54 protein-coding genes and 6 pseudogenes (1 of these 60 running past the window's edge) are annotated in these 57,671 nt (G+C 37.7%); 21 read left to right on the forward strand and 39 right to left on the reverse strand.

Going from position 1 to position 57,671, the window contains the following annotated elements:
- Positions 1-141: 141 nt before the first annotated feature.
- Together M5121_RS06635 and M5121_RS06640 are read right to left on the reverse strand one after the other, a co-directional pair.
- Positions 142-231: a hypothetical protein gene (locus M5121_RS06635; protein ID WP_349628952.1), complete on the reverse strand. Its 90-nt coding sequence runs from the start codon at positions 229-231 to the stop codon at positions 142-144.
- Positions 232-369: 138 nt separating this feature from the next.
- A complete protein-coding gene (locus M5121_RS06640; RefSeq protein ID WP_249570692.1) occupies positions 370-630 on the reverse strand; it encodes a hypothetical protein in 261 nt (86 codons plus the stop codon).
- A gap of 87 nt (positions 631-717) precedes the next feature.
- Between M5121_RS06640 and M5121_RS15985 the strand changes: the two are divergent.
- A pseudogene (locus tag M5121_RS15985) lies at positions 718-908 on the forward strand (NAD(P)H-dependent oxidoreductase); the annotation flags it as partial.
- A gap of 58 nt (positions 909-966) precedes the next feature.
- Here the strand turns inward: M5121_RS15985 and M5121_RS06645 are convergent.
- Positions 967-1,713 (reverse strand): iron-containing redox enzyme family protein, encoded by a 747-nt coding sequence (locus M5121_RS06645; RefSeq protein ID WP_249570693.1) that lies wholly within the window; start codon positions 1,711-1,713, stop codon positions 967-969.
- Positions 1,714-2,055: 342 nt separating this feature from the next.
- Between M5121_RS06645 and M5121_RS06650 the strand changes: the two genes are divergently transcribed.
- A complete protein-coding gene (locus M5121_RS06650) occupies positions 2,056-3,294 on the forward strand; it encodes a GGDEF domain-containing protein (RefSeq protein WP_249570694.1) in 1,239 nt (412 codons plus the stop codon).
- Positions 3,295-3,361: 67 nt separating this feature from the next.
- Here the strand turns inward: M5121_RS06650 and aroC are convergent, their stop codons facing one another.
- The 10 genes from aroC to M5121_RS06700 form a co-directional block, all read right to left on the reverse strand.
- A complete protein-coding gene (aroC, locus tag M5121_RS06655; protein WP_249570695.1) occupies positions 3,362-4,453 on the reverse strand; it encodes a chorismate synthase in 1,092 nt (363 codons plus the stop codon).
- 10 nt (positions 4,454-4,463) lie between these two features.
- The gene (gene prmB / locus M5121_RS06660) at positions 4,464-5,474 is read right to left on the reverse strand and encodes a 50S ribosomal protein L3 N(5)-glutamine methyltransferase (RefSeq protein ID WP_087537106.1); all 1,011 of its coding nucleotides are present in this window, start codon (positions 5,472-5,474) and stop codon (positions 4,464-4,466) included.
- 122 nt (positions 5,475-5,596) lie between these two features.
- A complete protein-coding gene (locus tag M5121_RS06665) occupies positions 5,597-6,784 on the reverse strand; it encodes a vWA domain-containing protein (RefSeq protein WP_249570696.1) in 1,188 nt (395 codons plus the stop codon).
- Between the two features lie 12 nt (positions 6,785-6,796).
- Positions 6,797-7,648 carry an AAA family ATPase gene (locus M5121_RS06670; RefSeq protein ID WP_004662110.1) on the reverse strand — a complete coding sequence of 284 codons (852 nt, stop codon included), beginning with the start codon at positions 7,646-7,648 and terminating at the stop codon, positions 6,797-6,799.
- 37 nt (positions 7,649-7,685) lie between these two features.
- The gene (locus M5121_RS06675) at positions 7,686-8,072 is read right to left on the reverse strand and encodes a hypothetical protein (RefSeq protein WP_087544996.1); all 387 of its coding nucleotides are present in this window, start codon (positions 8,070-8,072) and stop codon (positions 7,686-7,688) included.
- The gene (locus tag M5121_RS06680; protein ID WP_283772268.1) at positions 8,065-8,370 is read right to left on the reverse strand and encodes a YcgL domain-containing protein; all 306 of its coding nucleotides are present in this window, start codon (positions 8,368-8,370) and stop codon (positions 8,065-8,067) included. Before M5121_RS06680 ends, M5121_RS06675 begins: the two co-directional genes overlap by 8 nt.
- A 138-nt stretch (positions 8,371-8,508) precedes the next feature.
- Complete coding sequence (locus M5121_RS06685; protein WP_249570698.1) at positions 8,509-9,651, reverse strand: ribonuclease D; 1,143 nt, start codon at positions 9,649-9,651, stop codon at positions 8,509-8,511.
- A gap of 279 nt (positions 9,652-9,930) precedes the next feature.
- A complete protein-coding gene (recR, locus tag M5121_RS06690; RefSeq protein ID WP_005160191.1) occupies positions 9,931-10,527 on the reverse strand; it encodes a recombination mediator RecR in 597 nt (198 codons plus the stop codon).
- Positions 10,528-10,593: 66 nt separating this feature from the next.
- Positions 10,594-10,923 carry a YbaB/EbfC family nucleoid-associated protein gene (locus tag M5121_RS06695; protein ID WP_004662103.1) on the reverse strand — a complete coding sequence of 110 codons (330 nt, stop codon included), beginning with the start codon at positions 10,921-10,923 and terminating at the stop codon, positions 10,594-10,596.
- A gap of 11 nt (positions 10,924-10,934) precedes the next feature.
- Entirely contained in the window at positions 10,935-12,122 is a 1,188-nt protein-coding gene (locus M5121_RS06700; protein ID WP_249570699.1) for an O-succinylhomoserine sulfhydrylase, read from the reverse strand.
- A 134-nt stretch (positions 12,123-12,256) separates the two neighbouring features.
- Here M5121_RS06700 and M5121_RS06705 point away from each other — a divergent pair, with 134 nt between their 5' ends.
- The 5 genes from M5121_RS06705 to M5121_RS06725 all read left to right on the forward strand — a co-directional run bounded on the left by M5121_RS06705 (position 12,257) and on the right by M5121_RS06725 (position 16,490).
- Positions 12,257-13,342 (forward strand): alpha/beta fold hydrolase, encoded by a 1,086-nt coding sequence (locus M5121_RS06705; RefSeq protein WP_249570700.1) that lies wholly within the window; start codon positions 12,257-12,259, stop codon positions 13,340-13,342.
- Between the two features lie 3 nt (positions 13,343-13,345).
- Complete coding sequence (locus M5121_RS06710; RefSeq protein WP_249570701.1) at positions 13,346-14,218, forward strand: NAD(P)-dependent oxidoreductase; 873 nt, start codon at positions 13,346-13,348, stop codon at positions 14,216-14,218.
- Between the two features lie 157 nt (positions 14,219-14,375).
- A complete protein-coding gene (locus M5121_RS06715; protein WP_249570702.1) occupies positions 14,376-14,645 on the forward strand; it encodes a YARHG domain-containing protein in 270 nt (89 codons plus the stop codon).
- Positions 14,646-14,732: 87 nt separating this feature from the next.
- Complete coding sequence (locus tag M5121_RS06720) at positions 14,733-15,146, forward strand: HIT family protein (protein WP_087537097.1); 414 nt, start codon at positions 14,733-14,735, stop codon at positions 15,144-15,146.
- A 252-nt stretch (positions 15,147-15,398) separates the two neighbouring features.
- The gene (locus M5121_RS06725; protein WP_249570703.1) at positions 15,399-16,490 is read left to right on the forward strand and encodes a porin; all 1,092 of its coding nucleotides are present in this window, start codon (positions 15,399-15,401) and stop codon (positions 16,488-16,490) included.
- A gap of 59 nt (positions 16,491-16,549) precedes the next feature.
- Here M5121_RS06725 and M5121_RS06730 read toward each other — a convergent pair whose 3' ends face one another.
- Positions 16,550-17,170, reverse strand: coding sequence for a YidB family protein (locus M5121_RS06730; protein WP_249570704.1), 621 nt, complete (start codon positions 17,168-17,170; stop codon positions 16,550-16,552).
- Positions 17,171-17,328: 158 nt separating this feature from the next.
- Positions 17,329-17,790, reverse strand: coding sequence for a DUF6231 family protein (locus M5121_RS06735; protein WP_249570705.1), 462 nt, complete (start codon positions 17,788-17,790; stop codon positions 17,329-17,331).
- A gap of 38 nt (positions 17,791-17,828) precedes the next feature.
- Here M5121_RS06735 and M5121_RS06740 point away from each other — a divergent pair, with 38 nt between their 5' ends.
- A complete protein-coding gene (locus M5121_RS06740) occupies positions 17,829-18,698 on the forward strand; it encodes a DUF2797 domain-containing protein (protein WP_249570759.1) in 870 nt (289 codons plus the stop codon).
- 37 nt (positions 18,699-18,735) lie between these two features.
- Here M5121_RS06740 and lpxB read toward each other — a convergent pair whose 3' ends face one another.
- Positions 18,736-19,914, reverse strand: a complete 1,179-nt coding sequence (gene lpxB, locus M5121_RS06745) for a lipid-A-disaccharide synthase (RefSeq protein ID WP_171295023.1) — start codon at positions 19,912-19,914, stop codon at positions 18,736-18,738.
- Positions 19,915-20,134: 220 nt separating this feature from the next.
- Here lpxB and M5121_RS06750 point away from each other — a divergent pair.
- The 7 genes and pseudogenes from M5121_RS06750 to M5121_RS06780 all read left to right on the forward strand — a co-directional run.
- Positions 20,135-20,302: pseudogene (locus tag M5121_RS06750) on the forward strand (PepSY-associated TM helix domain-containing protein); the annotation flags it as partial.
- A pseudogene (locus M5121_RS06755) lies at positions 20,298-20,429 on the forward strand (DUF1634 domain-containing protein); the annotation flags it as partial. The pseudogenes M5121_RS06750 and M5121_RS06755, both read left to right, overlap by 5 nt.
- A gap of 243 nt (positions 20,430-20,672) precedes the next feature.
- Positions 20,673-21,560 carry a sulfite exporter TauE/SafE family protein gene (locus M5121_RS06760; RefSeq protein ID WP_087548379.1) on the forward strand — a complete coding sequence of 296 codons (888 nt, stop codon included), beginning with the start codon at positions 20,673-20,675 and terminating at the stop codon, positions 21,558-21,560.
- Between the two features lie 118 nt (positions 21,561-21,678).
- The gene (locus M5121_RS06765; RefSeq protein WP_005160221.1) at positions 21,679-22,770 is read left to right on the forward strand and encodes a 3-deoxy-7-phosphoheptulonate synthase; all 1,092 of its coding nucleotides are present in this window, start codon (positions 21,679-21,681) and stop codon (positions 22,768-22,770) included.
- 418 nt (positions 22,771-23,188) lie between these two features.
- Positions 23,189-23,689, forward strand: a complete 501-nt coding sequence (locus M5121_RS06770; protein WP_249570706.1) for a hypothetical protein — start codon at positions 23,189-23,191, stop codon at positions 23,687-23,689.
- A 38-nt stretch (positions 23,690-23,727) separates the two neighbouring features.
- A pseudogene (locus tag M5121_RS06775) lies at positions 23,728-24,912 on the forward strand (TonB-dependent receptor domain-containing protein); the annotation flags it as partial.
- A gap of 35 nt (positions 24,913-24,947) precedes the next feature.
- Positions 24,948-25,409, forward strand: a pseudogene (locus tag M5121_RS06780) (hypothetical protein); the annotation flags it as partial.
- A gap of 56 nt (positions 25,410-25,465) precedes the next feature.
- On the opposite strand, the gene M5121_RS06785 reads toward M5121_RS06780, so the two are convergent.
- From M5121_RS06785 to ybaK, 16 genes and pseudogenes are all read right to left on the reverse strand, one after another.
- Positions 25,466-26,206 carry an adenosylcobinamide-GDP ribazoletransferase gene (locus M5121_RS06785; protein WP_249570707.1) on the reverse strand — a complete coding sequence of 247 codons (741 nt, stop codon included), beginning with the start codon at positions 26,204-26,206 and terminating at the stop codon, positions 25,466-25,468.
- Between the two features lie 125 nt (positions 26,207-26,331).
- Positions 26,332-27,111: pseudogene (locus M5121_RS06790) on the reverse strand (histidine-type phosphatase); the annotation flags it as partial.
- A gap of 110 nt (positions 27,112-27,221) precedes the next feature.
- Entirely contained in the window at positions 27,222-27,827 is a 606-nt protein-coding gene (locus tag M5121_RS06795) for a histidine phosphatase family protein (RefSeq protein ID WP_249570708.1), read from the reverse strand.
- Positions 27,817-28,887: a nicotinate-nucleotide--dimethylbenzimidazole phosphoribosyltransferase gene (gene cobT / locus M5121_RS06800; RefSeq protein ID WP_249570709.1), complete on the reverse strand. Its 1,071-nt coding sequence runs from the start codon at positions 28,885-28,887 to the stop codon at positions 27,817-27,819. Before cobT ends, M5121_RS06795 begins: the two co-directional genes overlap by 11 nt.
- A 1-nt stretch (position 28,888) precedes the next feature.
- On the reverse strand, positions 28,889-29,407 hold the full coding sequence (cobU, locus tag M5121_RS06805) for a bifunctional adenosylcobinamide kinase/adenosylcobinamide-phosphate guanylyltransferase (protein ID WP_005160251.1): 519 nt from the start codon (positions 29,405-29,407) through the stop codon (positions 28,889-28,891).
- Between the two features lie 2 nt (positions 29,408-29,409).
- A complete protein-coding gene (locus M5121_RS06810; RefSeq protein ID WP_249570710.1) occupies positions 29,410-30,033 on the reverse strand; it encodes a 2'-5' RNA ligase family protein in 624 nt (207 codons plus the stop codon).
- Between the two features lie 85 nt (positions 30,034-30,118).
- Positions 30,119-32,245, reverse strand: a complete 2,127-nt coding sequence (gene mtlD / locus M5121_RS06815; protein ID WP_249570711.1) for a bifunctional mannitol-1-phosphate dehydrogenase/phosphatase — start codon at positions 32,243-32,245, stop codon at positions 30,119-30,121.
- 195 nt (positions 32,246-32,440) lie between these two features.
- Positions 32,441-33,697: an MFS transporter gene (locus M5121_RS06820; RefSeq protein WP_249570712.1), complete on the reverse strand. Its 1,257-nt coding sequence runs from the start codon at positions 33,695-33,697 to the stop codon at positions 32,441-32,443.
- 25 nt (positions 33,698-33,722) lie between these two features.
- The gene (locus M5121_RS06825) at positions 33,723-35,990 is read right to left on the reverse strand and encodes a TonB-dependent receptor (protein ID WP_249570713.1); all 2,268 of its coding nucleotides are present in this window, start codon (positions 35,988-35,990) and stop codon (positions 33,723-33,725) included.
- Positions 35,991-35,999: 9 nt separating this feature from the next.
- Entirely contained in the window at positions 36,000-37,235 is a 1,236-nt protein-coding gene (gene actC / locus M5121_RS06830; protein ID WP_249570714.1) for a putative ferric acinetoferrin MFS transporter permease subunit ActC, read from the reverse strand.
- A complete protein-coding gene (actB, locus tag M5121_RS06835; RefSeq protein WP_004281762.1) occupies positions 37,232-37,603 on the reverse strand; it encodes a protein ActB in 372 nt (123 codons plus the stop codon). Before actB ends, actC begins: the two co-directional genes overlap by 4 nt.
- Complete coding sequence (gene acbD, locus M5121_RS06840; protein WP_087548021.1) at positions 37,600-38,238, reverse strand: acinetoferrin biosynthesis acetyltransferase AcbD; 639 nt, start codon at positions 38,236-38,238, stop codon at positions 37,600-37,602. The genes actB and acbD overlap by 4 nt, the downstream gene beginning before the upstream one ends.
- Positions 38,239-38,268: 30 nt before the next feature.
- Positions 38,269-40,086 carry an acinetoferrin biosynthesis protein AcbC gene (gene acbC / locus M5121_RS06845; RefSeq protein WP_087548020.1) on the reverse strand — a complete coding sequence of 606 codons (1,818 nt, stop codon included), beginning with the start codon at positions 40,084-40,086 and terminating at the stop codon, positions 38,269-38,271.
- On the reverse strand, positions 40,083-41,564 hold the full coding sequence (acbB, locus tag M5121_RS06850) for an acinetoferrin biosynthesis monooxygenase AcbB (protein WP_249570715.1): 1,482 nt from the start codon (positions 41,562-41,564) through the stop codon (positions 40,083-40,085). The genes acbC and acbB overlap by 4 nt, the downstream gene beginning before the upstream one ends.
- On the reverse strand, positions 41,557-43,341 hold the full coding sequence (locus M5121_RS06855; RefSeq protein ID WP_249570716.1) for an IucA/IucC family protein: 1,785 nt from the start codon (positions 43,339-43,341) through the stop codon (positions 41,557-41,559). Before M5121_RS06855 ends, acbB begins: the two co-directional genes overlap by 8 nt.
- A gap of 317 nt (positions 43,342-43,658) precedes the next feature.
- The gene (gene ybaK, locus M5121_RS06860; RefSeq protein WP_005216055.1) at positions 43,659-44,126 is read right to left on the reverse strand and encodes a Cys-tRNA(Pro) deacylase; all 468 of its coding nucleotides are present in this window, start codon (positions 44,124-44,126) and stop codon (positions 43,659-43,661) included.
- A 164-nt stretch (positions 44,127-44,290) separates the two neighbouring features.
- On the opposite strand from ybaK, the gene M5121_RS06865 reads away from it, so the two are divergent.
- The 5 genes from M5121_RS06865 to M5121_RS06885 all read left to right on the forward strand — a co-directional run bounded on the left by M5121_RS06865 (position 44,291) and on the right by M5121_RS06885 (position 50,253).
- The gene (locus M5121_RS06865; RefSeq protein ID WP_249570717.1) at positions 44,291-44,596 is read left to right on the forward strand and encodes a hypothetical protein; all 306 of its coding nucleotides are present in this window, start codon (positions 44,291-44,293) and stop codon (positions 44,594-44,596) included.
- 193 nt (positions 44,597-44,789) lie between these two features.
- Entirely contained in the window at positions 44,790-46,163 is a 1,374-nt protein-coding gene (locus M5121_RS06870; RefSeq protein ID WP_249570718.1) for an ABC1 kinase family protein, read from the forward strand.
- A gap of 236 nt (positions 46,164-46,399) precedes the next feature.
- A complete protein-coding gene (locus M5121_RS06875) occupies positions 46,400-47,686 on the forward strand; it encodes an acyl-CoA dehydrogenase family protein (protein ID WP_249570760.1) in 1,287 nt (428 codons plus the stop codon).
- A 15-nt stretch (positions 47,687-47,701) separates the two neighbouring features.
- Positions 47,702-48,901: an acyl-CoA dehydrogenase family protein gene (locus M5121_RS06880; RefSeq protein WP_249570719.1), complete on the forward strand. Its 1,200-nt coding sequence runs from the start codon at positions 47,702-47,704 to the stop codon at positions 48,899-48,901.
- Between the two features lie 134 nt (positions 48,902-49,035).
- The gene (locus tag M5121_RS06885; RefSeq protein WP_249570720.1) at positions 49,036-50,253 is read left to right on the forward strand and encodes an ATP-binding protein; all 1,218 of its coding nucleotides are present in this window, start codon (positions 49,036-49,038) and stop codon (positions 50,251-50,253) included.
- A gap of 53 nt (positions 50,254-50,306) precedes the next feature.
- Here the strand turns inward: M5121_RS06885 and gorA are convergent, their stop codons facing one another.
- Both gorA and M5121_RS06895 read right to left on the reverse strand, forming a co-directional pair.
- The gene (gene gorA / locus M5121_RS06890) at positions 50,307-51,659 is read right to left on the reverse strand and encodes a glutathione-disulfide reductase (protein WP_249570721.1); all 1,353 of its coding nucleotides are present in this window, start codon (positions 51,657-51,659) and stop codon (positions 50,307-50,309) included.
- A 157-nt stretch (positions 51,660-51,816) separates the two neighbouring features.
- Positions 51,817-53,061, reverse strand: coding sequence for an alkane 1-monooxygenase (locus tag M5121_RS06895; protein ID WP_249570722.1), 1,245 nt, complete (start codon positions 53,059-53,061; stop codon positions 51,817-51,819).
- Positions 53,062-53,249: 188 nt separating this feature from the next.
- Here M5121_RS06895 and M5121_RS06900 point away from each other — a divergent pair, with 188 nt between their 5' ends.
- Positions 53,250-54,182: an AraC family transcriptional regulator gene (locus M5121_RS06900; RefSeq protein WP_283772269.1), complete on the forward strand. Its 933-nt coding sequence runs from the start codon at positions 53,250-53,252 to the stop codon at positions 54,180-54,182.
- A 44-nt stretch (positions 54,183-54,226) separates the two neighbouring features.
- Here the strand turns inward: M5121_RS06900 and lpxA are convergent, their stop codons facing one another.
- The 5 genes in view from lpxA to bamA are tightly spaced (at most 40 nt apart) and all read right to left on the reverse strand, a layout consistent with a single transcriptional unit that may run on beyond the window.
- The gene (gene lpxA, locus M5121_RS06905; protein ID WP_046739600.1) at positions 54,227-55,015 is read right to left on the reverse strand and encodes an acyl-ACP--UDP-N-acetylglucosamine O-acyltransferase; all 789 of its coding nucleotides are present in this window, start codon (positions 55,013-55,015) and stop codon (positions 54,227-54,229) included.
- The gene (gene fabZ, locus M5121_RS06910; RefSeq protein WP_249570724.1) at positions 55,012-55,497 is read right to left on the reverse strand and encodes a 3-hydroxyacyl-ACP dehydratase FabZ; all 486 of its coding nucleotides are present in this window, start codon (positions 55,495-55,497) and stop codon (positions 55,012-55,014) included. The genes lpxA and fabZ overlap by 4 nt, the downstream gene beginning before the upstream one ends.
- Positions 55,498-55,503: 6 nt before the next feature.
- The gene (lpxD, locus tag M5121_RS06915; RefSeq protein WP_249570725.1) at positions 55,504-56,574 is read right to left on the reverse strand and encodes a UDP-3-O-(3-hydroxymyristoyl)glucosamine N-acyltransferase; all 1,071 of its coding nucleotides are present in this window, start codon (positions 56,572-56,574) and stop codon (positions 55,504-55,506) included.
- A 3-nt stretch (positions 56,575-56,577) separates the two neighbouring features.
- A complete protein-coding gene (locus tag M5121_RS06920; protein WP_005160299.1) occupies positions 56,578-57,078 on the reverse strand; it encodes an OmpH family outer membrane protein in 501 nt (166 codons plus the stop codon).
- A 40-nt stretch (positions 57,079-57,118) separates the two neighbouring features.
- Positions 57,119-57,671, reverse strand: the final stretch of a protein-coding gene (gene bamA, locus M5121_RS06925) for an outer membrane protein assembly factor BamA (RefSeq protein ID WP_249570726.1). The gene runs 1,961 nt beyond the window's last position; 553 of the gene's 2,514 nt are visible here — the last part of the coding sequence; its start codon lies beyond the right edge, outside the window; its stop codon occupies positions 57,119-57,121.

The following is a 57,671-nucleotide window of genomic DNA, read 5'->3' on the forward strand; positions in this document are numbered from 1 at the left end:
TCATTGACAAAAAACCCACTGGAGACTCTCCAGTGGGATTATTTGTACAACGAAAACGTCAAGTAACATAATGCAGAAATTATACGCAATTATTATAACATTAGTTAGATAGTCTATTTTCTTTATTTTGGCATTCTATAGTTACTTGGCATCATATTTGTCCACTTTTTTAAAAGCACGTGAAAAATGAGAAATATCTGCATAGCCTAAAAGATTTGAAATCTCTTGAATGGATAATTTATTTTTTTAAGAGAGTTTTTGCTTTTGCCTGACGGCTTTCACTAAGTGAGATTTGAAATGTTGTTTTTTCATTTGCAAGTTGGCGTTGTAAAGTTCTATCAGTTAAACCAAGATGCTTAGCGATTTGGTTCAACGACAAAAATTGCTGTAATTCTGCTTTAGAAGTTCTTTATTAAATATTAAACGATCTTGATCAGCACCAAAATTCACTTTATATCCATCAGAATTATCAGTATTTCTAGATATATCTTGATTATTTCCTTGCAATTCCATTTGGATATCTAAGTTTTGTTGAGCTAGATTCTTCAAAATATGAGTAAAACCTAAAAATAAAAAAATAATAGCATGACGATTAAATTTAAAATTATTTAAAGGTTGGTTAAAGTTCAAATATGCTATTTCATGTTCAATATAAAGCTTTGGCTGAAAAGCTACATCTATTAGAAGTTGTTGCGGACTAACGTTCCAATGTTCGCGGGATCTTTAGTCTATACAGGTTTTGAGGTACTTCCTCCTTTTATTGCCTACCATGTCCTATATATCACAGATGAAGAACGAGAAAAAATTCTTATTCGTTTTGAAGAATACATAGTTAATCTAGACAACTTAACGCGCCACTGGAGTCCCCTAAATTAAAGAATTTCTACGATAAAATGAATTCAGTTTAAAAAATTAAATAAAACTGCTACTTAGTACTCCAACTAAATAGCAGTTTATTCGGTATTTTTAATTATTATTTTGTAACTTATAACACTCATCTAAAGCCAGTTCATAATAAGCTAAGCCTTCTTTCGCTGCTAAAAAAGCTTTTCTCTGAGAAACTGGATCTTTATCGCATAATCTCTTAATCAGCTCCATCGCTTCATAAGGATGTAGATCATCATAGTGTGCATGAGCTCTTAACCATGCCAATGATCTTTTATTAATATTTACTTCTGGTGTTTCTGTATAAGCTTGTATTCCTTTATAAACATGAATGGTCCAATCGCCTGTCGCCCACTCTATTGCTAAATTTGTTGCAGCAATACTCTCCGCTAAACTTCCCCTAAAATTTACATCCCATAAAAAATGATTGACTGCATTCATTGCTACTGGTGGTCTAACTTCATTCAACATTTCAGTCGTTATGCCAAAACCCTTCGCCCAATCTTGATACCAATGTAAATGTCTTTCTTCAACTTTGATATTTTGAATTAACCAATCTCTAGTCTCAGTTACACCATCTAAAGAAAAAGCCGTCGCTTTAGCTAAAGCACCTGCCATATATGATGGAAAATGAGCAACCAAAGGATAAAAATTTAATAATGCTGACCGAAAGCATTCTAAATTTAGGCTACCGCTTGCCATATTTAAAAATAAAGGGTGTTTGCTTACTCGTTCTTTTGCAGGAACAAGTTCATCCCAAAATTGTTGTGCCCATTCTGAGTGAGGTGTTATTTCTAGTTTTGTTCCATATTGCTTCATAACAGTCATTTCGATCCATCCTATTTCGTATGACTTATTTCAATCATTTTCCACGATTGCTGCTTATTTTTATAGCTAGATTGTATCCTAATACAATCAATATACAATGATTGTTATTTAATTTGTAACATTTTTTTATCTGTTCAGCATTTTATTAAGTTTAATCATTATATTAGTTGGTAATATATTCATATTACACCCGAAAAATATAGAATACTGGCAATAAAATCTGATTATCATAAAAAATGATTAATTTTATATAATCCAATACACATTTTATTTAATACAGTGTAACGTAGTTAACAATCCCTATTTACATTTATAAGAACATTGGGGGCGATGAGAGATAAGATGAAGTTAAAAGCATCCAACTTACTCGGGCAAGAACAGATTGACTTGTTAATTTCTCGCGGACTAAATTTAGTTTGGTTTCCTAAAGAATTAGAGGTCATTTATAAAGATCAGTATAAAAATGAAGCTGCATATGAATTCCGTTACCGTGCACCAATCATTCTATGCCTCTATTTATATTTAAGTTTTGGTACTTATCAAGTTCTACCTACAGAGCTACGCACTGCATGGGTCGCGTACTACGGTTGGGTGGGCATGATAATTGTTTTTGCATGGTTACTTGCTTTCATTCCATCAATGAATAGATGGTTTGATTACTATGTTTGCTTAGGCTCTACAGGTGCCGTCGCTCTTACTTTCACGTTAATTAATGTATTGGAACATGGCCAGAATAACGTTCTTTTTCATGCTGCCATGATGTATGCCGTGGTCATTATATATGGCTTCGTTGGTATGCGATTTTATACAGCGATGTTTGCTGGTTGGTCTGGTGGTTTAATTGGTATTGCTATTAGTGTTTGGCTTAATGGATCAATTGATTGGACTTACTTAAATCGAACTTATACTTCTAGTAGCTTTCTAGGAATGGCTTTAGCTTATGCAATAGATCGGCAACATAGAGAGAATTATCTACAAGACTGTATGATCGAACTAAATCGATTAGAGCTTATGCGTCAGGCGCAACAACTTTCAATTTTATCTCAACAAGATGCTTTAACTGGTTTAGCAAACCGTAGATACCTCGATGAAGTGCTTGAAAATGAGTGGAAACGCTCAATCCGTCATGAAGTTCCTATCACAATCATGATGATCGATATCGATTTTTTTAAACTATACAATGATACATTAGGCCATATTCAGGGGGATCAATGTCTTAGACGAATTGCCATTTTGCTGGGTTCAATCTCATCGCGAAGTGGAGATATTGCGGCACGTTATGGCGGTGAAGAGTTCTTACTTTTATTTTCCATGACGGATAAAGATCAAGCACTGATACAAGTTCAACGTTTAATGCAATTAATGCAATTAATGCAAAATATAGGGATTGCACATCCTAGAAGTAATGTCTCTAAATATGTAACGATCAGTGTGGGTGTTGCAACAACAACTCCTCATCTTAATGACAGCCTATCAGAGTTTATCTCTCAAGCAGATCATGCTTTGTATGTAGCAAAAAATAATGGTAGAAATCAATATCATGTTGCAACGAGTGAAAATGTAATTTCTGAGACTTTATAAGATTAATTTTTTATTATTAAAAAACATACTTGCGCGCAAAGTGTCGCAAGTATGTGAAAAATTAAAATTATGGCTCAATTGGTTGGAATGGAACTACAACATCAGCATTTTGAGCACGATGTCTTAAAAAATGATCCATTAGAACAATTGCTAACATTGCTTCAGCAATTGGAGTCGCTCGAACGCCCACACAAGGATCATGACGACCCTTGGTTAACACATCTGTATTTTCTCGATCAATTGTAATGGTTTTACCAGGAGTGGTAATACTTGCGGTTGGTTTTAAAGCAATCGCGACACGAATCGTTTGACCACTTGAAATACCACCTAAAATTCCACCAGCATGATTTGCAAGGAAACCATCTGTGGTTAATTCATCACGAGTTTCGTGACCAAACTGTCCAGCAACTGCAAAACCATCCCCTATCTCAACGCCTTTAACCGCATTGATACTCATCATAGCGTGAGCAATATCTGCATCGAGACGATCAAATACAGGTTCACCCCAACCGACGGGTACTTTTTCAGCAATAATTTCGAGTTTTGCACCACAACTAGTGCCTTGCTCACGCAATGCTGTGACTAATTGCTCGAAGCGAGGAATTGCATCAACATCACCACAGAAAAATGGATTATTTGGCACTTCAGCCCAATCTAACTTTTCTGCAATTTCATTCCCGATCTGTGTTACATGTCCGCGGATATCAATACCAAATTTTTCTGCCAAATACTTTTTAGCAATCGCACCTGCCGCAACACGCATTGCTGTCTCACGTGCACTTGAGCGACCACCACCACGATAATCACGGAAACCATATTTTTGAGTATAGGTATAATCAGCATGACCAGGACGGAATGTTTGGGCAATATTACCGTAGTCTTTTGATTTTTGATCTGTATTACGAATCAATAAACCAATTGATGTACCCGTAGTTTTGCCTTCAAAAACGCCAGAAATAATTTCAACTTGATCAGGCTCTTTACGTTGCGTTGCAAACTTAGAAGTACCCGGCTTGCGGCGATCCAAATCTTTTTGCAAGTCTGCTTCGCAAAGTTCTAGTCCCGGTGGTACGCCATCTACAATTGCCATCAAACCAACACCATGTGATTCACCACATGTGGTCACACGGAATAACTGACCAATACTATTGCCTGCCATTTTCAGCCCCTTAATTTTGAATAGATTGCTGGAATATATCTTTATAACGGCGGCATTGTTCCGCAGTTAATGCAAAAATACCAGAACCACCTTTTTGGAATGTAAGCCAATGGAAATCAACAGTATTAAAGTTTTGACGCATCGCCCATTCTGAATTACCGACTTCGATGACGATTAAACCATCTTCTGTCAAATAGTCAGCAGCTTGCGCTAACATTTTACGAACCAAATCCAAACCATCTTGACCAGCAGCAAGTGCAAGCTCAGGCTCGTGTAAGAATTCTTCTGGTAAATCTGCCATATCCTCTGCGTCTACATATGGAGGATTACTTACGATTAAATCATATTGATTTTCAGCAGGAATTTTTGCAAACAAATCAGACTCAAGTAATGCGACTTGATATTGCTTATCATGGTGTTCAGCATTAATTGATGCAACTTCTAAAGCTTCTTTGGAAATATCAGTTGCATCGACTTCAGAATCTGGGAATGCATAAGCTAAAGCGATTGCAATACAGCCAGAACCCGTACACATGTCTAAAATACGTTGTGGCGTTTTCGGATTCGTGTTTTCTGGTAAATTATTCAATGCTTCGAGCATTTGACCATTTTCATTCAAACAATATGGTGCAAATCGTTGTTCGATCAATTCAGCAATTGGCGAACGCGGAATCAGTACACGTTCATCTACATAATAAGGTTTATTACAGAAATATGCCAAATTTAATAAATATGAGGTTGGAATACGATCATTGATGCGACGTTCTAATAGACTTAAAAATTCTGCTTTTTCAGTTGGTAGTAATTTTGCATCTAATATTTCTGCATCAGCTTTCCATTCTAGGGACAGTGTTTGCAAAACAAGTGCAGAGCTTTCCGCAAAATAATCTTCAGTACCTTGACCTAAGTGTGCATCATATTGACGAAGTGCGGTTACACCAAAACGAATAAAATCTCGAATGGTTACTAAGTTTTCAGCCGCTTCTTGTAAATGTTCAGGGCTGATTGTAGGTCGCTCCACTTAGGCGTCTCCAAAAGTGCTAATTGCAAAAACGCTTTATTCTAACGGGATTAGCATCTATTTAACAGAAAAAAAACCGCCTCTATACAGAAGCGGTCATTATAAAGTATTCATATGAATTTTTAACGTGACAAATAACGCGTCATATCTTCAATGCCTTTTAGTGTCATTGGGTACATATGATTTTCAAAAATTTCTTTGATCCAGTTAATGGTCTGGGTGTAATGCCAGTAACCTTCCATTTCAGGGTTTAACCAAGCGGTTTTGTCAAAATGCTGACGTAAACGTCTAAGCCATACTTCGCCCGACTCATCATTCATGTATTCAACTGAACCACCTGCCGACTTGAGTTCGTATGGTGCCATACTGGCATCACCGACAACAATTACACGATAGTCGCGACCGTAAGTATGGAATAAATCCCATGTATTCATGCGTGTTGAACTACGGCGATGGTTGTCTTTCCAAACATAATCATAGAGACAATTATGGAAATAGAAATATTCTAAGGTTTTGAACTCAGACTTCGCCGCACTAAATAATTTTTCACACTCAGCGATATAGGCATCCATTGAACCACCAACATCAAACAGCATCAGCACTTTAATACGGTTACGACGCTCAGGAACCAATTGCACATCCAAAATGCCCTGCTTAGCGGTTTCACGAATAGTCCCATCAACATCAAGCTCTTCAGCCGCGCCTTGACGCGCAAACTTACGTAATCGGCGTAATGCAATTTGCATCTGACGTGTTCCCAACACCTGATCGTCATCAAGATTCTGGTATTTGCGCTGCTCCCATACTTTTACCGCTGAACGTTTACGCCCTGGCCCACCTATTCGGACACCTTCAGGATGATCACCAAAAGCACCAAAAGGTGAAGTTCCGCCTGTGCCAATCATACGATTGCCACCCTGATGTTTTTTATGCTGTTCACGTAAACGTTCTTCCAACATTTTCATCAGTTCTTCTAAAGAACCTGCTTTTTGTAGCTCAGCACGTTGCTCTGGTGTCAGATTTTTTTCTAAGAGTTCTAGGTCAAACCAGTCTTTAGGTAACTTGTGAACTTGTTTAAGTAGTTCATCTAGATCAAAAGTTTCAATGCCATCAAAATAATCTTTCATGGCACGATCGAATTTATCAAAGAAACGTTCATCTTTGACTAAAACTGTTTTAGCCAACTGATAGAATTCTTCCTGATCTGCAAATACCAGACCTGATGCAACCGCTTGGTTGAGATCAATCAACTCACGAGTTGTAACAGGTACACCATATTTACGTAAGGTGTAAAACAATCGCACAAACATGTGATTACACTCTTAGCGGCGTGACATAAAAGCTAAACGTTCAAGTAATTGTACATCTTGTTCATTTTTAATCAGCGCACCATACAATGGTGGGATTGCTTTAGATTTATCATGATTACGCAATACGTCTTCAGGCATATCATCTGCCATAAGCAAGCTTAACCAGTCAATTAACTCTGACGTTGATGGTGGTTTTTTTAAATTCGTGACTTCACGTAACTTAAAGAATATTTGCAATGCTTCACTGACCAAAGTATTCGAAATATTTGGAAAATGCACTGCAATAATTTCACGCATGGTTGCTTCATCAGGAAATTCAATATAATGAAAGAAGCAGCGACGCAAGAATGCATCTGGTAATTCTTTTTCATTATTCGAAGTAATAATCACAATTGGGCGTTGTGTTGCGGTAATGGTTTCACCAGTCTCGTAAACATAAAACGACATTTTGTCGAGTTCATGCAATAAGTCATTCGGGAACTCGATATCCGCTTTGTCAATTTCATCAATTAACAATACACAACGTTCTTCACTCGTAAATGCTTCCCACAATTTACCAGGTTTAATATAGTTTTTAATGTCATAGACTCGGTCATCACCTAACTGGCTATCACGCAAGCGAGAAACCGCGTCATATTCATACAAACCTTGCTGAGCTTTGGTTGTTGATTTGATATGCCAAGTAATTAGTTTTAGACCTAAACTTTCTGCAACTTGTTCTGCAAGTAATGTTTTACCTGTACCTGGCTCACCTTTCACCAATAATGGTTTTTGTAAAGCACGCGCGGCTTTTACCGCAAGTTTCAGGCTGTCAGTTGCAATATATTGATCTGTACCAGTGAAGTGTTGTGTATCAGCAGACATTTGAAAACCTTATTTTTCTTTAACTTTATGTGAATATCTAAACCGAACGTGCAAGTTTATTTGCACTGTATTTTGACCAGCAGAAGCCGATCAATAATCCTGTACCAATGACAAATAGAATCAAAGATAAATTTGACCAGATTAAAACATGCTCTTTTGTGAGCACACCAAAAATCAAACCAAAAATAGCAGGTGCTAATTCTGAATTGGGGCCTTCAGAGATTGTTGGTGTAGCAAGGATTGCAAAAACAATAATCCAAAGAATTCCGCCTATTGGATTCGGCATACGTGACATCAAACGATACCAGCACCATAATGCAATCATTGCACCTGTAACATACACAATAATCGCAACATTCTCTTCAGGGAATTGATCCAGTACAGATAGAATGTGAGACCATATTGCAGTTATCGTTTCAAGCACCACGCAAACCCTCTGGTTCTACCGCATTTGGATTAATAAGTCCTTCTGGCGGCATTTGAATAAAAAAGCCTTTGGTCTGTAATGAGTCTAAGACATGCAATACATTTACACGTGCAAGTTTGCGCTCACCATGAAGTTCCAAATGCATTACAAAAGTAGCTTTTCCAAAAGCTTGTAAGACACTCTCAGGAATAGACTCAAATGGATTTTCTGATTCCTGATCTGCAGAATAATTTGGACGAGCAATATACATATACATTTCGTCTTTTTTGCTTGATCTATAAATATCGCAGTGCATGTTTACTCACAACTCTTATCAATCTTAGAGACTATTGGTCATTTTTATTCCAACAGACTTTAAACAGCATACATGAAAAAAAAACTAGGTACATTAACGAATGTTAACGCAACAGTCGTCTTTCACAGCTGAACTATTTTACCTAGCTAACTTCATTTGCGCCGCCAAATATTCAATATCTTGTCGCAGTAATGCCACCAATGGCTTGGTCAAGATATCGTAGCGCCAGCCTAACAAATAATTCGGCAATTCTTGCTCTTCTAAATGGAATACAACATATTCATAAATTGCATTCAGCCATTTCTTACGTAGTAAGACTTCTTTAGGAATGCCAGTTTCAAATACGACTCGATCGATTAAAGCATCAATTTGAGGCGCAACTTCTTTAGAATTATTCTTCACAGGTCTTGCTATTCTTAATGGCCATTCATCTTCAGGTGGTAAAAACTTTAATAAATCCAAGATGGTTTTGCCATGTTCACGTACAATGTTTGGACGAATATCTTTAACTTGGGCAAGTTGGAAATTATTACGTGGATTTTTTTCCACTAAATCTAGCATTGTTGTATTTTTGAGAACAAAACTACGCGGTTGATTCATGGCTTTAGTAATTTGCTCACGCCAAATACTGAGCTGCTGTAATTGCATTAACTCACGACGTGAATGGCGATAATTACCAATATCGGTATATAGCTCTGTCAATGGAGTTTCTATCGCAATTTCTTTCGTTAAATTCTGACAATCTTCCAAAACATATTGATAAAGCCCTTTACGCTGTAAATCATGTTTTAATGTATCAGCGAGCTTTGTCAAATATAAGACATCATTTGCTGCATAATTAATTTGCTCTTGGCTTAAAGGGCGTGCCAACCAATCTGAGCGAGTTTGATCCTTATCAATATCAATATTTAGGCAGGTTTTTAATGCATTTTGATAGCTTACTTGAAGCCCATGACCAAGAAATGCCATTGCGATCTGCGTATCAAATACATTTTTTAATGGTTTTTGATCTGCATAATGATAAATTAAATCAATATCTTCGCCACACGCATGAAAGATATTCTGCTGTGCAGTAAAAACCTTCTGCCAAAACTGCTCTAAATCAAGTGCTACTCCATCTAGTAAAGCAATTTGACCATTACAATTAATCTGGCATACCCCAAGTTTTGGATATAAGGTATCAACCTTAATAAACTCAGTATCAAGTGCGTAGGTAGAACATTGTTCCATTTGACTGAGGAGAACAGCAAGGTCTTTTTGCTGTTGAATGAACTGAAACATATTTGCTCAAGTAAAATAATAAAAAACACTAGCAATACAACTGTAAAAATACAGTTTTTGCTGAAACGAAACTAAATTAAATCTACAAAGAATAATTTAATCACTATTCCACATGAAAAACATGAAATTACTCCTATTCTATTCATCAAAAACGAAAATCCTTTTCGTTTGCTTATACTGCCATAAATTAAAGCAAATATACCTAAAATAATGTTAGACAAAATGTAAAAGTGAATTATTTGTTTAAATTAATAGCATGAATTTACAATAAATATAAAACTATTTCATCTTCATACGATTATGTACCGCTTGACTTAACGTATGACTATCGACATATTCTAATTCGCCACCTTGTGGTACGCCTTGTGCGATTCTTGTCATGTGAATTGGCAAATGTTTCGTTGCCTCAACTAAGTAATGTGCTGTCGCTTGACCTTCCACGGTGGCATTAGTTGCTAAAATTACTTCTTCAATCTGTCCTTGGCTTAATCGTTGAATCAAATATGGAATACCAATTTCTTCAGGACCTATTCCATCCAATGGAGACAAATGACCACCAAGTACATGATATTTACCTCTAAAGCTTCCACTTTGTTCGATTGCCATGACATCAGCTGGAGATTCAACCACACAAAGCAATTGCTCATCTCTTTCTACAGACGCACAAATATCACAAATTTCATTTTCAGTTAATGAATGACAAATATGGCATTCGTGAATATGGCTCGAAGCCTCGTGTAATGCATAAGATAATGCAAAAGCACCTTCACGATTTTTCATCAGCAAATGCAACGCCATACGTTGTGCAGATTTTGGACCAACGCTTGGTAAAATACGCAATGCTTGAACTAGCTGTTCAAATCGTTCACTAAACACAGATCAACTCTATTATTTATAAAAAAGGTTCTCTAAGCCTCACCAAAAGACTTAGAGACTTTTGGCTTAGAATAAACCAGATAAACCTGGTGGTAAGCCCATACCTGAATTTGCACCTTGAAGTTTTTCTTCAGAAATAGCTTCGGCTTGACGTGCTGCATCATTCATCGCAGCAGCAATCAGATCTTCAATCATATCAGCTTCATCTTGTAATAAGTCTGGGCTAATTTCGATACGCTTAACGACATTACGGCAAGTCATAGTTACTTTAACCAAACCACCGCCAGCTTCAGCATGAACTTCCGTATTAGCAAGCTCTTCTTTGGCTTTTTTAAGATTTGATTCCATATCTTTTTGCATGCGCTGAGCTTGCTGCATGAGCATATTAATGTTCATAAGTTTCTCTCTTAAATTAAATCTAAACCGCGTGATAGGTCGCGAATAATATCATTAATATCTTCTAAACCAACAGAAACACGAATTAAGCCTTCTTCAATTCCTGCAGCCTGTTTGGCTTCAGGCGACATTCTACCATGTGAGGTCGTTGCTGGATGTGTAATTGTTGATTTAACATCGCCTAAATTACTGGTAATCGATAAGAAGCGCGTATTATCAATAACCGTCCACGCACCTTCACGTTCGCCTCTTACGACAAAAGATACAACACCGCCAAAACCTTTTTGCTGTTTTTTGGCTAATTCATGTCCGGGATGATCTGTTAAACCAGCGTAATACACTTTTTCAACCTTTTCATGTTGATGTAACCACTCCGCAAGTATTTGTGCATTTTCACAATGCGCTTTCATACGAATACTCAGCGTTTCTAAACCTTTTAAGAAAATCCATGCATTGAATGGACTCATTGAATTACCAAGGGTACGCACAACGCCATTAATTTCTTCAAGTAAATCGTTTTTGCCAACAACTGCACCACCTAATGCACGCCCTTGACCATCAATATATTTTGTTGCTGAATAAAGTACTAAATCAGCACCAAACTTAATCGGTTGTTGCAATACTGGTGTACAAAAACAGTTATCTACAGCAAATAATGCGCCATTGGCATGGGCAATATCTGCAATTGCTTGCATATCACCAACCTGTGCCAAAGGATTCGAGGGTGTTTCAATAAAGAGAATACGTGTATTTGGACGAATCGCTTGTTTCCAGCCTTCAAGATCATCCAAATCGACAAAAGTCACTTCTACAGCAAATTTAGCAACATATTTTTCAAATAAAGCAATGATTGAACCAAATACTGCGCGAGAACAAATCACATGATCGCCAGCTTTTAAATATGCCATACACATCGCATGTACAGCAGCCATACCAGAACTGGTCGCAACTGCACGCTCTGCGCCATCTAATATTGCTAAACGTTTTTCAAAGGCTTGCACTGTTGGATTGGTATAACGTGAGTATGTATTTCCTGCGATTTGCCCAGAAAATTTTGCAGCAGCATCTGCGGCACTTTCGCAAACAAAAGAAGATGTTAAAAAGATAGGTTCACTATGTTCCCCTTCAAAGGTACGATCATGCCCTGTGCGAATAGCCAGTGTTTCAAGTTGGTATTCTAAATCATCGCTTGGATTCATCGTTTTGTATGCCTTATGATCAGGTGTTTAAATATGCCAACATTTTGAGCGCCTAACGTATTTAAGGTCAAGGCATAAGATGAAATTATCGCTTAGACTTCGTGCAATCTTGACTCATGATGAGACTTTCAAAGATGAAATCACTTGTAGAACAGCAAAAAATAAATTTTAAACATCTGGCTATGCGTGTCTTCGATGCAGATAGGCTTGTATTGTCACAATCGACAGCTTATCAAGTGATTGCTGAATTTAAACAAACTCGTGTTCGTTTTTATGCTTCTGAGAACAAACGTTACAAAGAGCCATTGGTATTTACAGCTCCTCTTGCCATCAACATGGATATTTATGATCTATATCCATACCGCTCTTTGATTAAACATTTTCAAGAAAGTGGTTTTGATGTTTATCTAATTGACTGGGGTAAGTTGACTTACAAAAACTACCAAGTGAATTTCTTATCATTTATCGATAAATTTATTCCACGTTGTATTGAGGCGATTCAAAAGCATTCTAAATCTGAAAAAATCTCTTTGCATGGTTGGAGTATGGCTGGAATTTTTGTCACACTTTACACTGCTCGACACAGGCCAAATGCGGTTAAAAATTTAATTGTTTTAGGTAGCCCGATTGATAGTTATGCATCGGGTTATATCGGAAAATTATATAAAACACTGGCATATATTACGACGCGTAACCCAACCATCAAAGATTATATCTGTAACCGTTTACCTAAGTTGATGATTCATTCACCTGGTTTTTTAAACTCATTAGGTTTTAAATTGTTAGATCCTAAGAGTTGGATTGATGGCAATATTCAATTGCTCAAAAATCTTGATAACCTCAAACTGGTACAAGAAGACGCCACACTCAGCCATTTCTTAAATAATATGATTGATTACCCTGGGGGGATCAACCAAGACATGTTGTTTAATGTTTGGATGCAAAATCCATTAAAAAATGGTGCAATCACATTAAAGAATAAAACCATTGAGCTTAAAAACATTGAATGCTCATTGTTAGTTGGTGCAGGTAAAAGTGATCAACTTGTTACTTCTGAGGCAGCTTTTCCTTTAACACAGTTGACAAATAGTCAAGATGTCACGTTTACTCTGATACCTGGCGGACACTTAGGTTTAATGTCTAGTCAAAATAGTTCAATTGAGTTCTGGCCAACACTGACAACTTGGTTATCAGAACGTTCAACTCCAATAAAAAGGTAAACTATGACTCAATCTGTTGCATTCATCGGTTTAGGTGCTATGGGCTATCGCATGGCTGCGCATTTACCCAAGTATTTCGAAAAAGTTTACGTTTGGAATCGTAACTTTGATAAAGCTAAGCAACATGCAACAGAATTTGGCACTTTGGCGGTTGAACTTGCTGAAGCGGTTCAGGCAGATGTTATCTTTTCGTGTTTACCGACTAGTGATGACGTTGAAACATTAATTGATGGTGTGAATGTTAAATCAGGTGCAATCTGGATTGATTGCACCAGTGGTGTTCCTGAGGCAGCGCGCCGTCTAGCAGAACGATTGAAAACACAAAATATTGATTTTCTCGATGCGCCTGTCAGCGGACAAACCATTGGCGCAGAAAATGCAACACTTACGGTTATGGTGGGTGGCGACATTAATGCTTTTGAACGTGCTTATCCTGCGATGGCAGCAGTCGGAAAGCTCATTCAACACGTAGGTGATTCGGGTGCAGGATTTGCCGTTAAAGCAATTAATAACATGTTACTGGCTGTCAATTTATGGTCGGTTGCAGAGGGATTTAGTACACTCAAAGCGCATGGTGTAAACCTAGATGCAGCTTTGAATTGTATTAATGCTTCTAGTGGCAAAAGCATGGTCACAGAAACTGTTTTTCCACAACGCGTTCTCAGCCGTGAATTCCCTATAACCTTTGCATTACCTTTGCTCGCAAAAGATACAGGGATTGCGTTGAATTTAGTGCATGAGGCAAAGCTTCCAGCGCCTATACTTGCCTTAACCCAGAGTTTGATTCAAGCAGCAAACCTTACTGCAGAACCCAATAGCGACTTTTCTTCTGCTGTCAAAATGTATGAAGAGTGGACGAAAATTATACTAAAGTAAAAGCTCAAGGTGATAAAAATTACACTCCAATAATACAGTTTCATTGAAATTTCATTCATAAACCGTATATTAGTAGTTGAACTTAAGTCAAATCGTGAAAATAGACATATTTTCTTAATTTATTTGAGTTCATGCCTTTTAACTAGAGGAATACCTCATGAATAAGTTTACGGTTGCAGTTTTTGTTGGATTGGTAAGCCTTACAGGTTTTAACCTTCAAGCAGCTACACCAGAACAAGAATGTAAAAAGTTGCAAGATGACTATAATCTCATCTATGCATCGAAAGGATTTTGTTTTAAAGATGCAGATGCCAAGGCTAAATATGGTAATGAAAACTGCCATACAACAAAGCCTAAATTTTCTGACAGAGAGCAACAACGCTTAGATGAAATTAAAGAGCGTCAAAAAGAATTAAATTGCAAATAAAAGCCTTATTTTTAAGTCTTAGCAGTTTATTTTCTATTCTTGTCTGAAAAGCAAAACTTCTCATCTCATTATATTAAAGGACTAATCATGGCGTACGATGACCAAAATATTTTTGCAAGAATCTTAAGAGGCGAACTACCTGCAATCAAAATCTATGAAGATGATCAGGTCCTCGCTTTTATGGATATTATGCCTCAAGCAGATGGTCATGCTTTAGTTATTCCTAAAACACCTGCTGTTACTTTGATGGATTTACCTGCTGATGCAGCAGCCTATACGATTCAAATTGTTCAAAAGATAGCTAAAGCAATTGAAACCGCTTTAGATGCTAAAGGGATCGTACTAATGCAACTTTCAGGAGTTGCTGCTGGGCAAACAGTTCCACATGTGCACTTCCATTTGATTCCTAGCTCAGTTCATGAACTTGGTCGTCATGCAGCACAAATGGGTGATCAGGAAAAGATTAAAGCCTTTGCTGAAAAGATTAAAGCAGTGCTGTAAGTAAAAAATTATCTATACGATGGGGCTTTTCGCCCCACTTTTATTTATTAAATATATAAAAATCAATAACAAATATAATTATTACTAAATATGAATCGTCATCAAACTGTCATTTTTCTTTCACTTATCTGTCACAAAGTTTGCCGATACTGCATACAAGTCAGTGAGCTGTGTAACTTTATGTACACAAGCAAGCTTATAACAGTAACTAAGGCAACTGCCATTTACAAAAAGTGTTCTGGAGAAATCTCAATGAAAAAATTGCTTCTTGCTGCTACTGTAGCAACTTTAGCCATGAATGCAGCGCAAGCAGCACCAACATTGTATGGTAAGCTCAGTGTGACTTTGGAAAATATTGACAACAACGGCTTTAATGATGAAAGCGTAACAAAAGTAAATTCAAACGCTTCACGTTTGGGTGTGAAAGGTGAAGAAAAATTGACTGATAACTTATCAGCAGTTTATTTAGCCGAATGGGAAATTGGGGCAGATGGCGATGGTGATGCTTTTAAAAACCGTAACCGTTTTGTCGGTATTAAATCTGCTGGTGTTGCAACATTAAAAGTTGGTCAACACGATTCTTACTTCAAAACTGCAGCTAATAATAACCAAGATATTTTTAACGATCACAATGAACTTGACATGACAGCAGTTTTAGCTGGTGAAGATCGCCTAAAGAATGTTATTGGTTTTGAGACTGATAAAAAATTGTTGGGTGGATTAGCATTTAACATTATGTTCCAACAAGGTGAACAGAATGAAACTACTAAGGATAAAAACGGTCAAACAATACCTCTAGATAACTCTGCAAGTGGTCAAAAAGGTAGTCGTAATGGATTTGGTGATGGTGTTTCAACGTCTCTAACTTACGAAAATAAAGATATTGGTTTAAATGCAGCTGTTGCAGGTAACTTTGCAGTTGCATCAAAGTATAATGCTTATGGCTTATCTGGTGTATATACAGATGCAGTACGTGTAACTGGCTCACTTGATTTATCTCAAGTAGGTGCTGAAGGTTTAGTATTCGGTGGTTTATGGCAAACTGCGAAACCTACAGATGATACACTTGTAGGATACAAAGGCTTAAAAGAAAACGCTTTCGGTGTAACTGCTGCATATATCATTCCTTCTACACCAGTGAAGTTAAAAGCACAATATATCTCTGCGAAAACAGAAGTTGATGGTCTTGAAGATCGTAAAAATGATTTATATGGTGTAGGTGCTGATTACAATATCAATAAACAAGCTCGTTTCTACGGTGTTGTTGCTCAACAAAAAATTGACTGGCAGAAAGACAATAACAAGAAAACTGTTATTGGTTTAGGTATGGAATATAACTTCTAATCAGAAGTTTATTTCAAGTGTTAAATAAAAGGGCGTTTCGCCCTTTTATTTTTATATGCTTATCTTTTAAAAAAACCACCCACCAAATTCAATACTTGTTGAATATCTTGATTTGCTTCTTGGGGATTGGTATTACTTCCTTGCGGAGTCAAAGAATCAATCACTTGAGGTAGTACAGACGCAATCGCACTGTAAATTTCTTGCTTTGGCGCTTGTGCTTGTTGAGCAACCTGTTCGAGATCTTGATCATCAAATAAGCTTTGAATATTTTGGGTTGGAACATCTTGAGCATTTACTTGTTGTGGATCGACCCAGCTTTGTACCTGATTTGCCAAACCTGCATTTTTCAGTTTATCCAATGCACCTTGCAAACCGCCCTGTTTTTGAATCCATGCAAGAATTAAAGGCAAAACGGCGGTTAACAATGTTTGTGCTGTGTTACCACCTGCTGCATTACTGTGTGTTGAAGTATTACCACCACCTAATTGACCCAGTACAGAACCCAAAATTCCGCCTAGACCACCTTGTTGCTGGTTTTGGGTATTTTGTTGCTGTTGTCCACCAAGCTGTCCCAATACCGAACCTAAAATTCCGCCTAAACCACCACCCTGACCTGATTGTTGCTGACCGCCTAAAGCCTGTTTCGCTAAAATCTCTACGATATTTGTCAAATCTGTCATGGTTTTTATATTCCAGTTAGAATTATTTATTCGAAAAGCATACGCTGCTTTTCAGTATGAAAACAAAGTTAAAGTGTTAAAATTTGCAAGAACATTTCATCAGCTTATTATTATTTTATAACTGCGGCTTATTCAGAACCGCAGTAAACTCCAAGAAATCACCAACGAAACTTATTCCAATTTTCTGGATTTGCCCAAAATTTAGAGTTAAACCAATCAGGAACATGTTTGTAAGTTAAAATATTGAATTGCCATAGAGCAAAATCACTATCATGAGTAGTCTTATCAATAAGTTGAGTAAAACCTAGTGAACGCAATAGCTTTTCATCGTTTCGTTTACTAACAACAACAATCCTTTTAGCCATTAAGTCGCGTAACTTCACTAAAAGCTGCGCTTTATGTGTTTCAGTGATGTTTTGCATTGGCTCTGTATCAAATAATACAAAACCTAAATCATAACGTTGTGTAAATGGCAGATTTAAAAAGTCAGTTACGTTAAAATGATGCCATTGAATTTCAGCATTTTGATCAATTTGCTGACCTATACAAAGTGCAGTATGAATGGGCTGTTCTTTAGATAAATCGTCTAGCATAGAAGTGATGACATTTTGTTCAGCCATAACTGCAACCCTTGATTGAGAAAGATGAGAGTTTATTGATGGAACTACAAGGCATTTGTCACAAAATGCACGCAGCGCTCAAAACGCATAGTGTAACTGATCAACCAACCAGCAAGGCAAATGTTGAATATAAATTTATATTAGATCGTTCAGAAACTGATCTACCCTTCGTACTAGGTCAAGAATTAGAAATTGAATGGACTGGAAATATTTTTTGTACTTCGTGTGGTGCAAAGACTCCAAAATCATATTCACAAGGTCACTGTTTCAAGTGCTTCAAGACCAAAGCTGAATGTGATCTTTGTATTATGAAACCTGAGACTTGCCATTATCATCTTGGAACTTGTCGTGAAGATGAATTTGCAGATAAGGTTTGTTTCCAACCTCATATTGTATATTTAGCTAATTCAAGCGCACTAAAAATTGGAATTACTCGTATCGTTAATATGCCAACTCGATGGTTAGATCAAGGTGCAACCCAAGCTTTACCCATTTTAAAAGTTGGTTCACGCCGCTTATCTGGTCATTTAGAAACTTTATTTGGTACACAAATTGCCGATAAGACGGATTGGCGTAAGCTCCTTAAAGGTGAAGCTGAACCATTGAATTTAATTGAGCAACGTGACCAGATTTTGGAAGAATTTGCACCAAAAATTCAAACGATTCGAGATGAGTTTAGCCAAAACTTAGAATTCAATGAAGAACTTGAATTTTTAGAACATGAATTGCCTAAAGAATTTATTTACCCAGTTGAAAAATATCCAGAAAAAATTAAGTCCTTAAATTTGGATAAAACACCCAAAATTCGTGGTGTTTTACATGGCATTAAGGGGCAATATTTATTACTCGATATTGGTGTCATCAATATTCGTAAATACACAGGCTATGAAATGATTTTAAGAACGTAAATGATAAGGTGGCATTTGAAATGCCACCTTTTTTAACTTAATTTGTTTTTAAACAATTCAGAATTGCATCAACAGGATTTTCAGTATCTCCTGAGATTAATTGTTTATGCATACTTAGATGTTGCATCATCTGAATATGTGCTGTTTCATTATCCATTAATTTTTCAATTTCAGAAGCAAGGTGTTCTGGTGTTGCATCAGCTTGAATTAATTCTTGGATGACTTTTTTACCTGCAATGATATTAGGTAAAGAGTAGTATGGAATCTTAACGAGAAACTTAGCAATCATATAAGTTAACCAATGTAACTTATAAAAAGTCACCATTGGGCGATGTAATAACATTGCTTCAAGCGTCGCAGTTCCCGATGCTAGTGCGACAATATCACTCGCATTCATGACCATACGACCTATTTTAGATTCAGCATCGGTATTTTCTAAAATATAAATTTTTGATTTTAAAGTTACATCTAAATTTTGAATACCATGTTCAATTTGTTGTCTTCGAGCATCATTAATTGCTGGAATCAGAAACTCTAGTTCAGGATATTTCTTATGTAGTATTTCCGCAGCCCCAATTAACAAAGGCAATAGTCTGTCAATTTCACCTCTTCGACTTCCTGGTAATAAAGCAACGTGCATTTCATGTGCAGATAAGCCAAGCTGATGTTTTGCTTCTACAATTGGATTTTTTAAAGGTAATTGTTTGGCTAGTGGATGCCCAACAAAAGCTGCTGGAACATCGTAATTTTCATAAAATGTTTTTTCAAATGGGAATAAACATAACACTAAATCTATACTACGTTTAATACCATGTACTCGCCCTTGACGCCATGCCCAAACAGATGGACTTACGTATTGAACTGTTTTAATTGGTAAATTCTTTTCTTTTATTGTTTTAGAAAGACGTAAATTGAAATCAGGTGCATCAATTCCAATAAAAATATCCACTGGATGTTCAGTCCAACGTTCAACTAGACCATCACGTACAGCAAATAACTTCTTTATATCTTTCAAAACCTCCACAATGCCCATTACTGATAAAATTTCCATTGGATAATAACTATGGAAACCCTCAGCAATCATTTGTGGACCACCAATACCTTCAAATTCAGCATCAATTCCTTGTTCGCGAAAACTGCGCATGAGTTTCACTCCTAGAGTATCTCCAGAAACTTCTCCCACCACGATACCAATTTTTAGTTTTTGCTTTAACAAGACCAATGCCCCACTGAAATATTTGAATGATTCTAACAAAATGATTTTACATCGAATCATAATAAGCTATCCAAATTGTTCAAGATTGGTGACTATAATATTTGATCTAAAATTCCATTCATTACTTTAAAAATTATCTTGATTAACGATAGTTAAATGATTGCGAGTTTATTTTCAATTTATTAATATTAACAATAATCATTTTCATTTGATATTTATTCTCCTATTAGAAGATCATTCCATTACCTTAAATCAAACACAAATTACCTTAAATGGTGCTGGAAAAATTTTAGGCAACACAAGAAATAATAGTCCAGTAGCAACCTTAAATGCAGGCGTTTATGGTCTACATATGGCTACATTTGCGCAACCACTACTACGATTTGCTTTGTCTTGAATATGGAAGCGCTATAGGATTTGTAAGTTGGTGGCTATTTGCGACACCGATTACATTTCTACTTGTGTTATGGGTTAATGAATTAAAACCTAACAAAAATAAAATTTTAGCAAAATAGAGAATGTTTAAATCACTCTACTTTTCAATTAATTATTTTACGTCACTTTGATCAAACTAAGATTTACTCGACGAATTCATAAGTGCAAATTAATGAAACATGGCTGTGTAATTCAGTCAGTTTTTATACCGTCATCGACATTCTTTAGCTTTTTTTTGCATAAGTAAATCACTATTCATCACAACGAGTTATCTAAAAAAAGCATAAGATATGCTGGTTTTTGCATATTTAGGCATATTGATTATGTTTGGTCCTGTTGAATTTATTCTAGCTGGGGTTTTGGTTGGTTTCTGTGTAGGAATCACTGGTGTTGGTGGTGGCTCATTAATGACCCCGATTTTGATTAGTTTATTCAAAATTGAACCTCATATTGCAATCGGTACAGACCTGCTATATGCCTCTATTTCTAAATTTTGCGGTTCAATGGTACATGCTAAAAAACTAAATATTGTATGGCCAATTGTACTTTGGCTTGCACTTGGAAGTATTCCTGCATCTTTTGCCACCTCTTGGATTTTAGAACATTATTTAAGTCAATCAACGCATTATAAAGCTGTGCTGACCATGGTCTTAGGCTTTATGTTGACCTTGACAGGTATCTCTATTGTATTTCGTAGCCAAGTTGAAAAGTTCTTTGATCGTTTCCGTAATCGTGAACAAGCAAATATGGAAAGTGAGCAGCATGCTCTCCAGCATAAACGCTTATATATCGTCATCATGGGCATGGTTTTAGGTATTTTCGTCACCCTGTCTTCTGTAGGCGCTGGTGCTTTCGGGATTATGGCACTCGTAATTATGTTTCCTAACTTACCGATGATCCGTATTATTGGTTCAGATGTCGTACATGCTGTCTTATTAACCGCTGTTGCTGGTTTAAGTCATATGTCTTCAGGTAATGTCGACTTTCATTTATTAATGTGGTTACTTGTTGGTTCTATTCCTGCAATTATTGTCGGAACTTTAATTAGTTCGCGTATGCCAGAAAGACTTATTCGTAGAATCTTAGGTATTACATTATTTGCCCTTGGTGTTAACTTTATGGTTAATCCAGTTAAGGCAAAACCTAAACCAGTTGAAACCCATAAAGTTGCTGTTGTTCAACAAACAAGCCATTCATCTAGTATGGTTTAATTCTGAAAAAAGCCGATTGTTTTCCGCAATTTTTGCGAATCGATAGTTAATCAATCGGCTTTTCATGCTATATTCGTAGACAAAATAACCTCTTCTTTCGATTGAATTTGTGACAGCAATGAATACTCTACAGTCAAATCCAGTTTCTCAGCCAGATATCGACGACGTTAATATTAAAAGCATTCAAACCTTAATTACCCCTGCGGAACTGAAAGCTGATCTTCCTTTATCTGAAGCTGCATCTCAAACTGTGTTACAAGGACGTGCAACTGTACGTAATATTTTAGACGGCAATGACAAACGTTTGTTTGTGGTGATTGGACCTTGTTCAATCCATGATGTTAAAGCTGCAAACGAATATGCTGATCGCTTAAAAGAATTAAGTGAAAAAGTAAAAGATACTTTATACCTTGTGATGCGTGTATATTTTGAAAAACCACGTACGACAGTGGGTTGGAAAGGTCTAATCAACGATCCAGATATGAATGACTCTTTCAATATTGAAAAAGGTTTACATATTGGTCGTGGTCTTTTGCTTGAATTAAATGAAAAAGGCTTGCCATGTGCGACCGAAGCACTTGATCCAAATTCTCCACAATATTATCAAGATTTAATTTCTTGGTCTGCGATTGGCGCACGTACTACAGAAAGCCAAACACATCGTGAAATGTCTTCTGGTTTATCATCTCCTGTTGGGTTTAAAAACGGTACAGATGGCGGCTTGACTGTTGCAACCAATGCAATGCAATCCGTTAAACATGGCCACAGCTTCCTGGGTCTAAATGAAAATGGTCAGGTGGCAATTATCAATACCAAAGGCAATCCTTATGCTCATGTGGTATTACGTGGTGGTAATGGCAAGCCAAACTACGATGCTTCTTCTGTTGCGGAAGCAGAAGCAGCTTTGGCAAAAGCCAAAGTCAGCAACAAGATTATGATTGATACCAGTCATGCCAACTCAAACAAAGACCCGTACCTGCAACCTTTGGTTTTAAAGAACATCACAGAGCAAATTCTGGATGGTAATAAATCAATCGTAGGTATCATGGTTGAAAGTCACCTTAAAGGCGGTCGTCAGGATATTCCTGAAAACCTATGTGATCTAGTATATGGTCAATCTGTGACTGATGGTTGTATCGATTGGGATACAACAGAAAAAGCATTGTTAGAAATGCATGAAGCACTTAAAGATGTTTTACCAAATCGTTAATCTTTAAGTAGATGTAAAGCAGGCTCTCATGAGCCTGTTTTTATTTTTAAATTTTCAATTAAAGTTTCATGACTCACTAGATCTAAAACTACTTTTTCAATATTTGCCCTATTTCCGTTTGGGATTACAATTAAATTTTGTTCTATAAAATATTGACTGGAATGCAAATCATCATTTAGTGTTTGCATCAAACGAACAGGGTCATAGAAACTTAATTCATAATTTTCATTTTTATAGGTGAATAATAAAATTATCTACCCTGTAGATTCTATTCTCCATTCTTGATCATCGAAAAAACTGGAAAATTTATACGGTAATCTGCCATATATTTGTGTTCTTAAATATTGGATTTGTTTTGAACTGTAACATTTTTTTTAATTATACTGCTGCCACATTTCCCCTACGACGTATCGCTGATATGAAGTCCAGTTTTCGTCAACACTTGCTAAAGTGGCGTGCCTCATTCGGTGCGATTACTTTGCTTTGTTTGCTCTGGCATATCTTCTTACCAACGATGGTACATACTGGCGTCGTACCTGCACTCTATGCAATGCCTACACATTGCCAAGTCACAGATATTAAAAATAGTTTGATGTTGTCTGAATCTCATTCAAGTCACCATCACGCTATGCATGAAATGGATCATCAACAGCATTTACAATCGACTGCGCATGATCAACTGAGTGACTATACCAAAGAGGTTTTTGCTCTTGCTAGTCAAATCATGAAGCATTGTCCTTTATGTACACATGGTTTAGATGCTGTTGCAATTATTCCTTTAATTGCGTTTATTTTAATCTTTGTACTGGCTTGGTTTAGTCGTGTACGATGCCTATGTTATACGTGGTCAGAAGATCTGCAAATTCCACGTATCTTCTATATCTTTCCAATTAAACAAGCACCACCGCTCGCTCTATAAAAATGCTTTTTTAACATTCCGTATCCAGTGTCTCACTTCAAAATCCGAGCTACAATATTCGCACTGATGTAAAAGATAAAAAGCCTACAGGAACTTATAGCGGGCAAACTACCTATAACGCTTTTCAATCTTATGGCTTAAATTTACAGCATTCCATTAATTTGGATCAGGTTAAATTGATCATTGGGGCGATGGCAGATCATTCACCGAACCAAGCTCAAACCAATGATATTCAAGTCTTTCGTGATCCAAACACGCTAGTTTATACGGGTTTCAAACAACGTCAGTTGTTACGTGATTTCAACGTTGATGTCAATAACCAAGCATTGTACACACAAGCAAATTGGCAAGCTTTGCCGAATCTAAATTTGGTTGGTGGTGCACGCTATGATTGGATCGGTTATGACTTGGATAACAAGCTTGTTCCCTCTAAAGTTACAGGTGCGCCAGACGAAAAACGTAGTTTTCACAAGTCAAGCCCTTAACTTGGTTTTGTATGGAATATCTCACATGAATTAGATCTGTATAGCAATTGGTCACAAGGTTTTGTGCCACCAGAAGTTAGTAGTTTATATGGCGCAAATTTGGTCACACCAGATTTAAAAGAAGCCACATTTAATAATATTGATGCCGGTTTACGTTTCAAAGTTTTAGATGGCCGATTGGATGGAGAAATTACCTTATATCGTTTACAAGGTAAGGATGAAGTTCTAAGTTATACAAAACCTGATAATACCCGTGAACCAAGAAATGCAGGCAAAACCTTACATCAAGGTATCGAAATTGGTGGAACTTAGAATATTACTGAACAGTATGATCAACGTTTAAAGTTATCTGGAAGTATCGCTAAACACAAATATAAAGAATTTCAGCCCTCATCAATACTCAACTATAGCGGCAATACAATGCCAAACTCTCCAAAAAGTTTTGGCACAATTGAATATCAAATCAAACCTATTCCAGCATTATTACTTTCGGCTGAAGGTGTTTATGTCGGTTCATATTGGATCGATGATGCTAATACTGAAAAATATGATGGGCATACCATTCTAAATTTACGTGCAAATTATCGTAAAAATGCTTATGAGGTTTATGGGCAAATTCTGAATGTAGCTGATGTCCATTATGCTGACAGTACTTCATATAGCAGTAATCAAGCTAGTTATACGCCTGCAGCACCACGAACCTATTTATTAGGTTTACGTTATCATTTTGGAAAATAAACAATGAATGCCAATCAACTTAAGAAGTTACTGAAACCGCAGCCAAAGAACATGATCATCATAATCATGCTCAAAGTGCTGCCCCTGCAATTGAATTGATTGATGCGAATACCGCGACAAAATTAAATACCCTTGAGCAAAGTAAGCAGTTGGCTGCCGACTATTTACATTTACCAGTGGATCACTTTACACAAAGCTCTTGGGTCACCAGTTTTGGTGGTGAATATGGTTTTATCAACAAACGTTTACCCGTGGTTAAAGTTGAAAGCAATTTAAGCGATCAACTCAGGCTGTATATTGAGCCAAGTAGCGGTGTGATTGCAGCGCAAGTCACTCAACAAGATGCTTTAGAAGGTTTTAGTTTTGCATATCTACATCAATGGACATGGCTACCACTAGATAAAACACTCAGAGATATCTTGTTAGGCAGTATTGCTGGACTCATCGCTTTATTTGTGATCTTCGGTTGCACATTAGCAGCTCGAAAATCGTCCTAAGTTCTTTATTGATCCTTCTTAGTTTAAGGAGGATCAATTTTTTAGAATTAAACCTGTTAAATATAAAATGAAGCAACCACAAAACTTAGCATTAATCCTGTCTCAATCAGCTCAATTGCAGCACCAACAGTATCACCAGTAATCCCACTAATTCTTTTGATAAATAAGGCTCTTAAAAAAAACAACACAGTAATAAAGCAGATAAAAGTCAACAATCCTAACCATTTAAACACACAAAGTAATGCAATTGTAATGACAAAAACAGTCCACGTAAGTTTCTTTGGGATAAAATCAGTAATTGAACGTCCTAGCCCTTTATCACGAACATAAGCTGTGGTTAGAAATAAAAATAATGGAACACTACGCCCAAGTACTGGAACTAAAATCAAAAAAGTATTGAGATGCTGTTCAAGCAGCACATACAGCGCAGCAAACTTGAGTAAACAAACCACAACAAGACTCAGTACACCGATTGGACCGCAGGTTGGGTCTTTCATAATTTTGAGTGTACGTTCAGGATCACCAAAACCACCGACCCAAGCATCGGCTGTATCTGCTAGACCATCTAGGTGAAGTCCACCTGTGAGCCAAATCCATAACACTAAAATGATGCTGGCAATCAATAAAATTGGCAGCTTGACTAAAACTAGAGATGAAGCAAACAGAATCAGCCCAATCAACAAACCCACAAATGGATAAAATAAGATCGCCTGACCATTTTGTTTTGCACTGGGCATTGTTTTTAAGTTAATCGGCAAAACTGTCAAAAATTGCAAGGCAATCCAAAAAGGCGTCATATAAGCTCAATCATATTCGATTCATAATTTAGCAATTATGAGGAAATAAAATTCGGAATAGCAAGGCTATTCCCAATTTGAAAAACTAATTCTTAGATTATTGAATTTGATAACATTGTTTGAGTTTCGAATTTTTGATAGGCTTGACTTGCATCATAGATTGCTTGTTGTTCTGTTGATAATGGTTTAAGCAAATCTTGATCTTTATTCAAGCTATGGAAATAAAGTTTAAAACGATCTACGCCACCATCTTCAATAGATGGAATACTGGTACTGACCAAACTTGTATATGACTTAGGTGTAATTTGATTCTTCAATTGAGGTTGTTGTTGAATCAATTCAGCAGTAAAAAACTTGGCGCTATCAACCGCACGATCTACGCCTGAGCTTTGAACTAAGATAGATTCAGGTTGTGTCGCTGCTGTTTTAAATAGATCAGGTAGACGTTGTAAAAGACGGTCTGCGATACCTCGATGTTCTTGAATACCAAGCATCGTTTCATTGCCATATCCATACTGGCGAATCCCATCTACGCCATAACCCAGCAAAATATTTGCTTTCATCATATTTTCTAAATCAGCACCTAATTTTTCACCTAAAGGTGTTAAAGCATTCTCAGCCTTGGCTTGTTTCCATAAATTATAAAGTGCCAAATCATATTTAATGCTCGATAATCCTCGAGAACCATGACGTGCTACTAACTCTGTAAAAACAGGTTTGAAACCCTGTGGAATTGCTTCATATTTTTTTAGATCTTGTTGTGGTTGGTATGGAGTTTTAGTCTGATAATATTTTGATACCGTGTTATTTTCTGGGATTGTTTTTGATTCTGAGTGATCGTCGTTATTACATGCCGCCAATAAAATGCTCATGCATAACACACTGCTTTTCAATAATATATTCATAATGAATTTGCTTATAGGTCAAGAAATGACATGTATCATAGGCAGTCGCAATGACAATTCGATTACATGACCCAAGCAAATACTGGAAACAGAATAAGATTTTATGACTACTAAATTGCTGTCATTTCAGAAAAATGAATTTGATTGTCAACTTGGGTTAGGTTTAAAGCATATAATTTTCCTAACTCTGCGGGCGTGGTTAATAAATCATCTAGATTTTGCTGACGCGCCAAACAAGTCAACAATTTAATCACCCCACCATGCGTCACAACCAATGCCTTACTCCAGTTGTGTCGCTGCATTTGTACATAAATTTCATCAAAACCATCCATGACTCGTTGCTTGAATTGAAGCAAAGACTCTCCTTTTGGAGCATGATATTGCGTTGGAAATTGCCAAAAATTAGCCAATAGCTCAGGTGCTGTTTCATAAATAGTTTGAGTCGCAATACCCTCCCAATCACCAAAATACATTTCCTTGATTTCAGGATTGAGTGATAAAGGCAGTTTTAGTTGTTTCGCTAATGCTTGTGCAAATTTATGGCAACGCTGTAAAGGCGAACTAATGATGACATCCCATTGTGTCTGAGTATCTAAACGATGCTTAATAGTTGATTGCATCTGCAACCAACCTTTTTCAGTCAATTCATCATCTAAGTGCCCACGTAAAGTATGACTGAGTGTTGTTTCACCATGTCGTAGCAGATCAAGGTGCAACTTTATCACCTGTTACAGCAGCTTCAGCAAATGTTGCCATTTGATTATGTAAGACACAGGCAAGCTGAATCATAGATAATGCTGATCCTGCACCACTGCCTTCGCCTAAACGTAAATTCATCGTTAAAATTGGTTGGGCATCCAATTCTTTTAAAACACGCTGATGACCATATTCCGCTGATTGATGTCCAAAAAGCATCCACTCACGGCTTTGTGGTTGAATACGTACTGCACATAAAGCTGCGACCGAACTAATAAAGCCATCGACGATAATAGGTAAACCAATTTGCGCACATCGTATATAAGCCCCTGTGATTGCAGCAATTTCCAAACCACCTACGGCAGCCAGAATTTTTAATGCATCATTGGCCACATTTGCTTTATGAAGCTTTACTGCTTGATTAATCACTTTTATTTTATGTTGTAATTGCTCAATATTAATTCCTGTTCCTAAACCTGTCAGTTGCTGGGCTGATTCACACAGCAACAAACAAGCAAGTGCTGAAGCTGAACAGGTATTGCCAATTCCCATTTCACCTGCAATAAAAATATCCGCATCTTTCGCTTTAGCAAGATCAGCGCTATTTTTACCTAGCTCTAACGCTGCTAAACACTCTCGATTGGTCATCGCAGCTTGCTCTGCAAAATTAGCAGTGCCAGCACGAATAGTATGGCATTCAACTCCAAAATAATTGTAACTATCGCCTACTGTCCCACAATCAATCACTTGTAAATGGGCATGATGATGTTTAGCAATTACACTAATTGCTGCACCACCCGAAGCAAAGTTTTGCAACATTTGACGAGTTACTGCTTGAGGATAGGCTGAAACATTTTCTGCTACAACACCATGATCACCAGCAAAAATAGTAATCCAAGGTTTGTTAATTTTAGGGAAAACTGTTCTTTGTAAAGCAGATAAATTAATCGCAATTTGCTCTAAATCACCTAATGCGCCTGTTGGTTTGGTCAATTGAAGTTGACGTTGCTCAGCTTGTTGTTTTACATCTAGATCAGGTTGTTGTACTGCGGCTAAAAACCATTGCGCTTGTTCAGTCATATTATTTCTCATCTTTTAAAATCATTGGGAAACCTGCCACACAGAACACCACTTTATTTGCTAATTGCCCTAAAGCTTGATGTAAACGTCCCGCTTCATCCACAAATCGACGGCTAATTTCACCCATAGGAACGACACCCAGTCCTGTTTCGTTACTCACTAAAATAATATGTGATTTGAGTTGGGGTAATAGGTTTAAAAATTTGTCTGTTTGCTGCTGTTGTAATTCAGCATGATCGGATAACAATAAATTGGTGAGCCATAAGGTCAAACAATCCACCAAGATCACTTGATTATCTTGATCTAATTGCAACAGTTGATCCGCAAGAAAAATAGGTTCTTCACACAATTGCCAATCATCAGGACGTTGTTGTTGATGATGCGCAATACGCTGCTGCATTTCAGTATCTAAGGCCTGCGCCGTTGCAATATAAATGACAGATAAACCTGTCTCTTTGGCTGTTTGTTCTGCCAAACGACTTTTACCTGAGCGCGCCCCACCTAAAATTAGTTGCAACATGTCTAACCTAGTTCAATTTGCCGATAAGGATATAGGAATCCTTGTAAAATCTGTGCTTTATAATAACCAAAAGTCAGTTTTTTGACCTCAATATTTATAGTTTTTACCGAAAGTTGTTGCATCCGCTCAAGTACAATATCACTCAGCCAAGCTTCACGATACAAGCCTAAAGTAATATGCGGACAATATTCGAGTGCTGCAATTTCTCCAGATACTTGAGCAAATTGTTGACGAATTAGTTCTAGTACGCCCTGATGATCTTTAATCTGTAGAAACAAAGCACTACTAAAGCTATCGATCTGTATGATTTCAAGCTCAAAAGGTTTGAGCTGTAATGCTTCAATCAGCTTGATCTGCTGCTGTAATTGTTGAATCTGAAAATCGTCATCGTACTGATGAGCTGAAGGTTGTAAGAAACCACAAACAAATAGTGTAATGTGGTATTGGCGTTGCTGTACAGCAAGTAATAGATCAGAAAACTGTGTTTGAATTTCATCTAAATATTGAATCAATTCAGGTTGATCAATCTCAATATACCAAAGCCCATAATCTGAACGGCCCTTGTGCCATTCGGGATAGTCACGTATTTCGGTCGCAATCAACTGGGTGTCTGCTTGTAATAACACAACTTTAGCATTCTGTTTAAAGTTGTGTTATTCAAACATAAACCTAGATCGAAGTTAAGCTGCTTTACACTATAATCACTAATGCCTAAGCGGTTAGAGGTTTCAATTCCTCAGATTGTTGTGACATGAATACTTCGTCCTTGAGCTCTGTCTGAATCCCTTGATAGAGCTGGTTTAATAAGGCTTTCTTCTGATTTTCAGTAATGTCCATATGTTCGATATTGCTCTGGACATGCTTTACAATCTTAATCTCGTCCAGCTCAAGCATTTTCAGCGCATAGGCATAGCCATAAATTGCACCTTGCATTAACTTCTGGTAAGGAAGTTGTTGCTGCACATGAGATTCTAAACTGCCTAAAACACGCTCATTCAGATTGAGTTTTCTAAGCGGATCACGAGCTACACGCTCACATGGATCTTTATAGGCGGCTCGGCAAGAATGCAGAAAACTTTCCGCCATCCGATCCAGTTCTTTGGCTTGGTTGGGAATCATATTGGCCAAACCCAATTTAACTTCGTTGACCACCTGCTCTGCATATTTCATGATTTTTGGATCAGCCATAGCGATACCAATGGTTTCATGTCCAAGTGCACTGGCATACCACGCCAACATGGCATGACAGCCATTCCATAGCCGATTTTTAATGATTTGAATCTCAGAAATCTGATCAACTAAAATCATTTGACGCATTTTGCTCAACAATGGACTGCGATTTTCCACGTAAATCGGCATATCCATTTCACTATGGAATAGGATCAAATCCATATTTTGTAGGAATTGCCCTGTTTGGAATTGCCCACGCATGTCTTCTAAACAGTAAGTGATCTGCTGTTCTTGCTTTTCAGTCAGAGCGGTTTCCTCTGAAAGTTCAATCGTTTCTGGATTGAAATCATTTTGATATTGTTTAAATAAATTGTGCTTGATATTGAGCTGACGATATAAGGCCTGATCCGTCAGTTTTGACACCATTCGATTGACCACGGTATCGCAAAAATAATGTTCACTTAAAATATGTTCTGCAATATCTTCATCCGTCATGGAAAGTAAGGCTTCACGGATATGTTTTAAGACCAAATACTTTGCGCACACTTTATTGAGAATAATCAAAAAGGTAATCGGCTCATTGTTGTCTGCATCAGCTGACATAAAACGGGCGAATAGTCCCTTCGCAATCGTTTTCGCCTCGGATTCAATCGCTTGTTCTGGTAAACACAGTGCAATCAGGCTAGATTGCATATACATCTCTAACATCTGCTGTTCATTGTCAGCATCAATCACAGTGAGATTATCAATACGCTCATCATAACAAGACTGACCATATCGAATACTATAGCTACCAAAACTGTTCACTGATTCTAAATATAAGCGATTTCGAGTTGATGCCAGAATGCGTTTTGGGCGTGTGTAACCATCCCAATAGGACAAAATCTGTGCCACATATCCCCCACCAATAGCACCAAAGCCATGAATCCCAACAGTCAATTGATTGACACTTTGCGGAAATAATTCTTGTAATTGTGGCATACCCATTTCAGGGATATATTGATCCAAAGCATTCAGGCACTCATACATGTCCTGATAGTAAAAATTTGCTTTAGAGAGCATGTGATCATTGGGTTCTTTAATGTCTTTAAATAAAATCGTGATTCCGCCTGCATCATAGGCTGAACAAATACCATTCTCCGAGTCTTCAAACATTAAACATTGTTGCGGTTGTAGATTGAGTTTCTGTGCGGCTTTTAAAAAGATTTCTGGATGCGGTTTACCTTTTTCAACTTCATCCCCACAAACCAACAAATCAAAAAATTTATAGAGATTGGCATTAATTAGATATTCTTCTGCAATTGCTCGACGACTTGAGGTCGCAACTGCCATTTTTAACCCCGACTTTCTTAAACGTTCTAAAACTTGAACCAAACCTTTTTTAATCGGCACACCATTTTTACGTACAGACTCCAATTCCACCTCATCTGCACGTTTGCGAATGGCAGTATAAGGAACATCTGTACCATAAAACTTTTGTGCCAGTTGCTCCGATGCTTTGGCACTTAAGCCGAGACACTGCATCAAATATTCATCTGAAAATTCCTGTCCAATCAGCTCTTTTGATGCCTGTTTCAATGTCTGGAAGCGTAAACGCTCGGTATCAAACATTGTTCCATCAATATCAAAAATTGCCCCCTGAACAGGATAATCATGAAAAATCAGCATTGTTACTCCTCTGTTTTGTTATAATTTTTATAGAGTAACTAAAAAATAGGCTTAAAATTCAAATAGTAAACAAATGAAATAAATCTGATTAAAAAATAAACATAAAGACGACTCATAACAGCAATATATGACTGAAACAGTCGGAATACTTGCATTATGAGGAAAAAGATGAGTCATTTTTAGTCAAAATTCCTTTTATTCATCAAGTAGCAATGCAGTTTCACCCTCTTTTCGAATCAATATCCAACTAAAATAAAGACCAATCGATAGGGTTAAGAACAGTAATAAATAGAATGGGAAATGGGTATTAAAACGGTACAGGAATGTACTGAGTAAGGGGCCAACAATTAAACCCAATGCCTGTGTCGCAGTACAAAAACTTGCCATTTTAACCTGTGATTGCTGAGATACGGCTTGAGCAGCGCCTGTGGTAAATGCAGGTAATAAGCACGCCACAGAAATACCATAAAAAATATAACTTGCCTGAAACACAAAAATTGTAGGTGCGTAGAGTGAAAGTAATAGACCAAAACACATGGTGACTAAACCAATAATCACCAAACTATTTAATTTGAGTTTAAACACTTTCACGATTAAAAGCTGGGTTAGCACCAAACAGACCCCGACAACCAACATGCATTGAGAAAAATAAACTGCACTCTGTTGGCTACTGAGATAAAACTTATCCTGAATATAAAAACCTGCCGTCATATTTAAAGTCACAATTGCAACATAAGTGACAAAACCTAGAGTTAACCAAATCAGACTTTGCTTCAGAATTGGCTCATTCGCTCGTGCATTTTCTTTATCTTGTTGCGGATTGAATGACTCAGCCTGAACTTGCGGACTTTTATTAAACAGGATGCCGAGTGCAATACTGACTAAGCAAAGTAAAACCACAGCAATCCACATCGGGAAAAGCAAACCACCAAACAATAAAACTGAGGTTGCAAACGGGCCGATAATCATCCCAAAACTATTCATCGCACCAAACATAGCGATTTGCTTGCTACGATCAGCGGCTTCACTTGCATGTGTCATTACATAGCTTTGCAGACCAATTTGTGGCAAAGCCATAAAAATGCCTGTAGAAGCACGACTCAATACCAGTAAGATAAAAATCAATAACATGGGTAAAATCGCTTGTGTTCCAAAATACAGAATCAAGGTAAAAATAGCCCAAGTAAAGGTCATTCCCCAAAAGCCATAAATGACGAGTTGGTTGGGAGATAGCTGACTTTTCCTTTTTGCAATCCAGATCGAGGCAATTGCCATACAGATTGCCCCTGCTGAAACAATCACACCACCTTGGAATTCAGATAAATGTAATTGTCGTGTCAATGGAGCAAGTAAAGGGAGAATCATGGAAAAACATGTTCCATTGATCAAAGCAGCCAGTGCTAAAAAATTTAAATTATTGTTCATCATGAAAATCATCAACAGAAAAGGCATCTAAACAGATGCCTTTTTGATTAGATTAGTATTTGAGGGTATAGCTCAAACCATAAGTACGGCCTTGTGCAGGCAGGCTAGAGATAGGAGAATATACAGCTTCAGCTGCTTGACTAAATACAGACTTATAATCAGTATTCCAAACATTATAAACACCAAATCCTAATGTACCCGGACCGGCTTTCGCATTGGCAATCACATCCATCACTGCAAAACCTTTAATTTCTGCTGGTGGACGGCTTCCATACTTAATTGCATCTTTACACGCTTTATCCGTACCCCCAACAGCCAGAGTTTGAACGCGTAAACCTAGACCATCATTAAATTGCCAATCTGAATATACGGTACCTTTTAAGGGTGCTACACGAATCGCATCTAACTCTTGCCATTTTCCATTTGTATTTTTAAATTGACCACGTGTATAAGCTAAAGTACCACCGACATTCCATGCATCAGTCACCGCATACTTCACATTGCCTTCTAGGCCATAAACACGTTCATCGGTATCAATCACTTCGATTGCAAAGTTTGGTGGACCAAATTTCAAAGATTTATCCGACTTGTTATAGAACGCCGTAAGCCCTGTGGTTAACGCATTGTCTTGTAGACGCCAACCTAGCTCAAAACTATTCACTTTAATTGGATCAATGGTTTGATTGCTTACAACAAAGTTTGCTGGAACGTCTCTGAGCATACGTTGTACGTCTGGTAAGTTTGCACCTTGAGAGAAATTGGCAAAGACTTGTTGAGCATCTGTTAAATGATAAACTGCGCCTAAGTTAAATAAAGTTGCATCATGCTTGACCGAACCACCATTTAAAGTTTTAGGACTATATCCTGAGACGAAGTCTGCAACCATCGCTTCAGAATAAGGAACAGAATCCTGCACTTGGCTATCAATTCGTTCATGGCGCACGCCTGCTTGTAGGTTTAAGTGATCAGTGACTTCAAATTGACTCTGTAAGAAGAAACCAAGCTTCTCAGTATCTACATCTGGACCAAAAGCATAATTATTTAAAGGCTTAAACTTTAGACCATTACTACTGATAAAAGTATTTAGATCATAAAGTTGTGCTGTTTGTTTGCCATTTTCCTTATCGTAATCCACACCATAAGTTAGATTTAATGCACGTTCTGCCAGATTGAGCTTACTTTGAAGTGCTAAACGAGCACCAAAAACATCAATATCTGTTTCTGATTGGGTAACAATAAATGTTCTTCCACCTGGAATGGATGCATGTGCTAAAGCATTTGCACTTGGGAAGAATCGCCCTTTTTCAGTACGATAATAGGCCTCTGCATTTAAAGTCTGACCAAGAAAATCCTGATTTTCATATTGTGCATTTACTGCACTGCGCTTAGTACGTGGTTGAGTATCAAGCTCTAAACCTTTCACCGCTTTTTGACTAGGTTTTGCGCCTCGAAGTAAAACAGATAAGCCTGGACCATAATCAGCGCCATATTCACTGTCCTGCTCATCATTATAGTATTGCGCACCGATACTTAATTTTTGCTTATCTGCCAACTGCCAGTTTAAACGACCATTCACATCTACAGTTTCAGTATCTTGACGATCTGTTTGTGCAACTTCTGGACCTACACGATCACCGTGACTATCTTGAATTTCACCGCGTTGTGTATAGCTAGCACCTATAAAACCACTCCCATCCCCTTGGTTAAATGATGCAGACTGAAACGCTTCATAAGCTAAAGCATCACTTTTGAAATTATCACCTGAAGTTATACCGAGTTTGGTTTCAAAATTTACACCATCACCCGAACCTCTTTTGGTGATAATGTTGATAATCCCCCCAGTAGCACCAGCACCATAGATACTGCTTGCACCAGATACAACTTCAACTCGTTCAATCATGTCTGGGCTAATACTATTTAGCTGACGTGAACTATCACGTGATCCTGTTTGAGGAACACCATCAATCATATATTGCACAGTACGACCACGCATGGTCATCCCATAGTTACTGGTCGTACCTGAACTTGGAGTTAAAGATGGAACTAACAAACCTAAAATATCGGCGGTACTTTTCCCAGCAGCAGCTTGTTTGGCAATATCTTCTTGGCTAATACTGTAAACAGTTCCCGCAATCTCAGCGATACTTTGTGCTGAGCGAGTTGCTGTCATAACAATTGGTGCCAGTTGAGTTGGCTTCTCAGCCTCAACCGTTGCACTTTGATTTACGGTTGAAGTCTGCTCGACATTTTGAGCATAAAGTTGCGTACTGATCGTCAAGCTGAGCAGTGTTAATGATGTCGAAAGTGAACGAACTTTCATAAATAACCCCTAGATGAGTTGTTGCGTTTGTTTTGCTTTGCGAATAAGCAGTTGACTAAGCAACACGCTTAAAACAGATGAAACTGCGAGAATTAAATAAAAATTTCCATAGCCAAACGCTTTAGCTAAGAAACCTGACATCGCACCACCAATGAAATAAACCAATAATTCAAAACAGACCAAAATCGTAAAATCCGTTCCTGCTTGATCTTTAGAGCTGGTCTGCATGAAATGTGCATATAACGCCGTCATCGCGATATAACGAATTGCAAGAATGACAACTACGAATACACCAAGTAATCTGTGCCATTGATCAAACCAACTGAGTAGAACAGCTGCACCCAACAAGGCATAAATCAAAGTACGTGCCCAGCCTGCCCAGATCAGTAATTGTGTTGCGGCTATTTTTTTTAATAAAAATGCAGCTGAAACAGCGGCTAATAATCCAATACCCGCACCGATCACAGACATCAACACTCCAATCTCTGCCAAAGACCACTTTTGATCAATTAGCATCGGATTCAGCATTGCCATTGCAGGTGCTTCAACGAAGCGATAACACACGATCAAAGCTAAAGCCCATAACATTTCTGGACGTTTAAATGCACGGATCAAACTTGGCGGCTGTTTTGAGATTTTCTCTGTACTTGATTTTTCTTTAATTTGGAAAATAGCCAACATGGTCAGTGCCGTCATAGCGGCTAAGGAAATCAATGCAGTTTGCCAGCCATAAAGCTGGTAAAGCCATAAAGTTGCTGCTCCACCCACCATACTACCGAGCGCAACGCCGATGCTTTGTGCCATGCTTCCTAAGCGATATTCAGACTCTGAAAAGGTTTCGACGGTATAGCCATCAATGGCAATATCTTGAGTTGCTGCAAAAGTTGAAATCCATAAACCAACAATGACAAATACACCGAGGCCATAATCAAACTGTGTTAATGCCAAAGCAACAACACCTAGCACCAGTGCAATTTGTGTAAATAGCAACCAAGTCTTACGCTTTCCTAGTTTTTTTAAGTAGAAACGATCAATTAAAGGCGCCCAAAAGAATTTGAATGCCCAAGGAATATAAAGTAGCGACAACATGCCAATCCATCGTAAATCTACACCTTGATGGCGCAGAATCGCAGGTAATGCGACGTTATAAAAATATAGTGGTAAGGCATGCGCGAGATATAAAACCACCACGACACTCAGGCTCAAGGCTGAGACTTTCTGAATATTTAATGAATTTTGATTCATAAATACCTCTGCAAAGCCCATTGTGTGGCTTCAGCTTTATCTACGCTCACAAAATATGGAACATGCCAAGCTTTGTGCAGAGCTGGTGTATCCAATCGAATACGATCTTCTTCATCTTGAGCAATACGAGCAAAACCCAAGCAATATTGGTAAAAATCTTGTTTATATTGTTTATACCACTTGCCTTGGATTGCTCTATATTCCTCCGGAAATTCTGTATTTGCATCGGTTTGCATGATCAACACAAAATTTCGCTGATGTTCGAAATAGTGCTGAATCCGTGCTAACCATTGTTCAAATTCTGCAACAGAGACATTCGCCGCAAAGCGCATGTCTAAGATATGCATTTCATTGATATATAAGCTCATGTAACACTCAGGAATTTGGCTGGCTGATCTGCTAGCTGTTGTTGTGATGTTTGGTAATATTCCCCAAACTTGTTATAGAAAGTTTCTCTAAAGCAGTAGTACAACATCGCTGTTTTTTCAGGCATCGGTATTAAACGTTGGCTTTCATAACAAAGCTCTGCCACCACTGCTGCATAAGGTTTAACGGTATGATCTGGCTCACCCACAATTTTTTTCGCTTGTGAATGTTCAAAAATATAGAAGCTGAGCAAACGAATGGTTGGACGTAAAAAGCCCTTACCAAACACAGATTTATCACCAAATAGCAAATGCCAACCGAGATCATTGGCATCACCTTCGTAATAACGACCTAAACGATCACGTTTACCTTCATAAATTTCGGTATAGCCCACATCTTTGCCATCAATTCCGACGATTAATAAACGGTGATGGTCATCTGCCAGCATCTTGTCGAAGTAAACCTGTAAATCCAGTTCCGACTTATTCAATTGCCACTGCGGAATTACATGTGGCTCATGCATCCACTTATGTAACAAAGGAATATCTTGGGGATATTGCACTTGACGTAAGTAATACTGTGTTCCATCTTCGTGGTATTCAAAGTAGTCAGGTAATTGCTGAGAAATTGTTTTCATATCGAACCTTTATAAAATTTAGAAGAAGGCTTAACCCGCTTTCGATTCAGTTTGCTGAATCGACCATTCAGCCAATGTTTCAGGACTGACGGGGTTCGGGATTGGATCAAGGAATACCGGTACTGGACGCTCTGCTTCATCGTTATAACTGGTGGTAAATAAACGAACACGGTTTAAACAAATTTTGGTGTAAGTTGGGCGCAGCATCGCAAATTTTTCAGCTCGTTCAGCCAGTTCTGGATGCTGTTGGTTAAACGCAACAATGGTGTTGGAAATGGTCTGCCAAAAATCAAGTTCTGAATATTCTGGATAATCTTGTAAGAACACATTACAGATATAACGGTAATGCACCATGAACAGCCCAGTGAAAATAAAATGACTTAAATCTGTTGCTTCATGACGTAATAACAAACCGCCTTCAGATGGGAATTGAGCCAATTCAGGGAAATCTTCATCCACTAAATTGATGTCATCAATGAAGTCTTTTAATACCAAGGCTTTTGGCACACCATTTTCATGTACCAACATGGTGTTTTCACCATGCGGTGAAAAAGCCAAGCCATAGCGATACAGGCAAAGCAGTAACGGACTGAGGCAGATTTGGGCAAATTGTGCTAACCATGCCAAAGGACTCAAACCAGACGCTTGAATCAGTACACTTAGAATCGATTGACCTGAAATATCTCGATGCAAAAGTGCTGCCTGAGAAAGCACTTGTTGAGATTGATCAACATAGCGATCGACACTTTCACGCCATAAGCAACCGAATAGTTCTTTAAATTGATATGGTGCGCCGTCAATGCGGTCAAAACATGGCTGGTGAATGGTTAAAGTTGCAACCTCACCTAAGAAAATCACACCTGTATTCTGTAAGTCTTGATCTTGCTGATGAATTTGCTTTAACCATGCAGTTACTGCTGGCGCTGCAAGGTTACGCTTAGACGGCAATCCACGATAGACAGCGGTATTAAAGATACTGACTGGCAGTTTAATGTAATGACGTTGTAGGTTTGATGTGTTGCATAATGTCCGAATAGACTGCATTGGTACATAGCTGTCTTGGCTAATGTTCAGCTCAATAATTTTTTGGTCGACAATTTCATTGGCATAAGTTGGCACGAGCCATTGGTGCCATTGCCATGCATGTACGGGAATCAAAAAATAATTTTGAGGGTCTAGATTTTTTTCTTGGAGAATATTGATGAATTGCTGTAGTTCATTGGCATCAAATTCATGTTGATATAAACCACATGCACTCCAATCTTCAGTACTTCGATACTCTGCTAAATCACGATGTACAGCTAACCACAACACTTTAACTTCAGGAGAAAGTTCTGGTGCAGCACTTAAATAATCATCATAACCAAAGCCCATACGGCCCTTGCTCATAATCAGCCAAGGGTGACCACGTAGCATGCCTTCAACTTTATAGTGTGGTTCAGTCAGCACTGCTGTGCTTGGTAAACGCGCTTCATTGAATAGATGCGCTTCTGCCAACCATGTATTATTCATTTCCTTAATCAAATATGCTTTGGTGAATGGCTTTACATTTGCCTTGTCAGACATTGCGACAATAAACTCATGTAAGTTCCAAGCAGGTTGATCATTTTCCTGACTATGAGTCACATCACGTACCGAAGCTTCCTGAATATTCCAGTGTCCGAGTAGATATTGATTTCCTTGAAACTCATACTGACGATTGCCTAAATCTAACTGATAACGTCCTGCTGACAATGCTTTAACTTCAATAATTTCTTCATATAGAAACTCTGCAATCGCCATTTCAATAAGACGTTGCCCTGCGGCACGCCATTGCTGCTGATTAATTTTTAAAGTTGCAAAGTTCATATCAGTTTCTCATAAGTTGAATGTACAGAAGCAGTTTGTGTACGTGTGTTTGCACCACGACGATTAGGATGCGCCGTCATCACGTTCTGTTCTGTTTTCTTGAAAATTGAATGGTTTTTATTGGCAGAATTTTCACAAACGCACTCCTTTGATTGTGCTTTGTCGTCTGCCATACAAATTTTTGGATTTTGAGAGAGATTAAAGTGTTGGAAGGTTTGCGCTTGATTGCCTAATTCATAAAGAGGTTCAGCAAGCAGTTGATTAATGATCGTTGCTGCACGATAAGCACCAAGACCTAAATCAGGCGTGCCGACACCATGACTATGCATTTCTTGATTTTGAACAAAGATATGGCCATTCAACCTATGTACAACGCGATAGTCTTCTGTAATCTGCCAACGCTGTTTATGATCAAATTCGATGTATGGCTTAAGCAATTGCATAAAACCAAAATCAGGTGTGAAATAACCCGTTGCGGCTACAAGAAAATCACAGTCGAGATGAAAAGACTGAGCTGTAGCACGATGTTCGAAATGCAGTCGGATTTTTTGCATATCTAAGACTTCTGCATCTTTCAAATCACATTGACTATGTAAATGTGTCTGTATGCTTTGACCTGCAATGCTACGGTGATAAAGTCTTTGATAAATTTCCCGAATGGTTTTTGCACTAATCCCCTTGTATAACAAGGCTTGTTGCTTTAACTGCTGTTCCTTCTGCTGCGCAGTCAAATCATAAAAATGTTGAGCATAATCAGGACTAAAATGTTCTAAACCTAATGGTGCATACTCCATTGGGAAGAAACCTTGAGAACGAGTAAACCAATGCAAATCAAACTGATGATTGTCAGTGTCTTGCTGTTCGTCAAACAAGTCGATAAACACCTCAGCTGCGGATTGCCCCGAACCTAGTACAACAACATCGCCATGTAAATCTGTATCTGCATGCGTCATATACTGTGCTGAATGCAGACATTGTTGCGGACGGACTTTTTGAATCTTTGCCAAACATTCAGGCAAATATGGCACATTACCACTTCCAATCACTAAATGACGGCATAAATAACTTTGCTGAACACCATTTGATTCAACGACTACTTTAAAACCAATATTTTGAGGTTCAATCCTCAAGACACGAGATTGGTATTCAATACAATCAAGTTGTTCTGCAACCCATTGGCAATAGTGGTTGTATTCACAACGCGGAATATGTGGCTGCTCTAGAAAGTAAAACTTATACAAACGTTGCTGATGACGCAGATAATTTAAAAAGCTAAATGGACTGGTTGGATCAACCATTGAGACCAAATCAGCCATAAACGGTACTTGCAATACCGTATTAGGTAGTTGCATACCTGCATGCCAATCAAATTGTGCCTTTTGCTCAAAAAACACGTAGTTGAGTGAGCTTTTGTTTTGTAGCAAACTAGCAAGACTTAAATTAAAAGGTCCTAGACCAATTCCAATAAAATCAAGCATAACTGACATCCTTCTGTGAAATACGCAGTGGATTTGGCAGTTGCACGTAAACAGACTGATTTTCGACAGGCGCGATCAATTCGTCTAACTCATGCAAACGTGTCAGCAAGTTACCCTTATAAGGCAGAGTTGAATTGAACAGTAATCCTTGCAATAAGGTGCTATCAGGATATTGTTGTAATTGTTCTTCTAAAAATTCAGTTAAATGCGCTAACAATTCATCTTCAGTGATATAGCCTGTCGCACCGATGGCATTAATAATCCCAAACAAAGTATTGCCGAAGAAATAATAACTAAAACGTTCATCAACAAAATCTTTCGGACCTACCGCAAAGGCTTTTTCTTTCAGTTCAGGTAGCGCTTGTAGAATTTCAGTCGCAAACTCTTCAATATAATAAAAACCTTGGTTATCACGTAGCCATAAAGTTTTTGGGAAATGATTTTCGAGTTCCAATAATACATTTTGTTGATGTGACTCAAATGCCATACCAAAACGATGATATAGATACATCAAGGGTTGCAAACTGACCTCGAGGAAACGAGTAAACCAATCTAAAGTAATCTCTGAAAAACCCCTCTCAGGATGAGCTTTTGAAATCTTGGCAAATAATGCGTTAAAACGATTTAAAGATTTGCTTGGATGATCCTGACACAAGGATGCAATACAAGTGACTTGCTGTTGAGGATGGAAAGGCTGATCTCTAAAAATGCAGATACTTTCATTAATCACTTCATCATCAATTTTCAAGGCGATCCAAGCTGGGTCATTGACTGCCTTTAAACTTGGACATTTTTTTAGAATATTCTGACCAAACTCACTGTGCCAAAGACGATGTGTCAATTCACCTCGATGACATTCTTTGGCTAAATTCACTCGAATAGAATTGGTAATCATCACAGAAAGAGATGGCTTCACCATCCACGGTGCATTAAAACTCGCCAGTGTTCGAATTGAAGTGGTTGGAGAAAATTGCCAGCCTCGTAAGCCTACATCAATTAACTGCCCCGTTTGTTTTAAACGTTCAAACCAAGGCTTACTTTGTAAATAACGGGCTTGCCAAGGATGTAATGGGAGTAATTTATATTCGCTATGGGTTTTAACTAGATTGAGATCATTTTCAGACAAATACCACTGTAATGCCGTTTTTAATTGCGCTGAAATAGGTTCATCAGTCGCACTACCTTCCGCAATGTAATCTTGGTGCACTAGCCAATAATGAAGTTGTGTCTTGCCTTTGTGTTCAGGTGAAAACTTTAGCCAATCTTCATGTACAAAACCTGTTCTACTTTTCGGCGCTGGGTGCATGCTATGCCCCAGTATGAGTGCCTGCTCAGTTTCAATGAAACTCTGACCTGCTTTGACCAAATTATCAAAATCAGCTTCACGGTGTGCTAAAAACTGTTGTAGCGCATCACGACTTTGAATCCACTTCTCTACTAAAGATGCAGCATCTAATGGAATAGACGATTCAAAAACCAGTTCTTCAAGCAATAACCCAACGATTGCAACAGGACTAAATGATCTGATTTGTCCATGGATAATAATTTGTGGAAGATCTGCTAAACGATGTCGCCCGACTCGACTGACATAAGATAAAGGAAAATTACATTGTGCTTGAATAGAATGTATTGGGATTGATAACAGCGTCAAACCTTGGCTAAACCCTTGTTGTTGCGGACTTTGCTGATTTTTATTAAGCAAGTGACCTTTGCCAGTTTCTTGCGTATATGCGTTGACGAAGTGTTGTATCGCCAACCGATTGGCAAGTGATTGCATCTGTCGGTATCCTCTTATAAAGAGAGAGTTAATTTTTTTCGAATGTTTTGAGCTCTAAACAAACCTTATTACAATGTTATTCACTGTAGATAAGATCTATTGAATGATAATCATTATCGTTAATAATAGCAATTACAAAAAAAATTAGCCTTTTGAAATTAATACTTTGTTTTTTATGGTGAAAAATTAATTTAGATCAAGAAAAATACAAAAGATAATGATTCTCATTATTAAATATTTTAATTATGATTCATTCTTTTATTGTTTTTATAAATCAAATAAAAAGGACTTTATGTTTTAAAGCCCTTTTAAATATATTAACAATCTAAAACATCTGAAAATGTAGCTTCCAGTAACTTAGCTAGATCAATTGGGTTAAGACCAATGTCCAACCCCCTTTTTCCACCACTTACATAGATCTTATTTAATGATTTCGCTGTTTCATCTATTACAGTTTTGAGTCGTTTTTTCTGCCCTAGAGGACTAATTCCACCTACTAAATAACCAGTTAAACGTTCAGCATCTTTTGGATTGGCCATTTGTAACTTCTTACACCCTACTGCTGATGCAACTTTTTTTAAATTTAATTGATAATTCACTGGCAAAACTGCGATGAAATAATTTTTTTCATCGGTGACCATTAGCGTTTTGAATACTTCATCTACATTTAGATTGAGTTTTTCTGCGGCTTCTAAGCCAAAACTTTTTGCATTTACATCATGTTCATATTCATGAATTGTGAATGCTATTTTATTTTTTTCTAATAACTTACAAGCTGGAGTCATTTTTTTTCAGTTCTTTGCTTTAGTGATTGAAGTAGTATAAGTGTAGCATTTAAAAATTAAGGATTAAATTTACTTAGGCTATTTTTGAGATAAATCTATTCTTGATAAACACTCAATTAACCACATATATTTGCTAATAGTAAACAGAATGAGCTCAAGCAACGATGAGTTATAAACATAATAATTTGATGGCAATGCGTCACAATTATTGGGATGATGAGTCATCTCCTACTGTGCAAGAAGAGAAAATTTTTCTTCGGAATACTTTGATTGAAGAAGGTATTTTTAAAAATGCAACTTTAGACGACACCAAGTATTTTTTCTTTACATTACCCAGTATCATTATTGTGAAAGCTCATGCTTTAGGCTTTCATCATAGTCATGTAAAGCGTATGTTGATTGCTCATATTCATACTAATCGTGCTGCTTTAATGAGAAAATCTAATCTAAAAATTCAGTTTAGGATTTAGGACATCTGTATACGAAAGCCAAATTTGAAAGTTAAATTTTACTTAGGCTATTCTAATTTATTGACCTAATTCACAAATTTAAACTGATAATTCAAGAGATTGAACTATTTTAATACGTTCAAAAGCTGTAATATCCGCTACAATTTAAGTCTCGGCTTTCAACCCTCCGATTTCAGCATAGGATTTTTCTTTCATGTCAGATCAGAACGATAAGCTTAAGAATCTAAAAACCTCCTCTGTAGATCGTCGCTTATCTATTGCAAAAGCCTCTTTACTCGCTGGAACACGTTGGGCGACTGCTAGCGCTACTTCAATTTTTTCTAGTGAAGAAGAAAAAGAGAAAAAGCGTAAAAAAGCCATGGCTGAACAAGCTCATTATTTAGTTTCTGAAATAGGAAAACTAAAAGGATCAATTGTAAAGATTGGTCAAATGATGGCTTTATACGGCGAACATTTCTTACCTGAAGAAATTACACAAGCATTAAATACACTGAACAATCAAACTGTCGCACTAGCTTGGCCTGCAATCAAAGCGCATTTGCAAGAACAGTTAGGTTCAAAATTAGATGAACTCACGATTGATCATGAACCAATCGGTACAGCCTCACTTGCTCAAGTTCATCGTGCGACACGTAAATCAGATGGTTTAGAACTGGTTCTTAAAATTCAATACCCTGGTGTAGCGGAAGCAATTGATTCTGATATGAATCTCTTTAAGAACATGCTTAAACTCACACGTATGGTGCCACAAACTCGTGAATTTGATCAGTGGTTTGATGAAGTTCGTGAAATGATGCATCGAGAAGTCGACTATGACATCGAAGCCGCGACAACTCGCCGCTTTGCTGCACGCCTGAAAGATGATCCTCGTTATATCGTTCCTGAAATTGTCGATGAATTTTGCGCTAAAAAAGTGTTGTGCATGACCTTTGAACGTGGTGTGCCTGTAAATAGCCCTGTCATGCTCTCCCTCCCCCAAGAACGTCGTAACCAATTAGGCGAAGCTTCTTTGGAAATTGCAGTACGTGAGCTATTTGAATGGGGCGAAATGCAAACTGATCCGAACTTCGGTAATTATCTTGTTCGTTTGGGTAACGGCGATGATGTAAAGGACAAAATCGTTCTCCTCGACTTTGGTGCAATTCGTCAGTTCGATGAGAATTTGCTCACTGTCGCACGTAACCTGATCCATGCTGGTTATAACCATAACAAAGATGAAATGGTTAAAGCGATGACAGGCTACGAGTTCTTTGATGCAATGCCAGAAAGTATAAAACCTGGTATGGCAGATGTGTTCCTTATCGCCACAGAAGCATTTAGCTGTCCAGCTAACAATCCTGACATGCCTGCAGGTGTAATGGATGAGCAAGATCGCTACGATTGGAAAAAAAGCCAACTCCATAGTCGTGTCATGCAACAGGCAGCACAGTCTATGGCATCGCGCTATTTCTCGGTTCCACCAAAAGAATTTATGTTTATTAGCCGTAAGTTTATTGGTGCATATACGTTTATGACCGTGATCGAAGCAAAGACCAATGTACGAAAAATGATTCGTCAGTTTGCATAAGCACTATATCTAAAGTCATTTTGACCAATCTGATTTGTCAGTTTGGTCATTTTTTTTAAAATTTATTTTTCTGATATTTTTTTTATTCATTTAAAAACAATAATATAAAATCTATATACGAATCATTTTACCCTTTATCTTTCTTAATTGAGCACGTCAAACAAGACATAGTTTTTTTACTAGGGCCATGTCAGCATAATTTTACAACCATCCTCTAGGATAAAATCATGTCGAATATGATGAATAAAGCTCAAGGCTTTGGGCTATCTTTGATCACTAAAATCGCAGGAAGCGAAGTATTAGATCAACTCAAATTAAGAAAATTTGTAGAGAAATCATTATATCAAGGATCAAAAACAGGTTTTAAAGTACTGAATAAAACACAAAAAGCTTTTAAACCACAAGCAATTGATAAGCAACGCCTCCCGAATCAAGTTAATAAAAATTTGTTTGATCTCAGCCTGACTGAAGAACAGCAAATGACGGTTGATGCAATGTCTCAATTCGCTGAAGAAGTTTTATATGCTTTAGCGCATGACGCTGATCATCAAGCACAATTCCCAGAACAACTTTGGCAACATTTGGTCGACTTAGATTTGAACTACTATGCGTTACCTGAAGCATTAGGTGGTGTGGCAGCAGAACAAAATATTGTCAGTAATATACTAATCGCAGAAAGTTTAGCTAAAGGTGATTTCAGTTTAACAGCAAGTCTGCTCAGCACATTTAGCGTTATTAATGCAATTACCCGTTGGGGTTCAACACAAGTTCAATCGATGTATTTGCCTGTGTTTGCTGAGGATAATGACGTTACCGCAACATTTGCATTTCAAGAAGCGACTCCTGCATTTAATCCATATCAGTTAAAAACAACTGCAACTGAAGCAAACGGTCAATTCTACATTACAGGTGAAAAAACCTTAGTTATTCTAGGCGGTACTGCGGATGTATTCCTTGTCAGTGCCGAGTTTAACGGTCAATCTGACATTTTTGTTGTACAGTCAAATGAAACGATTGCAATCAAAGCTAATCCAGCAATGGGATTAAAAGCAACTGAAACAGCAACACTTCACTTCAATCAAACACCAGCTTTACGCTTAGGCGATGCTGATTTTGATTACACTGCATTTGTCGACCTTGGAAACTTAATGTGGTGCGCCATGGCGATTGGTACAGGAGAAGCAATCAAAGCTTACTGTATTAAATATGCCAATGAACGTACTGCTTTTGGCGAACCCATCTCGCATCGTCAAAGTGTTGCTTTCATGATTGCGGATATGGCCATTGAAATTGATGCTATGCGTATGTTGGTTTTAAATGCGGCAAGCTTGGCTGAAACGGGTAAACCCTTCCATCGTGAAGCCTATCTGGCACGATTACTTTGTGCCGAAAAATCAATGAAAATCGGTACAGATGGTGTTCAAATCTTAGGTGGTCATGGTTTTACTAAAGAGCATCCTGTTGAACGTTGGTATCGTGATCTACGCGCAACCGCTATCTTACATTCTGGCTTACATGCGTAATTTTGGAGAAGAAGAATGAACTTACAAAATCCGAAAAAATTTAAAATGTTGGTTGATCAGGCGCATGAAACTGCAATCAATGTTTTGCGTCCAATCTCACGCAAATATGATAAAGCTGAACATGCCTATCCAAAAGAACTCGATATGCTCGCTGCCCTATTGGATGGTATGAATGAAAGTGGCGAAGGTGTGGGTGCTGCCAATGCGAGTAAACGAGGGACAGCGAACCCAGATGCCATTGTGAATGGCGGTAACATGTCTGCGGCACTTGGTATTATTGAAATGTGTTATGGTGATACAGGCTTACTGCTCAGTATGCCACGTCAAGGCTTAGGCAACTCTGCCATTGCAGCAGTTGCGAATGATGAACAACTTGAACGTTTCAAAGGAACTTGGGCTGCTATGGCGATTACTGAACCTGGTTGTGGTTCAGACTCCGCGGCTATTCGTACAACAGCAACCAAAGATGGTGATGATTACATCTTAAATGGTGAAAAAATCTTTGTCACTTCTGGTGAACGTGCTGACTCAGTTGTAGTTTGGGCAACCCTAGATAAAAAGCTGGGTCGTGCTGCGATTAAATCTTTCGTTGTACCTAAAGGTACAGTAGGTATGAAAGTTGAACGTCTGGAACACAAGCTCGGGATTAAAGCCTCAGATACGGCGGTGATTAGCTTTACGGACTGTCGTGTACCTGCTGCAAATTTATTGGGTAATCCAGAAATTGATGTTGCTAAAGGTTTTGCTGGTGTTATGGAAACTTTTGATAACACTCGTCCACTTGTTGCAGCAATGGCAATTGGTTGTGCCAAAGCTTCATTGGAGCGTATCAAGGAAATTTTCAAAGACCAGTTAGATGCTGAATACAAAACACCATATTTACAAACCTCCAATTTAGCCGCACAGATTTACCGTATGGAAGCTGAGTGGGAAGCTGCTCGTCTACTTATGATTAAAGCCACATGGATGACTGACAATAAAAAGCCCAACTCTAAAGAAGCTTCGATTGCCAAAGCCAAAGCTGGACGTGTTGGTAATGAAATCACCCTAAAATGTGTCGAGCTTGCGGCAAGTATCGGCTATGGTGAAGATGAGTTATTAGAAAAATGGGCACGTGACTCAAAAATCCTTGATATTTTTGAAGGTACACAACAGATTCAACAGCTCATTATTGCTCGTCGTGAATTGGGTAAATCTTCGAGTGAATTGAAGTAGTCTAAATCTATAAAGGCATTCAGTTAGAAAAGGCTTTCGAGTCTTTTCTAATTATTCATATTCACAAAAAGCGAAGACACACGTTAAAATCTAGTTTAATATTAGGTTTAATCGTAAATTAAACTAGATTTCCTATGTATATCCCCCGTCATTTACAAAATACGCTTACCAAACTCATGCGGCAGTTCCCTGCTGTATTGATTACTGGTCCAAGACAAGTAGGGAAATCTACACTTTTGCAGCATACAGCACATGAGTATCGTTATGTCAGTTTCGATGATCCCTTATTACTCGACCAAGCCAAGCAAGAACCTAATCTCTTTTTACTCAATTATCCAAATAATGTGATTTTGGATGAAGTGCAATATGCCCCTGAATTATTCTCTCTATTAAAACTCGCAATCGATAAACAGAAACAAAATGGTATGTTTCTACTCTCTGGTTCACAAGCATTTGAACTGATGCATAACGTCAGTGAGTCCTTGGCAGGACGGATTGCAATTTTAAAATTATCAGGTTTATCATTACGAGAAATCCAAAAGATTACATTTGATCAAGCTTTTGTTCCAAGTCTAGATTACATCCAACAACGTGAACCCCATTTACAGGAAGTTGATGTATGGAAAACCATTCATCAAGGTTACTTGCCACGGCTGTATGAACAGGAAACAGATTGGGACATTTATTATGCTTCTTACGTTTCCACCTACATTGAACGAGATGTACGTCAACTGACCCATATCAGTAATATTACTGATTTCACGCGGTTCATGGTTGCAATTGCTGCACGAAGTGGTGAGTTGCTTAACTATAGCAGTGTGGCTCAAGATGTCGGGATTTCAGTCGATACGGTAAAACGTTGGGTAACCATTTTACAAACCTCAGGGATTGTTTATTTACTTCAGCCCTATAGCAATAATCATCTTAAACGTGCCATTAAGACTCCCAAAATCTATATGTTAGATACTGGGTTGATGGCATGGCTAACCAAGTGGTTAACCCCTGAAACCATTCAACTAGGGGCAAAAAATGGGCAATTCTTTGAAAGCTTTGTGGTGAGTGAAATTATTAAATCATTTTATAATCAAGGTAAAGAACCACCAGTTTACTTTTATCGAGATACCAATCAAAAGGAAATTGATTTACTGATTGAATATGACCAAACCTTATATCCCATAGAAATCAAGATGACTGCCAATCCCAATAAACGTATGGCACAGGCATTTGATATTTTGCGTAATCATTTACCTCACAATGAACTCACCATTGCCCATGGCACAATCATTAATCAATATCCACAAAAGCTATGGCTTGCCGAAAACTTACTCGCGTTACCTTTTAACTTTATTTAAATCCAGTTTAATTTAAGATAACATCGTAAATTAAACTAAAAAAATCGAATCACTTAACGCATCGTCACAAACTCTTCCGCAGAAGTTGGATGAATGGCAACGGTATTATCAAAATCTTTTTTAGTCGCTCCCATTTTTAAAGCAACCGCAAAACCTTGCAGAATCTCATCCATGCCAAAACCGATACCGTGAATACCGACAATTTTTTCATTTTCACCCACACAGACTAGCTTCATTTTGGTCGGCTGACGATGTTGCGTAATGGCGCTATACATCGCAGTAAATGATGAATTATAAATTTTCACAGCTTGCTGACCATATTTATCAATCGCTTCTTGCTCAGTGATCCCTACTGTTCCAATCGGTGGATGACTAAACACAACCGTTGGAATATTATCGTAATCTAAATGCTCATCTGGCTTATGATTGAATAATCGCTCAGACAATTTACGACCTGCTGCAACTGCGACAGGTGTCAGCTCCATTTTCCCTGTGATATCACCCACTGCATAAATTCCTGTTTGGGATGTATTCTGGAATTGGTCCACCTGAATATAGCCTCGTTCATCAAGCTGAACATGGGCTTTCTCCAGATTCAAGCTCGCCGTATTTGGCTCACGGCCTGTTGCCCAAATCAAGCAATCGACAGTATAAGTTTCGCCACTTTCTAAATGTAATACGACAGAGCCATCGGCATTCTTGGTGATTTTTTTAGGAACAGCTTGTGTATGTATAGTAATTCCATCCGTTTGCATCACTTCAACCAGCGTTTCACTGATGAACTGTTCAAAACGGCGTACAGGCAAGTCCTTACGGATAAACAGCCCAACCTGAGAACCTAAAGCATTCAATACGCCAGCCAATTCAACTGCAATATAACCCGAACCAATCACGGCAGTAGTTTTAGGTAAAGCCGTTAGTTCAAAGAAACCATTCGAATCAATGCCATATTCAACACCATCAATATCAGGCAATGATGGCTTTGCCCCTGTTGCAATAAGGATATGATCTGCTGTGAATTTTTCACCGTTGACTTCGATAGTATTTTTATCAATAAAATGAGCTGCACCATGGATTAAATCAACTTTATTTTTGCTTAGGCTATTTTGATAAGATAGATGAATTCGTTCTATATAAGCCTGTCTATTTTTAATTAAGGTTTGCCAATCGAAAGATTCTAGTTTGCTATTAAAGCCATAATCAGGGCCATACTTTTGGATGGTTTCTGCAACATGCGCCGCATACCACATGACTTTCTTAGGTACACAGCCAACATTGACACAGGTTCCACCAATCTCAGCCTTTTCAATCAAGGCGCATTTCTTTCCATACATCGCAGCGCGATTTACAGATGCAATCCCGCCACTTCCACCACCAATGGCAATATAATCATAATGTCTTGTCATCATTGCCTCATAAATCAATTACAAGATTATTTTTAAGTTATAAATAGATATACAGCAATAATATTCAAAATCTGTACTTGGTTAAGCTTTTTATACAAGAAACTAAAAAGGCACTGACGATTACTCATCAGTGCCCTGCTTTGGGAAAGCTTTTGTATTATTCAGTTGTTACAGCTTCAACTGGTGCTTGTTGTAAAGATTGATCCACGACACCAAATTTCTTAAAGATTTTTGCTCGGCGTTTTGGATAGATATTGGCCTTATTCAGGTCACCCTTGTAATGATCAAATACACGCTTATCCATCATTTTTGACCATAGTGGTGGAATTAATGCAGGCAACAGCATACTTGCATAACCACTAGGTAATTCTGGTGCTTCATCAAAATGGCGCAGTGCTTGGAATGGACGTGTTGGATAAGCATGATGGTCAGAGTGGCGCTGTAATTGATACAAGAATAAGTTAGTCACAATATTGTTATTGTTCCAGCTATGCTCTGGCATCGTACGTTCATATTTACCATTCTTATCTTTCTGGCGTTTCAAACCATAGTGTTCAATATAGTTAATAATCTCGAACAGACCAATCCCATAGAATGCCTGAATGGCTAAATAAGGAATGACACCTTTACCGAATAATCCGATCATTGAACCATGAAAAGCAGCACTCATTCCCCAGCCTTGCAATAATTCATTTTCAGTTGACCAGAATTCTTTACCTTTACGTTTTAAACGATTAGTTTCAATTTCAATAGCAGATTTGAAAGAACCAATGACTGTACGTGGCCAAAACTCATAGAATGTTTCACCCATTTGTGAAGATGCCGGATCTTCAGGTGTTGCAGCACGTTTATGGTGTCCATACGGATGTTCTACACGGAAATGGTTATATCCTGTAGGTACAAGAGCAAGATGAGAAAGAATATGATCTATACGATCATGTTTATGGCTAAGCTCATGTGCAGTATTGATTGCGATACCATTGATCGCACCCATTGAAATACCCAATAGGATTTTATCGATAAATGAAGTTTCTTTACGGCTAGATAAATAACATGCGTAAAAATTAGCTGCATATTGTAATGGAAGAAAGCTTTTCACTAAGCGTGAATAATACGGATCTTTTTCAAGTAGTTTAATATCTTCATCAGTTGGGTTATTTGCGTCTTTACCAATAAGAGTATCAATTGTTGGGATCACAATATGTAGAACGATTGGACCACCCAGCGCAAAAATCTTTTTGAATGGACGAGGTGCAAATTGATAACCTGCTAAAATGCCAATTCCAATTGCAGGTAAAGCTGGGCTAATTGCCCATAAATAACGTTTACGATCCAATTCAGTTTTCGATTTTGAAATGCTTACTGGCATAAGTTCTTGCTCAACATTTACTGGTGCATTCATCATCTTATCCATGTCTTTGTATATATGTATATTTTGATGAATTATGAATTTCATGACAGTTGCAAGCGTCCAAAAAACCTATGTCAAAGTCTTTGGCATCATCACCCCTGTTTTTGTCCTATAAACACATATTGTGTTCTTGCGGTAGCTCTCTATAATTTACAATCAATACATAATTTAAAAATCATATGGATGCTTTAAGTAAAATATTTGCTGATATACATTTAAATCACACCGAATATATCTACTTGAAAACTCAGGGAGAATGGAGTTTTATCTGTCAGGATCAAACTGCCCTGATTGTTTATATTGTTTTAGTCGGTTCTATCTATATTCAAATTGATGCACAAAACAACTTAGTTGCTCATGCTGGTGAAATTGTCCTAATTCCTTCTGGAACAGCACATACGGGTGCAGATAACTCCATCACAAAGCTTGTGAATGCAGTCGATATTTCAAAATTGTTTGATGGACATAAAGATGATGCTGTTGAATTCGGTACAGATTCGTCAGAGAAAAATCTTATTTTAAGTGTTCGTTGTCAGATTGACACCATCATGGCACGCCCTTTTATTCAAGCGTTACCCTCAATCATTCATATTCAACATGGAGAAAATACAGCACCTGAATGGTTACAAATTGGTTTGCACTTTTTAGCATTAGAGACACAAAATATTCAGGCTGGCAGAGATATTATTATTGATCATCTTGTAAATATTTTATTGATCAAATGTATCAGAGATCATATTCAACAGATCTCAAATCAACATGGATGGCTAAGCGCTTTAAATCATCCTGAGCTCAGCAATAGCCTTGCTGCAATTCATAACCATCCTGAAGATGCATGGACAGTTGAAACCCTTGCAGAACAATGCTGCATGTCGCGTTCAAAATTTGCAAGTTTATTTCATGAGGTGATCGGAGAATCTCCCTTGGCTTATCTACAACAACATCGTATGCGCTTAGCAAGCCAATATTTACGTAAAAGTAATTACTCCATTCATCTGATTGCAAATAAAGTGGGCTATTCTTCTGAAACAGCCTTTAGCCAAGCATTCAAACGAACTTTTGAAGTATCACCAAAGCAGTATCGACAGCAATTCATCGAAGCAGAAAATTAGAATATAAAAAAGACACCGAGGTGTCTTTTTTATTTCTGTAAATTTTAACGGACAATACCGCGTGTAGACTTTTCGAGTGAATCAATAAACAATTGTGCTTCAGGCGTCTTTGTCAGTATGTCGCTACGAATCTGCTCAATCGCTTGCTCAGTGGTTAAACCAGCCTTATAAATCAGCTTATATGCTTCTCTTAAACCCTGAATCGTGTCTCGAGTCCAACCTTTGCGTCGCATGCCTTCAATATTCATACCATATGCATGTGCAGGATTACCAGATGCCATCACGTAAGCAGGAACGTCCTTAAGAATTAAAGCTGCTCCACCAATCATGCTATATGAATCAATACGACAGAACTGATGAATACCCGCATTACCGCCTACAATAACATGATTGCCGACATGGACATGACCTGCAACGCCTACATTATTGGCAAAAATATTGTGATCACCAATTACACAGTCATGCGCAATATGGGTATTCACCATGAATAAGTTATGACTGCCAATTTTTGTTATTGCGTTATCCTGAACCGTACCTCTATGCAAAGTACAATGTTCACGAATAAAGTTATTATCCCCAATCTCTAGCCATGTCTCTTCACCTTGATACTTTAAATCTTGGCAAATTTCACCGACACTCGAAAACTGAAAAATATCATTATTTTTTCCAATTTTCGTAAAACCGCCAATTACCACATGTGAACGTAATTTAGTCCCAGCATCAATCGTTACATTTGGACCAACAATACAATACGGTCCAATTTGTACATCAGATGCAATTTCTGCAGATGGGTCAATAATTGCGGTTGGGTGAATTAGGTTTTGACTACTCATGTCTGCTCAATTTTTTGGTGGGAAATCATGATCTCGGCTGTTGCAGCGACAATACCGTCGACACTAGCCTTGCAATTGTACTTGTAAATGCCACGTTTTTGCATCACAAGTTCAGATTTTAAGATAAGCTGGTCACCAGCAACAACTTGTTTCTTAAATCTTACTTTTTCTGCGCCAGCAAATAAGAACAATGATCCTTCTTTTGGCTTTTGATTTGTCAATACAAAGCCTAATATTCCTGAGACCTGGGCAAGCGCTTCAATAATCAACACACCCGGCATAATCGGGTATGTCGGGAAATGACCTTGCAAAAACTCTTCATTAATAGAGACATTTTTATAGCCGACAATACTATTCTCAGTTATTTCTGTAACTCTATCAACAAGTAAAAAAGGATAACGATGCGGTAAATATTCACGAATCGTAAGAATATCCATGGGTAATTTAGGCATTGTAAATGCTGGAGATGTAGACTCAGTCATAATAAATTATTTACGTAACTTAAAGGTTGATTCAAGGGACTCTAATTGAGCTTGCATATGATCAAGCCTTTTAGTGATTTGGGTCAATGGCACATCTGCTAATTGTCTTAAGCGAACAATTGTCTTTTTCCAATGACTATTTTCAAATAATCCCATTCCAGAAGAATACGTTCCAGGCTCAGAAATATTTTTTGTGACCATTGACATTGCGGTAAGAGTGACGTTATCGGTAATTTCAAGATGGCCAACAACGCCTGATGCCCCACCCATAATACAGTTTTTGCCAATTTTCGCACTTCCTGCGATTCCACAATTTGCTGCAATCGCAGTGTTCTCTCCAATTTTAACATTGTGGGCAATTTGCACAAGGTTATCAATAATGACGCCATCTGCTAAAATTGTGTCATCTAATGCGCCACGATCAATACTACAATTTGAACCAATACGGACATCATTACCGATTCTTACCGAACCGAGTTGAGCAATACGGTGCCATTTTCCTTGATAAGGTGCAAAACCAAAACCTTCTGATCCAATCACCGTATTCGCATGAATACGAACCCGATCTTTTAACTTTGCACCGCCAGTAATCGTGACATGCGCATCAATGAAACAGTCGTTACCAATTTCAACATCATCATCAATAAAAGCATGTGCTTGGATAATTGTATTATGTCCAATAACACAATGCTCACCAATGACAGCATAGTGTCCTATATAAGCATTATCAGCCACAATCGCAGAAGGATGAATTTGAGCAGTACTTTCGATACCTCTTTGAGAAACTTTCTTCTCAAATAAATGTGTAAGAATTGCAAAAGCGAGATAAGGATTTTCTACAACGATAAAATTTTGCTTCGATGATAATTGTTGTTTTAATGCAGTTGTCACAATATAAACACCTGCTTCGCTTGCTTCAGCTTGTGCTAAATATTTTTCACCATTTACAAAACAAATGTGATGATTTTGTGCCTGTTCCAAACTAGACAAATTAGAAATTTTAAAATCTTTATCACCAAAAAGCTCACCTTTTACAAGATGAGCTATTTCTTCTAAACGATAAATACGTCTATTCATTGATTATTTCAGTGCGTTAACCTTTTGGATCATTTTATCAGTTAAATCATACTGAGCGTCAGAGGCAATTGTTGAATTTTTATTCAAAATAAGATCTAAATTATTTTCTTTTCTTAATTGCTCAGCGACTTGCTTCACTTTTCCTTCAAATGCAGTGTTCATTGACTGTAATGTAGACTGTACTTTAGTCTGTAAACCCTGTTGAGTTGTATTGAACTCATTTAACTTAGCTTGATACAGCGCAGTCATTTTTTGAATATCTGCTTGATTCATCTTAGGACCATCAGTTTGCGCTTTTTGCTGCATAGTTTCCAATTCTTTGCCTAATTGTTCTAATCGTGTCGATGTTGGTTTAACTGATTGGCCAAGAGCAGCATTTTGTTGTTTAAGATACGTGCTACTTTCAACTACGCGAGCTAGATCAACAACACCTATACCAGCAGCATTCGTCATAGCAGAAACCGTTAAACCTAAGCCTAACATCAACATCGTTAATTTTTTCATTATTTCGTCCTTTTATATTTTAAGAGCTTAAGGGCCGTACTTAGAAAGTACGACCAATTTCGAATTGAATAGATTTGGTATTATCACCACTCTTATCATTAAGTGGATAAGCATAACTTAATGATAATGGACCAATCATCGTAATCCATGTGAAACCAGCGCCAACGCTATAACGCATATTGCCAAAATCGAACTTGTAGTTATCATTACAATATTGTTTGATATCAACCGTACTAGAACCTACTAATATATTACCTTTTGGTATATTACATTGCGTATCAAATACCTGAGCACCCTCGGCAAAAAGTACAGGTCGAACTTGACGTGTCCAATCTCCTTTGAATGGTAAAGGTAGTGCCAATTCTGTTCCAAATTGAACTAAAGCATTCCCCCCAACTTCTTCTGGACTCGGGTCATTTTTACCAGTTGCTTGGAAAATTACACTTGGGTATTTAGGACCTAATGAACTGTTATCATAGCCACGGACTGATCCATAACCACCCGCATAGAAATTTTTATAGAATGGTAGGTCATTACCATAACCTAATTTACCATAACCTCTAAGCACAAAACCCATAGGTAATGATTTGAAT

Origin of the sequence: Acinetobacter sp. ANC5681 (genome assembly GCF_023488045.1) — a bacterium.
Lineage (GTDB): Bacteria > Pseudomonadota > Gammaproteobacteria > Pseudomonadales > Moraxellaceae > Acinetobacter.

Excerpts from the sequence above, each read along its gene's own strand:
- mtlD (WP_249570711.1), bottom strand. The coding sequence starts at position 32,245 with ATGCTGATTTTTCATGATTATCCTGTTCAGGGGGCAATTTTTGATATT.
- M5121_RS06760 (WP_087548379.1), top strand. The coding sequence starts at position 20,673 with ATGTTTGGTCCTGTTGAATTTATTCTAGCTGGGGTTTTGGTTGGTTTC.
- M5121_RS06785 (WP_249570707.1), bottom strand. The coding sequence starts at position 26,206 with ATGACGCCTTTTTGGATTGCCTTGCAATTTTTGACAGTTTTGCCGATT.
- M5121_RS06875 (WP_249570760.1), top strand. The coding sequence starts at position 46,400 with ATGATGAATAAAGCTCAAGGCTTTGGGCTATCTTTGATCACTAAAATC.
- M5121_RS06715 (WP_249570702.1), top strand. The coding sequence starts at position 14,376 with ATGAATAAGTTTACGGTTGCAGTTTTTGTTGGATTGGTAAGCCTTACA.
- M5121_RS06900 (WP_283772269.1), top strand. The coding sequence starts at position 53,250 with ATGGATGCTTTAAGTAAAATATTTGCTGATATACATTTAAATCACACC.
- M5121_RS06670 (WP_004662110.1), bottom strand. The coding sequence starts at position 7,648 with ATGTCTGCTGATACACAACACTTCACTGGTACAGATCAATATATTGCA.
- M5121_RS06710 (WP_249570701.1), top strand. The coding sequence starts at position 13,346 with ATGACTCAATCTGTTGCATTCATCGGTTTAGGTGCTATGGGCTATCGC.
- M5121_RS06730 (WP_249570704.1), bottom strand. The coding sequence starts at position 17,170 with ATGACAGATTTGACAAATATCGTAGAGATTTTAGCGAAACAGGCTTTA.
- M5121_RS06720 (WP_087537097.1), top strand. The coding sequence starts at position 14,733 with ATGGCGTACGATGACCAAAATATTTTTGCAAGAATCTTAAGAGGCGAA.
- M5121_RS06820 (WP_249570712.1), bottom strand. The coding sequence starts at position 33,697 with ATGCCTTTTCTGTTGATGATTTTCATGATGAACAATAATTTAAATTTT.
- M5121_RS06700 (WP_249570699.1), bottom strand. The coding sequence starts at position 12,122 with ATGAATCCAAGCGATGATTTAGAATACCAACTTGAAACACTGGCTATT.
- actB (WP_004281762.1), bottom strand. The coding sequence starts at position 37,603 with ATGAGCTTATATATCAATGAAATGCATATCTTAGACATGCGCTTTGCG.
- M5121_RS06880 (WP_249570719.1), top strand. The coding sequence starts at position 47,702 with ATGAACTTACAAAATCCGAAAAAATTTAAAATGTTGGTTGATCAGGCG.
- acbB (WP_249570715.1), bottom strand. The coding sequence starts at position 41,564 with ATGCTTGATTTTATTGGAATTGGTCTAGGACCTTTTAATTTAAGTCTT.
- M5121_RS06920 (WP_005160299.1), bottom strand. The coding sequence starts at position 57,078 with ATGAAAAAATTAACGATGTTGATGTTAGGCTTAGGTTTAACGGTTTCT.
- gorA (WP_249570721.1), bottom strand. The coding sequence starts at position 51,659 with ATGACAAGACATTATGATTATATTGCCATTGGTGGTGGAAGTGGCGGG.
- M5121_RS06885 (WP_249570720.1), top strand. The coding sequence starts at position 49,036 with ATGTATATCCCCCGTCATTTACAAAATACGCTTACCAAACTCATGCGG.
- acbC (WP_087548020.1), bottom strand. The coding sequence starts at position 40,086 with ATGAACTTTGCAACTTTAAAAATTAATCAGCAGCAATGGCGTGCCGCA.
- M5121_RS06665 (WP_249570696.1), bottom strand. The coding sequence starts at position 6,784 with ATGTTTGTGCGATTGTTTTACACCTTACGTAAATATGGTGTACCTGTT.
- M5121_RS06765 (WP_005160221.1), top strand. The coding sequence starts at position 21,679 with ATGAATACTCTACAGTCAAATCCAGTTTCTCAGCCAGATATCGACGAC.
- M5121_RS06870 (WP_249570718.1), top strand. The coding sequence starts at position 44,790 with ATGTCAGATCAGAACGATAAGCTTAAGAATCTAAAAACCTCCTCTGTA.
- M5121_RS06865 (WP_249570717.1), top strand. The coding sequence starts at position 44,291 with ATGAGTTATAAACATAATAATTTGATGGCAATGCGTCACAATTATTGG.
- cobU (WP_005160251.1), bottom strand. The coding sequence starts at position 29,407 with ATGTTGCAACTAATTTTAGGTGGGGCGCGCTCAGGTAAAAGTCGTTTG.
- cobT (WP_249570709.1), bottom strand. The coding sequence starts at position 28,887 with ATGACTGAACAAGCGCAATGGTTTTTAGCCGCAGTACAACAACCTGAT.
- fabZ (WP_249570724.1), bottom strand. The coding sequence starts at position 55,497 with ATGACTGAGTCTACATCTCCAGCATTTACAATGCCTAAATTACCCATG.
- M5121_RS06770 (WP_249570706.1), top strand. The coding sequence starts at position 23,189 with ATGAAGTCCAGTTTTCGTCAACACTTGCTAAAGTGGCGTGCCTCATTC.
- acbD (WP_087548021.1), bottom strand. The coding sequence starts at position 38,238 with ATGAAAACAATTTCTCAGCAATTACCTGACTACTTTGAATACCACGAA.
- aroC (WP_249570695.1), bottom strand. The coding sequence starts at position 4,453 with ATGGCAGGCAATAGTATTGGTCAGTTATTCCGTGTGACCACATGTGGT.
- M5121_RS06855 (WP_249570716.1), bottom strand. The coding sequence starts at position 43,341 with ATGCAATCACTTGCCAATCGGTTGGCGATACAACACTTCGTCAACGCA.
- M5121_RS06895 (WP_249570722.1), bottom strand. The coding sequence starts at position 53,061 with ATGAATGCACCAGTAAATGTTGAGCAAGAACTTATGCCAGTAAGCATT.
- M5121_RS06725 (WP_249570703.1), top strand. The coding sequence starts at position 15,399 with ATGAAAAAATTGCTTCTTGCTGCTACTGTAGCAACTTTAGCCATGAAT.
- M5121_RS06680 (WP_283772268.1), bottom strand. The coding sequence starts at position 8,370 with ATGCACTGCGATATTTATAGATCAAGCAAAAAAGACGAAATGTATATG.
- M5121_RS06735 (WP_249570705.1), bottom strand. The coding sequence starts at position 17,790 with ATGGCTGAACAAAATGTCATCACTTCTATGCTAGACGATTTATCTAAA.
- M5121_RS06705 (WP_249570700.1), top strand. The coding sequence starts at position 12,257 with ATGAAATCACTTGTAGAACAGCAAAAAATAAATTTTAAACATCTGGCT.
- M5121_RS06685 (WP_249570698.1), bottom strand. The coding sequence starts at position 9,651 with ATGTTTCAGTTCATTCAACAGCAAAAAGACCTTGCTGTTCTCCTCAGT.
- lpxD (WP_249570725.1), bottom strand. The coding sequence starts at position 56,574 with ATGAATAGACGTATTTATCGTTTAGAAGAAATAGCTCATCTTGTAAAA.
- M5121_RS06695 (WP_004662103.1), bottom strand. The coding sequence starts at position 10,923 with ATGAACATTAATATGCTCATGCAGCAAGCTCAGCGCATGCAAAAAGAT.
- M5121_RS06650 (WP_249570694.1), top strand. The coding sequence starts at position 2,056 with ATGAAGTTAAAAGCATCCAACTTACTCGGGCAAGAACAGATTGACTTG.
- lpxA (WP_046739600.1), bottom strand. The coding sequence starts at position 55,015 with ATGAGTAGTCAAAACCTAATTCACCCAACCGCAATTATTGACCCATCT.
- M5121_RS06825 (WP_249570713.1), bottom strand. The coding sequence starts at position 35,990 with ATGAAAGTTCGTTCACTTTCGACATCATTAACACTGCTCAGCTTGACG.
- actC (WP_249570714.1), bottom strand. The coding sequence starts at position 37,235 with ATGAATCAAAATTCATTAAATATTCAGAAAGTCTCAGCCTTGAGCCTG.
- M5121_RS06740 (WP_249570759.1), top strand. The coding sequence starts at position 17,829 with ATGGAACTACAAGGCATTTGTCACAAAATGCACGCAGCGCTCAAAACG.
- M5121_RS06645 (WP_249570693.1), bottom strand. The coding sequence starts at position 1,713 with ATGACTGTTATGAAGCAATATGGAACAAAACTAGAAATAACACCTCAC.
- ybaK (WP_005216055.1), bottom strand. The coding sequence starts at position 44,126 with ATGACTCCAGCTTGTAAGTTATTAGAAAAAAATAAAATAGCATTCACA.